Annotated in this window: 37 protein-coding genes (2 of these 37 cut by a window edge); 24 read left to right on the plus strand and 13 right to left on the minus strand. The window is 34.0% G+C overall.

Features of this window, described 5'->3' with window-relative positions:
* The 16 genes from K6T82_RS05375 to K6T82_RS05450 form a co-directional block, all read left to right on the plus strand.
* Positions 1-619, plus strand: partial view of a glycoside hydrolase family 130 protein gene (locus K6T82_RS05375; protein WP_223704896.1) — the 3' portion only. The gene continues 347 nt to the left of window position 1, outside the view; 619 of the gene's 966 nt are visible here — the last part of the coding sequence; its start codon lies beyond the left edge, outside the window; it ends in the stop codon at positions 617-619.
* Between the two features lie 7 nt (positions 620-626).
* Positions 627-1,694 carry a carbohydrate-binding family 9-like protein gene (locus K6T82_RS05380; protein WP_223704897.1) on the plus strand — a complete coding sequence of 356 codons (1,068 nt, stop codon included), beginning with the start codon at positions 627-629 and terminating at the stop codon, positions 1,692-1,694.
* Positions 1,669-2,787 (plus strand): putative glycoside hydrolase, encoded by a 1,119-nt coding sequence (locus K6T82_RS05385; RefSeq protein ID WP_223704898.1) that lies wholly within the window; start codon positions 1,669-1,671, stop codon positions 2,785-2,787. The genes K6T82_RS05380 and K6T82_RS05385 overlap by 26 nt, the downstream gene beginning before the upstream one ends.
* Positions 2,788-2,882: 95 nt before the next feature.
* On the plus strand, positions 2,883-3,905 hold the full coding sequence (locus K6T82_RS05390) for an isoaspartyl peptidase/L-asparaginase family protein (protein WP_223704899.1): 1,023 nt from the start codon (positions 2,883-2,885) through the stop codon (positions 3,903-3,905).
* Positions 3,906-4,109: 204 nt separating this feature from the next.
* Positions 4,110-6,422, plus strand: a complete 2,313-nt coding sequence (locus tag K6T82_RS05395) for a beta-N-acetylhexosaminidase (protein ID WP_223704900.1) — start codon at positions 4,110-4,112, stop codon at positions 6,420-6,422.
* 12 nt (positions 6,423-6,434) lie between these two features.
* A complete protein-coding gene (locus K6T82_RS05400) occupies positions 6,435-8,285 on the plus strand; it encodes a glycoside hydrolase family 35 protein (RefSeq protein WP_223704901.1) in 1,851 nt (616 codons plus the stop codon).
* Positions 8,286-8,342: 57 nt separating this feature from the next.
* Complete coding sequence (locus K6T82_RS05405; protein WP_223704902.1) at positions 8,343-9,827, plus strand: alpha-L-fucosidase; 1,485 nt, start codon at positions 8,343-8,345, stop codon at positions 9,825-9,827.
* Positions 9,828-9,838: 11 nt separating this feature from the next.
* Entirely contained in the window at positions 9,839-12,082 is a 2,244-nt protein-coding gene (locus tag K6T82_RS05410; protein WP_223704903.1) for a GH92 family glycosyl hydrolase, read from the plus strand.
* A gap of 12 nt (positions 12,083-12,094) precedes the next feature.
* Positions 12,095-14,755 (plus strand): glycoside hydrolase family 3 N-terminal domain-containing protein, encoded by a 2,661-nt coding sequence (locus tag K6T82_RS05415; RefSeq protein WP_223704904.1) that lies wholly within the window; start codon positions 12,095-12,097, stop codon positions 14,753-14,755.
* Positions 14,756-15,018: 263 nt separating this feature from the next.
* Positions 15,019-18,117: a SusC/RagA family TonB-linked outer membrane protein gene (locus tag K6T82_RS05420; RefSeq protein WP_223704905.1), complete on the plus strand. Its 3,099-nt coding sequence runs from the start codon at positions 15,019-15,021 to the stop codon at positions 18,115-18,117.
* Positions 18,118-18,133: 16 nt separating this feature from the next.
* Positions 18,134-19,726: a SusD/RagB family nutrient-binding outer membrane lipoprotein gene (locus tag K6T82_RS05425; protein ID WP_223704906.1), complete on the plus strand. Its 1,593-nt coding sequence runs from the start codon at positions 18,134-18,136 to the stop codon at positions 19,724-19,726.
* Between the two features lie 168 nt (positions 19,727-19,894).
* A complete protein-coding gene (locus K6T82_RS05430) occupies positions 19,895-21,226 on the plus strand; it encodes a sugar MFS transporter (RefSeq protein ID WP_223704907.1) in 1,332 nt (443 codons plus the stop codon).
* 133 nt (positions 21,227-21,359) lie between these two features.
* A complete protein-coding gene (locus K6T82_RS05435) occupies positions 21,360-22,406 on the plus strand; it encodes a sialidase family protein (RefSeq protein ID WP_223704908.1) in 1,047 nt (348 codons plus the stop codon).
* Positions 22,407-22,579: 173 nt separating this feature from the next.
* Positions 22,580-23,533, plus strand: coding sequence for a M20/M25/M40 family metallo-hydrolase (locus tag K6T82_RS05440; protein ID WP_223704909.1), 954 nt, complete (start codon positions 22,580-22,582; stop codon positions 23,531-23,533).
* A gap of 344 nt (positions 23,534-23,877) precedes the next feature.
* Complete coding sequence (locus K6T82_RS05445) at positions 23,878-25,014, plus strand: helix-turn-helix domain-containing protein (protein WP_223704910.1); 1,137 nt, start codon at positions 23,878-23,880, stop codon at positions 25,012-25,014.
* Positions 25,015-25,139: 125 nt separating this feature from the next.
* On the plus strand, positions 25,140-26,576 hold the full coding sequence (locus tag K6T82_RS05450; protein WP_223704911.1) for a serine hydrolase: 1,437 nt from the start codon (positions 25,140-25,142) through the stop codon (positions 26,574-26,576).
* Positions 26,577-26,591: 15 nt separating this feature from the next.
* Here the strand turns inward: K6T82_RS05450 and K6T82_RS05455 are convergent, their stop codons facing one another.
* Positions 26,592-26,960, minus strand: coding sequence for a winged helix-turn-helix transcriptional regulator (locus K6T82_RS05455; protein ID WP_223704912.1), 369 nt, complete (start codon positions 26,958-26,960; stop codon positions 26,592-26,594).
* A gap of 81 nt (positions 26,961-27,041) precedes the next feature.
* On the opposite strand from K6T82_RS05455, the gene K6T82_RS05460 reads away from it, so the two are divergent.
* Entirely contained in the window at positions 27,042-27,917 is an 876-nt protein-coding gene (locus K6T82_RS05460; RefSeq protein ID WP_223704913.1) for an NmrA family NAD(P)-binding protein, read from the plus strand.
* Between the two features lie 103 nt (positions 27,918-28,020).
* On the opposite strand, the gene K6T82_RS05465 is transcribed toward K6T82_RS05460, so the two are convergent.
* From K6T82_RS05465 to K6T82_RS05495, 7 genes are all read right to left on the minus strand, one after another.
* Positions 28,021-29,355 (minus strand): hypothetical protein, encoded by a 1,335-nt coding sequence (locus K6T82_RS05465; RefSeq protein ID WP_223704914.1) that lies wholly within the window; start codon positions 29,353-29,355, stop codon positions 28,021-28,023.
* Between the two features lie 33 nt (positions 29,356-29,388).
* Positions 29,389-31,782, minus strand: coding sequence for a TonB-dependent receptor (locus tag K6T82_RS05470; RefSeq protein ID WP_223704915.1), 2,394 nt, complete (start codon positions 31,780-31,782; stop codon positions 29,389-29,391).
* Between the two features lie 770 nt (positions 31,783-32,552).
* Positions 32,553-33,545 carry an FAD:protein FMN transferase gene (locus K6T82_RS05475; RefSeq protein WP_223704916.1) on the minus strand — a complete coding sequence of 331 codons (993 nt, stop codon included), beginning with the start codon at positions 33,543-33,545 and terminating at the stop codon, positions 32,553-32,555.
* 136 nt (positions 33,546-33,681) lie between these two features.
* A complete protein-coding gene (locus K6T82_RS05480) occupies positions 33,682-35,865 on the minus strand; it encodes a PepSY domain-containing protein (protein WP_223704917.1) in 2,184 nt (727 codons plus the stop codon).
* Between the two features lie 27 nt (positions 35,866-35,892).
* Positions 35,893-36,375 carry a DUF2271 domain-containing protein gene (locus tag K6T82_RS05485; RefSeq protein ID WP_223704918.1) on the minus strand — a complete coding sequence of 161 codons (483 nt, stop codon included), beginning with the start codon at positions 36,373-36,375 and terminating at the stop codon, positions 35,893-35,895.
* Between the two features lie 109 nt (positions 36,376-36,484).
* Positions 36,485-37,975, minus strand: a complete 1,491-nt coding sequence (locus K6T82_RS05490; protein ID WP_223704919.1) for an ankyrin repeat domain-containing protein — start codon at positions 37,973-37,975, stop codon at positions 36,485-36,487.
* A 248-nt stretch (positions 37,976-38,223) separates the two neighbouring features.
* Complete coding sequence (locus tag K6T82_RS05495) at positions 38,224-39,921, minus strand: tetratricopeptide repeat protein (RefSeq protein WP_223704920.1); 1,698 nt, start codon at positions 39,919-39,921, stop codon at positions 38,224-38,226.
* Positions 39,922-40,884: 963 nt separating this feature from the next.
* Here K6T82_RS05495 and K6T82_RS05500 point away from each other — a divergent pair.
* The gene (locus K6T82_RS05500) at positions 40,885-41,859 is read left to right on the plus strand and encodes a ribonucleotide-diphosphate reductase subunit beta (RefSeq protein ID WP_223704921.1); all 975 of its coding nucleotides are present in this window, start codon (positions 40,885-40,887) and stop codon (positions 41,857-41,859) included.
* Positions 41,860-41,877: 18 nt separating this feature from the next.
* Positions 41,878-43,572, plus strand: coding sequence for a ribonucleoside-diphosphate reductase subunit alpha (locus tag K6T82_RS05505; protein ID WP_223704922.1), 1,695 nt, complete (start codon positions 41,878-41,880; stop codon positions 43,570-43,572).
* 425 nt (positions 43,573-43,997) lie between these two features.
* On the opposite strand, the gene K6T82_RS05510 is transcribed toward K6T82_RS05505, so the two are convergent.
* Together K6T82_RS05510 and ribB are read right to left on the minus strand one after the other, a co-directional pair.
* Positions 43,998-44,570 carry a Crp/Fnr family transcriptional regulator gene (locus K6T82_RS05510; protein WP_223704923.1) on the minus strand — a complete coding sequence of 191 codons (573 nt, stop codon included), beginning with the start codon at positions 44,568-44,570 and terminating at the stop codon, positions 43,998-44,000.
* Positions 44,570-45,232 (minus strand): 3,4-dihydroxy-2-butanone-4-phosphate synthase, encoded by a 663-nt coding sequence (gene ribB / locus K6T82_RS05515; protein WP_223704924.1) that lies wholly within the window; start codon positions 45,230-45,232, stop codon positions 44,570-44,572. The genes K6T82_RS05510 and ribB overlap by 1 nt, the downstream gene beginning before the upstream one ends.
* Positions 45,233-45,417: 185 nt before the next feature.
* Here ribB and K6T82_RS05520 point away from each other — a divergent pair, with 185 nt between their 5' ends.
* Entirely contained in the window at positions 45,418-47,022 is a 1,605-nt protein-coding gene (locus tag K6T82_RS05520) for a Na+/H+ antiporter (protein ID WP_223704925.1), read from the plus strand.
* A 101-nt stretch (positions 47,023-47,123) separates the two neighbouring features.
* Here the strand turns inward: K6T82_RS05520 and K6T82_RS05525 are convergent, their stop codons facing one another.
* Entirely contained in the window at positions 47,124-48,896 is a 1,773-nt protein-coding gene (locus tag K6T82_RS05525) for a MutS-related protein (protein ID WP_223704926.1), read from the minus strand.
* A gap of 62 nt (positions 48,897-48,958) precedes the next feature.
* Positions 48,959-49,792, minus strand: coding sequence for a universal stress protein (locus tag K6T82_RS05530; protein ID WP_223704927.1), 834 nt, complete (start codon positions 49,790-49,792; stop codon positions 48,959-48,961).
* A 169-nt stretch (positions 49,793-49,961) separates the two neighbouring features.
* Here K6T82_RS05530 and mnmE point away from each other — a divergent pair, with 169 nt between their 5' ends.
* Complete coding sequence (gene mnmE / locus K6T82_RS05535) at positions 49,962-51,362, plus strand: tRNA uridine-5-carboxymethylaminomethyl(34) synthesis GTPase MnmE (protein WP_223704928.1); 1,401 nt, start codon at positions 49,962-49,964, stop codon at positions 51,360-51,362.
* A gap of 522 nt (positions 51,363-51,884) precedes the next feature.
* On the plus strand, positions 51,885-52,451 hold the full coding sequence (locus tag K6T82_RS05540; RefSeq protein ID WP_223704929.1) for a helix-turn-helix domain-containing protein: 567 nt from the start codon (positions 51,885-51,887) through the stop codon (positions 52,449-52,451).
* A 517-nt stretch (positions 52,452-52,968) separates the two neighbouring features.
* Here the strand turns inward: K6T82_RS05540 and K6T82_RS05545 are convergent.
* On the minus strand, positions 52,969-53,862 hold the full coding sequence (locus K6T82_RS05545) for an AraC family transcriptional regulator (RefSeq protein ID WP_223704930.1): 894 nt from the start codon (positions 53,860-53,862) through the stop codon (positions 52,969-52,971).
* Positions 53,863-54,087: 225 nt separating this feature from the next.
* Between K6T82_RS05545 and K6T82_RS05550 the strand changes: the two genes are divergently transcribed.
* Both K6T82_RS05550 and K6T82_RS05555 read left to right on the plus strand, forming a co-directional pair.
* On the plus strand, positions 54,088-57,150 hold the full coding sequence (locus tag K6T82_RS05550; RefSeq protein WP_223704931.1) for a SusC/RagA family TonB-linked outer membrane protein: 3,063 nt from the start codon (positions 54,088-54,090) through the stop codon (positions 57,148-57,150).
* Positions 57,151-57,162: 12 nt separating this feature from the next.
* On the plus strand, positions 57,163-57,671 hold the beginning of the coding sequence (locus tag K6T82_RS05555; protein ID WP_223704932.1) for a RagB/SusD family nutrient uptake outer membrane protein. 985 nt of this gene lie beyond the right edge of the window; 509 of the gene's 1,494 nt are visible here — the first part of the coding sequence; its start codon is at positions 57,163-57,165; its stop codon lies off the right edge, out of view.

The following is a 57,671-nucleotide window of genomic DNA, read 5'->3' on the forward strand; positions in this document are numbered from 1 at the left end:
TTACAACGGACCAACTATCGGAATTGGTTATACTTTCGATTTTAAAGAATTTTTCCAATGCGAAAATGCCTTTTTACCATTCAACAGAAATGGAGTTTTATTCCCTCAAAAAATTAACGGTAAATACGCTATGTTAAGCCGTCCAAGTGATAATGGACACACGCCATTTGGAGATATCTGGATTAGCTATAGCCCAGATATGAAATATTGGGGAGAACACAGATTGGTTATGAAACCGTCTCCGTTTGAGCAAAGTGCTTGGCAATGTACGAAAGTGGGAGCAGGACCAATCCCTATTTTAACTAACGAAGGATGGTTAATGATTTACCACGGAGTAATCAATACTTGCAACGGTTTCCGTTATGCAATGGGTTCAGCGCTTCTAGATGTTGATTCGCCAGATCAAGTAAAATACAGAACACAACCTTATTTATTAGGACCAGCAGAAACTTATGAAATGGTTGGAGACGTTCCAAATGTAGTTTTCCCTTGTGCAGCTTTACACGATACTGAAGAAGATAAATTAGCAGTTTATTACGGTGCAGCAGATACTCACGTAGCAATTGCTTTCGGAAAATTAAGTGAAGTAATTCAGTTTACAAAAGATAATAGTTTATAATATAAAGATGCATAGTAGAAGTAATTTATTGTCCCTTGCCGTTTTTTTTGTTGGTTTGATGACTTATGCGCAATCTGAAAAAGAGGTTACACCAAAAAGTTATATTGCCTATAAGACTTCAAAAGAAATTGTTATTGACGGAGACGGAGCAGATAAAGCTTGGGAAAAAGCAGCTTGGACAACCCCTTTTGTCGACATAGAAGGCGTTGAAACTCCAAAATACAAAACCCAAGTCAAAATGCTTTGGGACGATAAATACTACTATATCTTGGCAAAAATGGAGGAGCCTCACGTTTGGGCAAATCTAAGACAACGCGATACGATTATTTTTTATAATAATGATTTTGAAGTTTTTATCGATCCAGATAATGATACCCATAATTATTATGAATTGGAAATTAATGCGTTGAATACTGCTTGGGATTTATTCATCAATAAACCTTACAGAGAAAAAAACACTGTTTTAAACGACTGGAATATCGACGGATTAAAATCGGCTGTAAAGATTGACGGAACTTTAAATAATGCTTCAGATACTGATAAAGGCTGGACACTAGAAATCGCTATTCCGTGGTCGGTTTATAAAACCTCTTATTTCGATGATATTGTTCCAAAAGATAAATTTTGGAAAGTCAATTTCTCACGTGTAAATTGGCAACATGATATTGTTGATGGAAAATACGAACGTAAGAAAGATAAAGAAGGAAAATTTCTCCCAGAATACAATTGGGTTTGGTCGCCTATGGGAGTGATAAATATGCATGAGCCCGAAAAATGGGCTTATGTATACTTCTCTTCAAAAGAAAGCGACGATAAATTTACAATTCCGCAGGAAGAAAAAGTAAAATGGGAGTTGTACACCTTGTACAGAGCTCAAAAAAGATATTTCGATAAGAATAAATCTTGGGCAAAGTCACTGCAAAGTATCAGTAAAAAAAATATAGTGGTGGATGGAAAGACTTTAAAACCAGTTTTAGAAAATCATTCATCAGGATTTAATATCTTGGTAAAAAGTCCTTTTTCAAACAAAACCTTAATAATTAAAGAAGATGGTAAAATTATTACGAACGAATAAGTTACAGAACTTTTCAAAGATTATAGTTCTCGCGCTTTCGCTGAGTTTATTCTCGTGCGGACAAAAAGATGCTAAAACAGAAGAAAATGGTAAATTCACTTTTGGTGTTTGGACGACCGCTGATGCTAAAAAATCAGATGCAGATTATTCTAAAGAATTCAAAAAATACAAAGACGGCGGAATTGACGAAGTGTTGATTAACACGCAAACTGACCCAAAACTATTAGCAAGATTAGTTCCGCTTGCAACAAAAGAAGGACTAAAAGTTCACGCTTGGATTATGGCCATGAACCGCCCAAATGATTCAATTGCGTTACAACATCCAGATTGGTATCAAGTTAGTAAAGAAGGAAAATCTTGTTTTGATAACCGTCCGTATGTAGATTATTACCAATGGCTTTGCCCAACCAAAGAAGAATCTAGAAACCACGTTTTAGGTTTAGTGGAAGGTTTAGCAAAAGTAGAAGGAATCGAAAGTGTACACTTAGATTACATTCGTTTCCCGGATATTTTCTTGCCAATTAGTTTGTTACCAAAATACAACTTGGTTCAAGATGTAGAATTGCCTCAATTTGACTTCTGCTATTGTGATGCTTGCGTTAGCAAATTCGAAAAAGAACATCATAAAAATCCAAAAGAAAGCCACAATACTTCAATTGATATGGAATGGAAAAATTTCAGATTAAATGCAGTAAAAGCGGTAGTTGACGATGCGTATAAAATTGCTCATAAACACAATAAAAAATTAACAGCAGCAGTATTTCCTTATCCAGAAATGGCTGATCACATGGTGCGTCAGCGTTGGGATAAATGGAATATTGATGAAGTTTACCCAATGATTTATCACAGTTTTTATGACGAAGAAATTGACTGGGTGGGTTACGCAACAAAACAAGGCGTGGCAGATTTGGAAGGAAAACCAACGAAAGTAAACACAGGAATTTACATTCCAGGTTTAAAATCGGATGCAGAATTGAAAGAAGCAATTTTAGAAGCTAAGAAAAATGGCGCGACAGGAGTTTCATTTTTTGACGGAAATGCTTTATCAGAAAGTAATTTAAAGACGATTAAACAGGTAAAATCGTCGTTGTAGTCGATTTTACTCGGATTAAAAATTTTTACGAAGTAAATTGCAGCATTAAGAATAATTTGATTTCTAAATGTTGAACCAAAAAAACAAAAAACCACATGTCAAATAGAAGAGATTTTATCAAGAAAACTGCTTTAGGCACATTAGCCGTAAGTTCTGTTTTGGGTGTAAGCGGGTTTGCTGCAAATCATGAAAATGAACCAGAAGTTGAATCTAAAGAAAAAAAGCAGATTAAACCGATTATCATCTCGACATGGAATCACGGTTTACCTGCAAATAAAGAATCTTGGAAAAACCTAAAAGAAGGAAAATCAGCTTTAGACGCTATTGAAGCTGGAATGAAAATACCTGAAGCAGATCCGAACGTTCGTAGCGTTGGTTACGGCGGATATCCGGATCGTGAAGGGAAAGTAACTCTGGACGCTTGTATCATGGATCACAACAGTAATTGTGGATCAGTTTGTTTCTTAGAAGGAATCAAACACCCGATTTCTGTTGCCAAAAGGGTGCTTCAAAATACGCCTCATGTTATGTTAGCGGGACAAGGTGCAAAACAATTTGCTTTATCAGAAGGATTTAAAGAAGAAAATCTTTTAACTCCTGAATCTGAAAAAGATTGGAAAAAATGGCTGGAAGAGTCTAAATACAAACCAGTTATCAATATAGAAAATCACGATACCATAAGCATGCTAATGTTAGACCAAGATGGCAACCTTTCTGGCGGATGTACCACGAGCGGTGCGGCTTGGAAAATGCACGGACGCGTCGGTGACTCCCCAATAATCGGCGCAGGTCTTTTCTTGGACAATGAAGTAGGAGCGGCGGCTGCAACCGGTTTAGGCGAAGCGGTTATCAGAACTGCTGGAAGCGCGATGGTCGTAGAATTAATGCGTCAGGGAAAATCGCCTTATGATGCTTGTAAAGAAATTACAGAACGTATTTACAACAAACATAAAAACCACAAAGACATGGAATACCTGCAAGTTGGTTTTATTGCTTTGAACAAAAACGGTGAATACGCAGGTTACAGCCTAAGATCAGGATTTAATTACGCGGTTTCTGACGATGTAAAAGGTCACAGAATGGAAGACGCGAAATTTAAAATGTCTTGGGATAAATAAATATAACGTTTAACTAGATTAAACGTAATATTTGTCATTTCGACTGAAAGGAGAAATCACACTAGATATTCTACAAAGTATATCTCCAATCTATGTCGATTTACTTGTGCGATTTCTCCTTCGTCGAAATGACAAACTAAACTAAAAAAACTATCTCTCTACTTCTTTCAATAGAAATCAAATAGAGAAACCAAAAAACAAAGAATGAAAAAATTACTATTCCTATTAACCGTAATCACTTCAGTTTTCTCAGCTAATGCACAGAAAATTTACACGGAGAATGATATTCGTATCATTCCAAAACCGAGTCAGACTTTTATTAAAACAGGTGTTTTTGAATTTACAAAAGATACAAAGTTTGTCGTAAACGGAGATTTCCAGAAAGAGGCTGCAAATGCTTTGGCTTCTAAATTTGAAGTGGCTGCAGGATGGAAACCAGAAACGACAACTAAAGCGCCAGTGAGCAATTTTGTTCAGTTTAAAGTAGATCCGAACTTGAAGAATGAAGCTTACGTTTTAGATGTAAATCCGACGAATATTGTGATTTCAGCTAAAGGAAATGTTGGATTTTTATATGGTTTAGAAAGTGTTAGACAATTACTTCCTGAAGCAATTGAAAGCAAATATGCGATCACTTCAGCAAAATGGGAAATTCCAATTTTGACGATTACTGACGAACCTCGCTTCAAATGGAGAGGTTTAATGTTGGATTTATCTCGTCATTTCTTCGATAAAAATTATGTTTTGGCAACAATCGATCGTTTGGCTATGCACAAAATGAACGTTTTGCATTTGCACTTGGTTGATGATCAAGGTTGGAGAATTGAAATTAAAAAATATCCAAAATTAACGGAAGTTGGTGCTTGGAGAGTAGATCAAGAAAACTTATCATGGAATGCAAGGCTTCCGGTTACAGCAGATCAAAAAGGAACTTATGGTGGTTTCTTTACACAAGATGAATTAAGAGAAATCGTAAAATATGCTTCGACAAAAGGAATCGAAATCATTCCTGAAATTGAAATGCCAGCACACGTCAGCAGTGCGATTGCAGCATATCCAGAATTAGCATGTTTTGATCAGAAAATTGGTGTTCCTTCAGGTGGCGTTTGGCCTTTAACGGATATCTATTGTGCAGGAAAAGAAACGACTTTTGAATTTTTACAAAACGTAATTGATGAAGTAATCACGATTTTCCCTTCAAAATATATTCATATTGGTGGCGATGAAGCGACTAAAACCAATTGGGCAAAATGTCCGCATTGTCAAAAAAGAATCAAAGACCAGCATTTAAAAAGTGTTGACGAATTACAAAGTTATTTTGTAAAACGTATGGAAAAATACATCAACTCAAAAGGTAAAAGAGTGATCGGTTGGGATGAAATTTTAGAAGGTGGTTTGGCTCCAGATGCAACCGTAATGAGTTGGAGAGGAATGAAAGGCGGAATCGAAGCTGCAGATCAAGGTCATGACGTGATTATGACGCCAGAATCTCCTTGTTATTTCAACTTTTATCAAGGACCTCAAAACGAAGAACCGTTAGCATTTGATGCTTACAATCCGTTAAGCGAAGTGTACAAATTTGATCCTGTAGTTTCAACAATGACACCTCAGGAAGCTGCGCATGTTTTAGGTGGACAAGCCAATTTATGGGCAGAACATTTAGCATTGCCAAAAGATTCTGAATACATGATTTTTCCAAGATTGGCAGCATTATCAGAAACCCTATGGAGTCCAAAAGAAAAACGCAATTGGAATGACTTTACAACGAGATTGTTTTCTTTATTCAAACGTTACGATTATTTGGGAATCAATTATGCGAAAAGTGCTTATTTGGTAACGGCTTCTCCAACAGCTGATTTGGCTAATAAACAAATTAAAGTTGAATTGAAAAATGAATTTCCTAATCCAGATATTCGTTATGTTTTAGGAGATAAAAATATCGATCATCATGCTGCAAAATATATTGCTCCAATTGAGATTAAGGAAACAACAGTTCTAAAAGCTTCTTTGTTTCAAGATGACAAACCAGTTGGAAAAACGTATACTGATACTATAGTTTTCCATAAAGCATTTGCAAAAAAAGTGAAATACTTAACGCCTTTTAATTCAAATTATAAAGGAGATGCTAATACTATGGTGAACACCATTCGCGGAAGCAAAAATTTCCACGACGGGCAATGGCAAGCTTGGCTGGTTAACGATATGGAATTGGTAATCGATCTTGAGAAATTAGAAAGCATTGAACAAGTAAAAGTTGGAGCTTTAGAAAGTCAAGGAGCAGGAGTAAATTTTCCAGTCCAAGTTAAAGTTTTGATTTCTACAGATGGAGTTAAATACACTCAGGTAGGAAAAATTATGCGTCCGTATGCGGTAAATGCAGTTCCAGAATTGAAAGATTTCAAAATCAATTTCCAAAAACAAAATGCACGTTTTGTAAAAGTAATTGCAGGCAATTTAAAGAAAAGTCCAAAAGGAGAAAGCTCTTGGTTGTTTGTCGACGAAATTTTAATTGATTAATTATTAAAAAAAATGAATAAGATACTATTTAAGCTCGGAATATTATTGATTTGTTTGATGCCTTTTTTTAGCACAGCACAAACAAAAGGATTTTCTATATCTAATGGAGAATTTCGTCAAGATGGGAAAATTGTAAAAATACATTCAGGAGAAATGCACTATGAGCGTATTCCAAAAGAATATTGGAAACATAGATTGCAAATGATTAAAGCTATGGGACTGAATACAGTAGCAACTTATGTATTTTGGAATTATCACGAAATAGCGCCAGGTGTATGGGATTTTAAAACAGGAAATAAAAATTTAGGAGAGTTTATCCGTCTTGCTAAAAGCGAAGGATTGTATGTAATTCTTAGACCGGGTCCATATGCGTGTGGAGAATGGGAATTTGGAGGTTATCCTTGGTGGCTGCAAAATAATCCAGATTTAGTGATTCGTACCAATAACAAAGCATTTTTGGATGCTTGTAAAACGTATATGGAACATTTGTATGCAGAAGTAAAAGGACTTTTCGCTAATCAAGGAGGGCCAATTATTATGCTTCAAGCTGAAAATGAATTTGGTTCTTATGTTTCTCAAAGAACAGATATTAAAGCTGAGGATCATAAAGCATACAAAACTGCAATTTATAATATGCTTAAGCAAACTGGTTTTCCAGAACCTTTTTTTACTTCTGATGGTACTTGGCTGTTTGAAGGTGGTAGCGTTGAAGGCGTTTTGCCAACTGCAAACGGGGAATCAAATATTGATAATTTAAAGAAGCAAGTTGATAAATTCCATAAAGGACAAGGACCTTACATGGTGGCAGAATTTTATTCTGGCTGGTTGGATCATTGGGCAGAACCCTTTATTAGAATTGGATCTGAAGAGATTGCAAGTCAAACTAAAAAGTATCTTGATGCAGGCGTTTCTTTCAATTATTATATGGTACATGGAGGTACTAATTTCGGATTTACTTCTGGAGCAAATTATAATGAAGAAATGGATATTCAGCCTGATATTACAAGCTATGATTATGATGCGCCTATTAGCGAAGCGGGTTGGGCAACACCAAAATACATGGCAATACGTGAAGTAATGCAAAAGTTTTCTAAAACAAAATTAGCGCCGATTCCAGAGAAAATTCCAGTTACAAAATATCCTAATCAGCTTATCAAATCCAATATGGATGTTTTAAGTTGGATAAAAAAAGAAAAGCCTGTTGTAAGTGATCAGCCTTTAACGTTTGAAAAATTAGGTCAAGGACATGGATATGTTTTATATAGAAAAAGATTTACGCAACCTATTTCTGGTAAATTAAAAATTGAAGGATTGAGAGACTTTGCTACAGTTTATGTAAACGGAGTTAAAGCGGGTGAGTTGAATAGAGTTTTCAAAAATTACGAGTTGGATGTTACGATTCCTTTTAACGGTATTTTGGAAATCCTAGTTGAAAATATGGGACGCATTAATTACGGTGCAGAAATAGTACATAATACTAAAGGAATTATTTCTCCAGTATTTTTGAATGAATTTGAAATCAGTGGTGGATGGGAAATGTACAAAATGCCGATGAATGAAGTTCCAGTTATTAAAAATGAAACAGTAAAATCTGGACGTCCAGTTTTATATGAAGCTACAGTAAACATAGATAAACCAGCTGATACTTTTCTTGATATGACAACTTGGGGAAAAGGAATTGTATTTGTTAACGGACACAATCTTGGACGTTACTGGAAAGTTGGACCACAACAAACACTTTACGTGCCAGGTTGTTGGTTGAAAGCAGGTGAAAATAAGTTTGTTGTATTGGAACAACTTAATGAAAATAAGCAAACAGAATTAACTTTTACAGATCAGCCGATACTTGAAAAGTTAAATTAAGAATACCTATTAAACAAAAAACAAAAGAATAAACAAAACCTAATAAATAGATTAAAGATGAAAAGAGGAATATTCATTATCGCCCTTTTATTTTCAGCTCAGATATTCGCGCAGGCGATATATGAAGATGAAAGATACGTACCAGAAACAGATCCGTTAGTATTAAAAAACCTAGACGAATGGCAAGGCAAAAAATTTGGTTTGCTAATGCACTGGGGAACTTACAGCCAGTGGGGTATTGTAGAATCTTGGTCTATTTGTCCAGAAGATTACGGATGGTGTGAGCGTAAAAAAGGAAGTAATCCATCTAATTATAACGATTATATAAAAGATTATGAAGGATTAAGAAAAACTTTTAATCCAGTAAAATTCGATCCTGCAAAATGGGCTAAAGCCGCTAAATATGCGGGAATGAAATACATGGTTTTCACTACAAAACACCATGACGGATTTAATATGTACGATACTAAATATTCTGATTATAAAATTACGAGTAAAGACGTTCCATTTCATACAAATCCAAAAGCGGATGTTTTAAAAGAAATTTTCAACTCTTTTAGAGGTGAAGGAATTTCAACTGGTGCTTATTTCTCTAAGCCAGACTGGCATAACGAGAATTACTGGGATCCTTACTTTCCACCATTCGACAGAAACGTAAACTACGATCCTGCTTTATACCCAGAAAAATGGCAGAAATATGTTGATTTTACTCATAACCAAATCTTAGAAATCTTAACAAATTACGGAAAAGTAGATATTTTATGGCTTGATGGAGGATGGGTTAGAAAAAGAGATTTAGTAAACATTAAAGAAAACTACGATGAGAAATTTACAGAAAACGAATCTAAAAACGGTTTCATTAAACACAGAGTGGTAGATCAAGATCCGAAAATGGATGAATTGGTTGCAAAAGCGCGTGCTAAACAACCAGGTTTAATTGTTGTAGATAGAGCGGTTCATGGTAAAAACCAAAACTACTTAACTCCAGAAGGACGTGTTCCTGCTAAAACTTTGCCTTATCCTTGGGAATCTTGTATTCCAGCTGGTGGCGGATGGTCTTATTCTCCAGGTGCAGAATATATGACTGGAAGACAAGGTATTCATATGTTGATTGATATTGTTGCAAAAGGTGGAAACTTATTATTAAACGTGGCTCCAAGTCCAGAAGGAGAATGGGATAAAGGTGCTTACGATTTATTGCAAGCTTACGGAGATTGGATGAAAGTAAACAGCACAGCGATTTACAACACAAAACCAATTGAGCCTTACAAAGAAGAAAACATTTGTTTTACACAGAATAAAGCGGGTAATGTATTTGCATTTTATTTGGCTAAAGAAGGAGAAGATAAAATTCCTGCTGAAGTTACAGTAAAATCTATCAGCCCTAAGAAAGGAACAAAAATTACGATGTTAGGTTCTAAAACTTCTTTAAAATGGACAAAAGAAGGAAACGGATTTAAAGTAGTTATTCCAGAAAGTTTAAGAAACAATCTTCCTGCAAAAGAAGCTTGGACTTTAAAAATAGACGCTATCAACAGATAAGAAGAAAGCCTATGGTTTTAAATAATAAAAACAAATTCAAAACAGCATGTATTTTGTACATGCTGTTTTTTAGCATCAGTATTTTTGCGCAAGAACCTGTCGATTTTGTGAATCCGTTAATTGGAACTTCAAATTATGGAGCAGCATTTCCTGGGCCGATTGCACCTCGCGGAATGGCAAGTATTAGTCCGTTTAATGTGGCTGGAGTAAAAAATACTCCTATGGAAAAAGACAGTCAGTGGCTTTCTAATCCGTATGTGAATGAAAATACTTTTTTGACTGGGTTTTCTCAAGTCAATTTAAGCGGCGTTGGCTGTCCAGAATTAGGCGTTATTTTATTAATGCCAACGACTGGAAAGGTAGAAATCGATCATTTAAAATACGGTTCGACTTATTCTAATGAAGTTGCAAAAGCGGCTTATTACAGTGTAAACATCGACAAGTACAAAGTAAAAGGCGAATTCACGGCTTCAAAACGAGTTGGGATTAGCAGATTCACTTTCCCGAAAGGGCAGTCAAATATTTTATTAAATCTTGGTTTAGGTTTGACAAATGAAGAAGGTGCAATGATAAAAGTAGTGTCACCGACAGAAATTGAAGGAATGCGTTCGGTTGGTTCGTTTTGTTACAACAGCCCAGAAGATGCTTATCCAGTTTATTTTGTGGCTCAATTTTCTAAACCTGCCGATAAATTCGGAGTTTGGAAAAAGCCTGCCAAATACAACGGTGTTGAAGCGCAATGGATGGGGTACAACGGAAAAGCCAGAATGATGGATAATACCATTAAGACCGTTGTAGGGGATAGTATTGGAAGTTATTTTACGTATAAATTCGAAAAACAAGAAACGGTTGAAGTGAAGATCGGAATTTCGTACGTAAGTATCGAAAATGCCCGTGAAAACTTAGCAAAAGAAGTAGGTAACAGATCTTTTGACGCAATTTACAAAGAAACCTACAACGAATGGAACGAAGAATTATCTAAAATTTTGGTTGAAGGTGGTTCAAAAGATGACAATACGATTTTCTACACGGCTTTGTATCATACACTAATCCATCCAAACACTTTAAATGATATTAACGGAGAATATCCAGTAATCAAAAGAAGTAAAATTGGTAAAACCAAAGATACTCGTTATACCGTATTTTCTTTATGGGATACGTATAGAAATGTACATCCGTTGATGTCTTTGGTTTATCCAAAACAGCAATCTGATATGGTAAAAAGTATGTTGGATATGTTTGATGAAAACGGTTGGTTACCAAAATGGGAATTGAATTCGACTGAAACTTTTACTATGGTTGGTGATCCTGCAAGTATTGTAATTACGGATACTTACATGAGAGGAGTTCGTGATTATGATGTTAATAAAGCCTACTATGCGATGTTAAAAGGAGCAGATAATACTGAAAATAATCCGCTTCGTCCGGGATTGAAAGATTATATCAAAAAAGGATATTTGACAACCGACAATAAAGGTCCCGTTTCTACGACTCAGGAATACAATATTTCAGATTATGCTATCTCAATTATGGCCAATGAATTCGGAGACAAAGCGAATGTAAAACGTTTTAAAGACCGTTCATTATCCTACAGAAAATTATTCGATAAAGATCTGAATTTACTTCGTCCAAGAACTGCAAACGGAGATTGGTACGAACCTTTTGATCCTGCTTCTGGAGCTAATTTTGAAGAAAATGTTGGTTTTATCGAAGGAAATGCTTGGCAGTATAATTTTATGGTACCGCACGACATCAAAGGATTAATGAAATTGATGGGCGGCGAAAAACCTTTTTCGGCTCAATTACAGAAAATCTTCGATATCAAACAATTTGATATGGCAAATGAACCCGACATTGCCAATCCGTATTTATTTAATTATGTGAAAGGCGACGAGTACAAAGCTCAGGAACATGTAAAAAGACTGGTTCAGGAATATTTCAAAAATGAACCAAAAGGATTGCCAGGAAATGATGATACAGGAACCATGTCGGCTTGGCTTGTCTATTCGATGATGGGAATTTATCCGATTTCTCCGGGAGATCCAATCTACACCATTACAGCGCCAATGTTTCACAGAGTGACAATCAAATTAGATCCAAGATATTATAAAAAAGAAAGCATTGTAATTGAAAGACAACTCAATAATGGTGGAAAAATCAATTCGATTGAGTTCAACGGAAAAACACTTAACAGCTTTTTTATTTCGCACGATGATTTTGTGAATGGAACAAAGCTTAAAGTGATTCAAAACTAAACACACACAACTATGTTACAATTAAGAATGAGAAAAACAGCCATTATTTTTGTAATGGCTGTTGGTTTTTTAAACCACGTACACGCCCAGAAAAAGTATCTGTATCAAGATGCAAAAGCACCTGTTGAAGACAGAGTAAAAGACTTGTTAAGCCATATGACACTTGAAGAAAAAGTGCGTCAGATGGATATGTATAGAGGAGATTTCTTTAAAGAAAAAGAAGATTTTGCTAAAGGTAAATCGGCTGAAAAAATAGGGAAATTAGGAATTGGAGCGATTCATGATTTGTATCCGCGTTCAGCGAAAATGATCAACGATCTTCAAACCAATGTAATCAAAGGAAACCGTTGGGGAATTCCAGCGCTGATTATGTGTGAAATGCTTCACGGATATCTGGACGAAGGAAGTACAACTTTTCCAATGAATATCGGACTTGGAGCAACTTGGGATACTTCTGTTTTAGATAAAGTAGGTAAAGTAATTGGTATGGAAGCAAGAGCGCATGGCGTTCATTTTGGCTTTGGACCGAACTTAGATTTAGGACGCGAGCCAAGATGGGGAAGAGTTGCTGAAACTTTTGGAGAAGATGCTTTCTTAAACAGTGAAATCGGTTTGGCATTCATTAAAGGATTGCAAGGAGACGATTTAAAATCAGATCGTTCTATTATTGCTGAGCCTAAACACTTTGCAGTTCACGGTATTCCACAGGCGGGAGGAAATTCTTCTCCTATTTTGGTTGGAGAACGTTCTGCGAGAGAAGATCACTTGCCATCTTTCCAAAAAGCATTTACAAAAGGCGGTGCTTTAGGGACGATGTGTGCGTATTCTGAATTAGACGGAATTCCTTGTGCTGCAAATCATTGGTTATTGACTGATGTTTTAAGAAACGAATGGGGTTTCAAAGGACTTGTGGTATCCGATTTGGGAGCTATTAAATACATTCAAACCACTCACAAAGTTGCTGATTCTCCAAAAGAAAGTATTAGAGAAGCAGTTTCTGCAGGTGTTGATATGCAGTTTTATGATTTTTCTAATGAATTCTGGCAAAACACGATTATTGAATTGGTAAACGAAAAGAAATTGACAATGGAAAACATCGACCGTGCAGCGGGAGCGGTTTTACGTTTGAAATTCTTATTAGGATTATTTGAAAATCCGTACACAGATAAAAACTTGATTAAAGAGCGTTTTCATACTAAAGAAAACCAAACAGTTGCTTTAGAAGCGGCTCAAAAATCAATGGTTTTATTGAAAAATGACAATAATATTTTACCATTAAGCAAAAATCTTAAAAACATTGCGGTTATCGGACCAAATGCAAATGCTTCAAGATTGGGAGGTTATTCTCCTAAAAATAGTGTTGGAGTAACAGTTTTTGAAGGTGTTCAGCAAGTAATGGGAAAAACGGCGAATGTAGTTTATGAAGAAGGTGTGCCGCTGATTGTAAAAGGTCAGGCTATTCCATCTAAATATTTATTCACTTCAGACGGATCTCAAAATGGATTAAAAGGAGAATATTTCAATAACAGAAATTTAGAAGGAACTCCAGCTTTAACTCGTATTGACAACCAATTAGAGTTTGACTGGCCTTGGGCTCCTGGAGATGGAGTTAACGTTGATGATTTTTCTATTCGTTGGACAGGGTATATTCAATCAGACAAATCATTTGATGGTTGGTTAGGTTTAAGTTCTGATGACGGAATCAGAATGTGGATTGACGATCAATTGGTTATCGACAACTGGACAAAAGGAGCGACAAGTATTGTAACTACTCCAAAAAATATCGAAGCAGGAAAGAAATACAAAGTCCGCATTGAAATGTGGGAAGGAGGCTGGGGAGCCAGAGCTCACTTGCGTTGGAATTTAGAAAAAGTAAACATGCAGCCAGCAATCGATGCCGCTAAAAAAGCAGATGTTGCCATTGTAGTTTTAGGAGAATCAAACGAATTAGTTGAAGAAAACAGAGACGTTGCTGATTTGAATCTACATGGAATACAGCAAGAATTAATTGAAGCAATTCAGAAAACAGGAACTCCAGTAGTTTGCGTGTTGTTAAATGGTCGTCCGCTTTCTACAAATTGGATTGCAGATAATATCCCAGCAGTTTTAGAAGGATGGTTCCCAGGAGAGTTTGGAGGAAGAGCTGTTGCCGATGTTTTATTTGGAGATTATAATCCGGGTGGAAGATTGCCGATTACAGTTCCAAAATCAGTTGGGCAGTTACCTATATATTATAACCAAAAACCATCTGCAATTCATAAATATGTTGCAGAGAGCGAAAATCCATTGTATACTTTCGGTTACGGGTTGAGTTACACGAAGTTTGAATATTCAAATTTAAAGATCAGTTCAAACGAAATTAAACCAAATGGTGAATTAAAAGTTTCTGTTGATGTAAAAAACATTGGGAATTTGGATGGAGATGAAGTTGTTCAATTATATGTAAATGATGTTTACAGTTCTGTTACAACTCCAGAAAAGACTTTAAGAGGTTTCAAAAGATTGAATATTAAAAAAGGAGAAACAAAAAATGTCGAATTTACACTTACTAAAGACGAGTTAGGTCTTTACAACAGAGAGATGAAGTTTGTTGTAGAGCCGGGTGACTTTGAGGTAATGGTTGGAGGAAATTCTACTGATTTGCTAAAAAGTAAATTCAAGGTTTCTAACTAAAATCGCTTAAACACAGAATAATTTTAAGTGTTTTTTCGATAAAAAAATGAATATAATTAAAAAAGGCCAAAATCTATTAGATTAATAGAGTTTTGGCCTTTTAAATAAGGAAGAGTTGGATTACAAATGAAAACGTTTTCTTTCAATTTTCGGGCAAACTTTTACCAACACCTTTTAAAAAATGTCATTTGTCGAAATAATGTATTGTTAACAAAACGTATTCTTAAATTTAACATGTTATTAACTCTAAAAAAACAACTAATATGATTAAAAACGTACTAAAATTACTGTTGGTCATCTGCCTTTTCGGGTTCCAAAGCCTACAAGCGCAGACCACAGTAAAAGGAACGATAACAGATGCTGCTAGCGGAATACCGATTCCTGGAGCAAATATTATTGTTAAAGGAACTAAAACAAGTGCTTCATCAGATTTTGATGGTAAATACAGCATTAGTGTTCCAAATCAATCAGCAGTTTTAGTTTTCACCTATGTAGGATCTGCTACAAAAGAAGTTGCTGTTGGATCTCAAACTACAATCAACGTAGCTTTAGGTGCAGATACGCAACAATTAGGAGAAGTAGTTGTTACCGCTCTTGGTATTAAAAGAGAGAAAAAAGCAATTACGTATTCTGCACAAAACGTTTCAGTAGACGAATTATCAGAAGCTAGATCATTAAACGTTGCCAACTCACTTTCTGGTAAAGTTGCGGGTCTTAACTTCTCTACTACTTCTAATGGTGTTGGTTCTTCTTCTAGAATTACTTTAAGAGGTAACAGATCTCTTAATGGTAACAACCAGCCTCTTTATGTTGTAGATGGTGTGCCAATTAGTAACGGAACAACAACATCTAATCCTGATATTGATACAGGAGGAACTACACAACCTGATGGTATCTCTAACATTAACCCAGAAGATATTGCTTCGATGACTGTTCTTAAAGGACCTTCTGCAGCAGCTCTTTATGGATCTAGAGCATCAAATGGTGTAATCGTAATTACAACTAAATCTGGTAAATCAGGAAAAACTTCAGTTTCGTTATCATCTAACTTTATGGCTTCTTCTGCTTATAACTTGATGAATTTACAAAACGAGTATGGTCAAGGTACAAACGGAAACTATGTTTCTAACTCAAGTTCAAGCTGGGGTGCACCTTTAGACGGACGTCAGGTTTCTGCGTGGCAATTGGTTCGTAATCCAAATTATGCTGGACCAGCTACACAAAGCTATACTGCACAGCCAAACAACGTTATTGATTTCTACAAAACAGGTTATAACTTAGCAAACACTTTGACAGTTACAACTGGTAACGAAAAAGCACAAGGTTATTTCTCTTATACAAACACACGTGCTGAAGGTATTGTTGGAGGAAACCAAATGGACAGACATAATCTTAACTTAAGATTGACAAGTAAAATTTCAGATAAGTTATCTTTGGATGTAAAAACAAACTACATCGTTCAGGATATCGATAACTTATTGAGAACAGGGGAAGAATCTATCGGAACGTCAGCTTATTTATTGCCTCGTAGTATTGCTTACAACGATTATAAAGATTTCGAATATTTTGATGCTGCAGGACAAAGACAAGTAAACTATTTTCTTGACGAAACTGGAGCTCCAGGTGGAAACCCATTCTGGTCTGCTTTAAGAGATGATGCTCGTACAGACAAAAGAAACAGATTTATTGGTTTAGCGTCTCTTAAATATGAGATCACAAAAACATTAAGCTTACAAGGTAGAGCTGGTTTAGACCAAATGACTAATAAAAACGTGAGAAACAGATATGCAACAAATGCATTCAATAGTAATATGGGGTCATACAGTGAATCTTATGAAACTGTTAGCGAATTAAACGTTGATGCTTTACTTTCTTACAATGAAAAATTCGGAGATTTTTCTGTTGGACTTAATGCCGGTGCCAATGCATTGCAACAAAATAGTTCAGCTTTAAATTCTGGTGGTGTATTAAGTAAAAGAAACTTCTTTGCATTGTCTAACGTTCAGACAGTTCAATCAACATCTACGGCTTCAGAGAAAAGAATCAACTCTGTTTACGGTTTTGGTCAATTGGGTTTCAGAAACTACTTATTCTTAGATGTAACAGCTAGAAATGACTGGTCTTCTACATTACCAACAGATTATTTCTACCCATCTTTCGGTTTATCTGCTGTTCTTTCTGATATGTTTACATTACCAGAAGCAATCAGTTTTGCAAAACTTAGAGCTTCTTATGCAGAAGTTGGTAACGATACAGATCCTTATCAAACACAACAGAGATTTTCATACATCGGAGGAAATGGTGGTATGTTATACGGACAAAGTACAAAAGCTAATCCAAACTTAAAACCAGAGATTTCTTCTTCTACAGAGTTTGGTGCAGATATTAGATTCTTCAACAACCGTTTAGGATTAGATTTTACTTATTTCAATTCATTAACTAAAAACCAAATTTTCTACATCAATACACCTGAGTCTTCAGGATTCTCTAGAGCTGTTGTAAATGGTGGAGATATTGAAAATAAAGGTATCGAGTTAACGCTTACAGCAACTCCAATTCAAACAGAAAACTTTACTTGGGATATTACAGCGAACTACGCTTCTTACAAATCAAAAGTAAAATCTATCTATGATGGAAGAGATGAGTTAGTTCTTGGAGAAGGACGTTTAGTTAGAAGTAAAGTGGTTCAAGGTGGTGAGTATGGAGATTTATACATTAAAGGTTTCCAAAGAGGTCTTGATGTAAACACTGGCGAAATGAAAATTCTTGTAAATAGTGCAGGTATTCCTTTGGCAACAAACGGATTTGATTTCCGCGCTGGAAACTTTAATCCAGATTGGACAGCAGGTTTCAAAAACAACTTCAAATACAAAGATTTCTCTTTAAGCTTCTTGGTTGATTTCAGAATTGGTGGTGAAGTTATTTCATACACACAAGCGAGACAAGCTGGTTTAGGGGTAAGTGATGTTACTTTAGCAGGAAGAAATGGCGGAATCGTTGTTGATGCTTGGGTTGAAACTCCTACTGGATTTACTCAAAATACAACAAGTATTACTGCTGAGCAATATTGGACAGCTATTGGACAAAGAACTCCAGTTGCAGAACCATTTATTTATGATGCTACAAACATCAGATTAAGAGAACTTGTTTTTGGTTATTCATTACCAAAACGTGTATTAGCTAATTCAGGATTTACAAGTATTGACTTCTCTTTAGTGGGTAGAAACTTATTCTTCTTCTTAAACAAAGCTAAATATTTTGATCCAGAAGCAGGAGCAGGAACAGGTAACTTACAAGGTATTGAATCTTTCAACATTCCTTCAACAAGAGATTACGGAGTAAATGTTAAATTTGGATTTTAATTAAAAAAGAGACATCATGAAATATAGTTTTAAAATAAAAACATTAGGAGTTGCATTAATGGCAGTTTCGATTTTATCAAGCTGTACGGGCGACTTTGATGAAATAAACAAAGATCCTAATTCGTTGACTGAAGATCAGTTGGATGCTACATTAGCTGGTCCTGCATTTGCATCTGCATTGTACGCGGGTATTCACAACGGGTCTTACTCATCTCCAGGAGTAGACGATCAAGGTACATGGGGTATTGCAACAGGTATCTTATCTTCAACTTTTATCCATTACTTAAACTGTGGATATGGAACGGAAAGAAATGCTTTCGTTAACGGATATGAAGGTAGAGGATGGTTAAGATTTTACACCGTTGCTGCACCAGCTTTGATAAATGCTGTTAAAGCATCTGAAGGAAATGCAGAAGCATTGGCAATACTTAAAATCTGGAAAGTTTTCATGTACAACCAAATGGTTGATGCTTACGGGCCAATTCCTTACACTGAGGCAGGAAATGGTAAAGAAAGCGTTCCTTACGATAGCGTAGAATTTATTTACGAAGATTTCTTCAAATTGTTAGATGAGGCTAATGCAACATTGTCTTCAGCTTCTGTAGCTACAGTTGCTTCTCTTTCTCCAAACGATAGAGTGTATGCAGGAAGTGTTGACAAATGGAGAGTTTTTGGAAACAGTATGAGATTGCGTTTGGCAATGAGAATTTCTGATAAAGATCCTGCAAAAGCAAAAACTCAAGCGGAAGCTGCTGTAGCTGCAGGAGTGATGCAGACAAACGATCAAAACGCATTCTTTAAAGCAAGTAACATTACTCCAAACAATTTAAACATGATTGTAAACAGCTGGGGTTATGTAATGACTGCTTCTATGGAGAGTATCTTAGTAGGATACCAAGATCCACGTTTGTCAAAATGGTTTGCACCTATTAGTACAGGAACTGGAGTATACAGAGGAAATCCAGTTGGAGGTTTAGAAGATCAATTTGGAACTACTGAATTCTCTAAATTTAATAATGATATCATGGGTAATGGTCCAGCTAATAATGTTAGCGAAACTAAAAACATCGAAATCTTTATGGCTTCTGAAAACTATTTAACTAGAGCAGAAGGAGCTTTGAATGGATGGAACATGGGCGGAGATGCTAAAACTTTGTACGAAACAGGTATTAGATTATCTCTTGCACAATGGGGAATCACAGAGGCTGCTACAGTTAATGCTTATATCAATGGGGTAACGTTACCAACACTACCAAACATTTTAACAGTATATCCAACTTTAGATTTGCAAGATATTCCAGTTAAATTACCTGTTGCTTGGTCTTCATCTGTTGCTAACCAACGTACACAAATTGCAGTTCAAAAATACTTAGCAATTTTCCCAGAATCTTGGGAAGCTTGGTCAGATTTACGTAGAAGTGATGCTAAAGTAATCTATCCAATATTAAACACAGACAACCCAGAAGCTGGTGTTGGTAAATCTCTAATGAAGAGAATCATTTATACTACAAATGAGTACTCATCAAACGAAGCAGCTGTTAAAGACGGTATCGTAAAATTAGGCGGTCCTGATTCAGGTGGAACTAGACTTTGGTGGGACACAAAATAATTAATTTGGTAAAGTAAAAAATCAAACGATTGGTTACTTGAGCAGAAGGAGAGGTAACTCTCCTTTTGTTTTATAAATATGTCAGTAATTGACATCCAAAAAAATCTATTAACAAAGATGATGTACTCCAATTCAATCATCAAACCGAAAAAAAAACACAAAATAAAAATGGTTGATACAAATACCACTAACTCCTCACAAACCAAACCAACCTTAATTCCAATATTAATTATAGCAAGCTTGTTCTTTATTTTTGGTTTTGTTACCTGGATCAATGGCGCATTGATTCCGTTTATGAAAACTATAAATGAATTAACTTCTGCACAATCATTATTGGTTGCATCAGCTTCTTATATTTCATTTGTTGTAATGGCGCTTCCTGCTTCTTATATTTTAGCTAAAATTGGTTATAAAAAAGGAATGTCTTTAGGATTATTTATAATGGGATTTGGAGCTTTAATTTTTATTCCCGCAGCCGAAGCCAGAACATATTGGATGTTTCTTACTGGAATTTTTATTCAAGGTGCTGGAATGACTTTATTGCAAACAGCATCAAATCCATATATTACGATCTTAGGTCCTATTGAAAGTGCCGCAAAACGAATTTCGATTATGGGAATTTGTAATAAAATTGCGGGCGCATTAGGCTCACTTATCTTTGGTTCTATTTTACTCTCAGGAATTGATGAAATTCAAGAAAAACTAAGCAAAGTAAGTATTTCCGAAAAGAATAATTTATTAGATAATATGGCAGATAGTGTAGTAGTTCCTTATATCTCAATGGCAGTTGTTTTATTTGTTTTGGGAATTTTGATTCTTAAAGCACCGCTCCCTAATGTTGAAGCCGCACCGATTGAAGAAGCACAAGAAGGTAAAACAGCCAAAACAAGCATTTTTCAGTTTCCACACCTTTGGCTTGGTGTATTAACGTTGTTTATGTATGTTGGAGTTGAAGTAATTGCAGGTGACACCATTATTGCATACGGAATTGCATTGGGATTTCCTGCTGCAGATGCCAAATTTTTTACCACTTTTACTTTATTAGCGATGGTTGTTACGTATGCCTTAGGAGCCTTTTTGATCCCTAAATATATTACACAGGCTTTAGCTTTAAGAGTAAGTGCGGTTTTAGGAATTCTATTGTCTTTGTGTATTGTATTTTCTACAGGATTTACTTCTGTTTTATTTGTGGCTGGCTTAGGAATTGCAAATGCTTTGGTATGGCCGGCTGTATGGCCTCTTACGCTTAACGGCTTAGGAAAATTTACCAAAACAGGTGCAGCATTATTGGTAATGGCAATTTCTGGTGGAGCAGTAATTCCGCCCTTGTATGGAAAGTTTGTTGACGGTACAAAAGCAGATCTTATTGCACAGGGAATTAATGAAGCAAACGCAACAGCTTCTGCCTCAACAAAAGGGTATTGGATTTTACTTCCGTGTTATATCTTCATCTTATATTACGCAATTGCAGGACATAAAGTAGGATTGAAGAAGAATTAGATGAAAGATGAAAGATGAAAGAAAATAGAAAATAGAGGATAGACTTTAGTCTTTAAGATGTATTTAGAAATTAAAAATTTATTTTCTCTCCTCTATTTTCTTTCCTCTTATAAAAAAACAAAAAAAGAATAAAATGATTTTAAAAACAAAATATACTGTTACGGCTGTACTAGCTATTTTTCTATTCTCTAATGGAATAAAAGCGCAGACCAAAGCGGTAAATATAGAAAGCAGTTATATTGCAGATCCGCCTGTGACAACAAATAGTCATGCATCTACTTTAGTAGAACATAAACCAAATGAGATTTTGGCAGCTTGGTTTGGTGGTAAGTATGAAGGAGCAAAAGATGTTGGAATTTATATTGCAGCTTATAAAGATAAAAAGTGGTCAAATCCAAAAGAATTGATTCAACCTTTAATCAAAAACGGAGATACACTTCCATGTTGGAATCCAGTACTTTTTAAAAGTAAAAGCAACAATTTGTATTTGTTTTATAAAATTGGAAAAAATCCGAGAGAATGGTTTGGCGCTATGATTGTTTCAAAAGACAATGGAACAACCTGGGGAGAAACAAAATATCTTCCAGACGGAATTTTAGGTCCAATTCGAAATAAACCAATTGAAACTAAGCCAGGTATAATTTTATGCGGAAGCAGTACAGAAAGTGTAAATACAGATGAATGGAGAGTACATGTAGAAGAATATAATGAAGCAACAGATTCTTGGAACAAAATTGCGGTAGAAAACAACAAAAATTTTGATGTAATACAGCCAACATTCTTAGTGCATAGTGCCAGCGATATTCAGATGTTGTCTCGAAGCAAGCATAACAGAATTGTTTCCAGCTGGTCAGGAGATAATGGAAAAAGCTGGATTAGAACCAATACTATAAACGTGGTCAATTCGAATTCTGGTATTGATGCTTTAACAATCAATAAAAATCTTTTTTTACTCGTAAACAATCCGCTTCCAATTGGAAAAGACTGGTTTAACGGACGAAATATTTTAGATGTTGAATATTCTAAAGATGGTTTAAGCTGGACTAAATTATTCGATCTGGAAAAAGAGGAAAAAGGAGAATTCAGCTATCCTGCCATCATTCAAACGACAGATAAAAAAATACATGTTTTATATACTTACGATCGAAAATATATTAAACACACGTCATTTGATTTATAATCTTTGAGAAATGGTACGCGGATGATACGGATTCACTTCGTGAAAACGCTTATTTGCACGGATTTTATTTTAAAAAAAAAGTAAAAAAAGAATCCGTGTTTATCCGCGTCTTTGCAAAGCAAATCTGTGTTATCAGCGTACCATTATGCGTCCCATTCTATTGACAACTTATTATGAAATTAAAACTCTTCATTGCAACTATTTTCTTTTGCTGCACTTTCGTGAATGCACAAATGGCGCAGACCTTTTATAAACATGACAAATATCTTTCGTCAGATAAACTAGAAGGCCGTTTTCCAGGAACAAAAGGGAATAATGAAGCGGCGGCTTACATTCAGAAGTATTTTAAAAAATATGGTTTAAAAGAATTCGGAAAATCGTACTATCAGCCTTTCATGCTTTTTGTAAAAGAAGGAATCAATAAAATGAAACCTGATTCTGTTGCAACACAGAATGTTGTGGGGTATATCGAAGGTTCAGATTCAAATCTAAAGAACGAATATATCGTAATCGGAGCACATTACGATCATTGGGGCTGGGGCGGACAAGGTTCTGGAAGTAAAAAGAAAGAAGCTTTTGCTATTCATAACGGAGCAGATGATAATGCTTCTGGTGTGTCGGCTTTGTTGTGCATTTTGGAAGAAGTTTCAAAAATGAAAGTTAAACCAAAAAGAAGCATAATCTTTATTTCGTTCAGCGGAGAAGAGGAAGGATTATTAGGTTCTAAATATTTCATAAATCATCTTCCAGTTCCAAAAGAGGCTGTAAAAGTGATGTTGAACATGGATATGGTCGGAAGATTAAATGACAAAAAAGAACTTTATATGGGTGGAGCGGGAACTTTCCCAAACGGAGTAGAACTGATGAAAAAACTGCAAGAAAACAGCGGTTTAAATCCTGTTATTCACGCAGGCGATGTTGGCGGTTCAGATCACGTTTCTTTCTACAAAGAATCTATTTCTGCGGTTGGTTTTCATACCGGCGGACATCCGCAATACCACACGCCAGAAGACGATTTTGAATTGATTAATTCAGAAGGAGGAGCACTGGTTGCAAAATATATTTTTAATGCCCTCACACAAATAGCCAATTATAAAGAAGCTTTGGTTTTTATTAAACAAAATTAAAACAAAGCTATTTTCAATAAAGAATAAATTAGTTTAGAACAATAAAAAGATCAAAAATTGCCGAATGGCGCCAACTAAATACGGTTGGCGCCATTTTTATTTACTTTATGTCAGTCTTAAATCTTAGATTAAATTGCAAGAGTTGGGAAGATTTTTTTAAGGGTTTATTTTTTATACTTTGTCTTTAACTATTTCAAAATAAGCATAGAGTACGACAGCGTTACTATTTATAACAATACCACTTTTAGCACTTGGTGAAATATTTTTAAAAATTTAGAGAAAATATTCTATACTTTTTTAAGCTTTCCTATTTAAATTCTAAATTGCGCCTAAGTTAAAAAACTATGGACAAATACAGCTTTTTGGAAATAGCAGCACTTATAGGAATATTTTTGGTGCTGTTTCTTGCCTTATTTTTGTTTACCGTTAAAACAAAATATAAATTAGCAAATCGCCTTCTTGCTTTCTTTCTTTTTGCTAATGCCGTAGATGCATTAAAATTTTTGATGCGTGATTTCCCTGTTAATTTCATCAATCTCGAAGCATTTCGTTGGAGTATTAACTATTTGGTTTCAGCATCGTTTTATCTCTATGTATTGTCGATTTGTTTTTCCAACTTTCGCTTAAAACCGAAACATTTATTACACGCGATTCCGTTTGTTGCTTTCAATTTGTATTTAATGTCTGGGATATATTTTGACGATAGGGCTGCGAAAATAAGTTTTATAAATGCTATGAGTCAGACGTTTACTATGCAGTTTTTTTATTTTCTCTTTGAATTTTTATTCCAAATTTACTTTATCGCTTCATTTTTAGTGATTAGAAAATCTAAAACCATCTATCTCGAGAATTATACAAATGCAGATATCTCTTTGCTTGGCGCGCTTTATAAAATTACAATTCTATATTATGTTTTGCATTTTATTGTGCTTTTGAGGTGGCTGGTTACTTTTATCTTTGGTTGGGGAGAAATAAGAGCTTGGATCGTAACCCTTGATGGGTTTGCGTTTTTATTTTGTACCTGTTGGTATCTTTTTGTTGCGTTAAATAACCCAGAGTTTTTTAGAGGTATCAATTCTCAATTTAAATCGATTACAGATGTTGCCCCAAAACAAAAATTGTCTCCTGTAATTGATGACGAAAAAAATAAGCAAATAGAATCTCTAAAAGATTTTATGATTAAAAACGAACCTTATCTAGACTGTTCATTAACGATTCAGGATTTGGCAGAACAATTAAAAATGCCCGTTAAAGATTTATCTACGTTAATTAACCTGTATATGAATAAGCACTTTTTTGATTTCGTAAATGAATATAGAATCGAAAAAGCTAAAGAAATGCTTAAAGATCCTTTGCAAAAAGAACTTACCATTCAAGAAATTCTCTATAAGGTTGGTTTCAATTCCAAATCGTCGTTTAGTGCTTCTTTTAAAAAATATACTGGAAAAACTCCAAGTGATTTTAGAAAGCCTTCAAATTAATTCATTTTTTCTTAGAAAAGGGTTCGACTTTTTTTAGTCGGTCGTTTATTGAGATGTTTTAAAGCATATTTGTAGCAAGTTTTAGACAATCAATCAAATTCTATCTCCGAAAAAATTAATTAAAAATGAAGATCAAATTTTTATTAGTAGCAGTAATTTTATTTACAAATGCGCTTTCTGCCCAAAAAATAAATAATTTAAAAGAAGCAGAGAAAACACGTCAAAATTCGACTAAACAGAAATTAGCTAATATCAACCAAATTGATTCTTTAATGGCAACGTGCTATGAAAGGGGTTTATTTAATGGAAATGTCCTAATCGTTAAAAATGATAAAATCATTTACCAAAAATCATTTGGTTTTACCGATGAAACGAAGCAAACTGCTTTAAGCAATAATTCAATATTTAATATTGGCTCTATTGCAAAGGAATTTAATGCGGTTTCAATAATGATTTTGGCTGAACGTGGCCTTCTCAATCTGGATGACAAAATATCCAAATTTAATTTAGGGTTGCCCAAATGGTCAGAAAAAATTACAATAAGACATCTTATCAATTATGCTAGTGGCATTCCTAGAATTGACCCACTTGTGCCTAAAAATGATGAGGAAGCTTGGAAAATCTTAAAAAACGACGATAGTTTGTTGTTTGAACCTGGAACTGCCTATAGGTATGACAATAGTAATGTTTTTTTGCAAAGAAGGATTATTGAAAAGGTATCTGGAATGTCATATGAGGAATTTGTTACTAAAAATATAATTAAACCATTAAAAATGACAAATTCGGTATTTGAGCCAAAATTTGGCTATAAAAATCGAACGTCTTGTTATGATTTTGATAATTTGAAATGCCCAGAATTGGAATTTATTAGCGGATGGCTTTGGGTAGATATAAATGATCTCTATAAATGGATTAAGGCGATGAATAATAATCGTTTAATATCAAAAGAGTCCTTCTATACGTTGCTGCAAAATCCATATGCAATTGACGAAGGTGGATCACTTGGCAGATACTTTGAAAAAGATGAACTGCAGAGACACAATGGAGTATCGTATAAATTTGAATCCATTTTTATAAACGATTTTAAAAACAAGATCACGATAATTCTATTGTCCAATAATCTAAATAGAGTTTGGGATCTAGGGCATATTATTCACAACTTAATGTTAGGAAAAGAATACGAAATCCCGAAAAAATCTATTTATCGAGCGATAAGAAAAGAAGCGCTTAATGATGTAGATAAAGGTATTGAAACATACTATTTACTCAAAAAAAATTCTGAGAAAGAATACAGCTTTACGAACCCAAACGAACTGAATACATTAGGATATGAACTATTAAGGGCTGGCAAAAATATTGAGTCAATAGAAATATTTAAATTGGCAACAAAAGAATTTTCTACAAATGCAAATCTCTTTGATAGTTTAGGGGAAGCCTATTACACAAATAAACAATACGATTTAGCATTAAACAGCTACGAAAAAGCAATGAAATTTGGTGGAACAAACGGGAATGCAGAAAAAATGATAGATAAAATTAAGAAGATAACGGGAAGTAATTAGGCGTAAAAGCGGTGTCTATTCTATAGTATAGACGCCGTCTTTCATTTTAAAAGCCCACGAAGCCATGGCATCAATTACAGGCATTAAACCTGCTCCTGCGTTACTTAATCTATACGTTACAAATGGCGGAACAACAGGTTTTGCTTCACGAATAACCAATCCGTCAGCTTCTAGTTGTTTTAAATGCTGAATAAGCATCTTTTCTGTCACAGCCGGAATTGCTCTTTTTAATTCGCTGTATCGTTTATCTCCAGAAGATAGATGATATAAAATTATCGGTTTCCAATAGCCTCCAATTTTCTCCATAACAAAAGTCACTGGACATTTTTCTAAAGCATATTGCTTGTTTTGCTGAATAGTAGAAGATTCTTTAATTGCTGTCATGATACATACTTTAGGGTAAGTACTTGTATAAAAGTAAGTACAAAGATATCTTTGTCTTGTCAAATAAAAAAACATTTTAAGATGAAAATTATAATTTCAGGTTCATTAGGAAATATCGGAAAGCCATTAGCGGCTCAATTAGTAAAATCGGGACACGATGTAACGGTAATTAGCAGCAATGCAGATCGTAAAGAAGCAATTGAAAACTTAGGTGCAAAAGCGGCAATTGGATCAGTTAGCGATGCTGACTTTCTTTTAAAAACTTTTGAAAATGCAGATGCCCTTTTTGCTATGACTCCTCCAAATATGGGTGGTGTAAATATCGTTAAGAATACGACTGATGCAGGTAGCGCTTTCGCGAAAGCAATCCAACAAGCCAACATTAAGAGAGTAGTGATGTTAAGCAGTATTGGTGCTCATTTACCAACAGGAAACGGACCAATTGCAGGTTTGTATAATATTGAAAAGATTTACGAGAAATTAGACGCTTCTATTACATTTTTAAGAGCGGGATATTTCTATATTAATTTCTTCAATGATATTCCGATGATAAAAGGAGCGGGGATTATGGGGGCTAATTTCCCGGCATCAAACCGTATTCCGTTAGTGCATCCAGAAGATATCGCTTTTGCGACGGCAGAAGAATTACAAAAAAATCAAGAAGGTAAAAACATTCGTTACATCATTAGCGATGTAAAAACACCTTCAGAAATTGTAGAAGCATTTGGTGCAGCAATTGGAAAACCAGAACTTCCTTGGGTTGAGTTTACAGATGAACAATATCTAGGTGGAATGACCCAAGCTGGAGTTCCAGAAGAAATGGCTGGTTTATATACCGAAATGGGAACCGGATTAAGAAATGAAACCATTGCATCCGATTTTTTAAATAATGATGGAAAAGTAGAGGGCAAAATCAAATTGGAAGATTTTGCAAAAGAATTTGCTTTAAAATTTTAAACCTAAAAAAACATTCCGCTTACTATAAATAGAAGCGGAATGTCCAATTAAAAAAAAACTCAAGTTGAATGAATCTTTACAGCTGTTTTACAGCTGTATTTTTTTAGAATACCCCAATGTAGTGGTTTCCTGCTTTGTTTATTAGTTTTGCACCTTTAGTAACTCTTCCAGTAGGAATATCAATTACGTAAATGTTACCATCTTTTCCAACTGGAGTAACAGCGATGTAGAATTCATTTCCGTCTACAACAAAACCTTGATATTGACCAAAGTTCAAGTCAGCATCATAATCAATACCTTCTACTCTTGTAGCTGTTTTTGCATTCAAATCAAGTCTTGCTAAGTAACCTTGTTCAGTTCCTTCGTAAGTATAAACAGCATAAGCAATTCCGTTTCCAGCATATCTCCAAGCATCGATATAACTTCCTTTAATTCCTAGAGCTGTATCTAAACTGAATACATAAGAATTGTCGTATTCGTTACTTTGGTTGATTTTAAGGATGTAAGAACCTTTTTTAGCATCTCTTTGAGTTGCTTGATAGATGTTTCCGTCGTTTGCTACGAAGCTGTTAAAACTTCTGTATCCACTTGTGTCTCCAAATCCAACAGTAGAAGTAATTACTTTCGGATTTTGTAATGAAGGATAATCAACAACAACAGATTTTGAACCTAAACGATCAAAAGAAGGCTCATTTGCACCTGTTAGCGGATTTGTTTTACGCATCCAAGTTCCGATAATTAACTTATCTCCAGCTTTGTTTAAAGTTGGTGCATCCAAACGGAAAATATGGTGTCCTTGACTTTCTTCTGCAGTCGTCAACGGAATTTCATATTGTCTGTAATCTGAAATCAAAGATTTTTGTAAATCTAGACTTAAAACAGTAGAAGAACCTCTTGTATACTTGTATGTTTTTCCGTCTGCTTCTGTTACAACAACTGGTGCAGTTACGTTTACAGCAACTCCGGTTTTATCACCATCAAATAATTTTACCCATCTTGGAGATGTTCCTGCATATTGAGAAATATTGGCAGTAATATCAGATTTTACAAAGTTTTTTGCTCCATTAACTTTGTAAGTCATGAATTCACCTCCGTTTGTACCAGTGTAAGTAATATTGAAAAGTGTATTTCCGTCTACAGAAGATTGTAAACGAGCTGTTCTGTTAGATTGTACACCTTCACCATTGTCAAAAACATTAACCGAAATGTTTGGGTTTATAGCATCTTCTTTAGAAATAGAGTAAATTCTAGTTCCACCATTTCCATCTCCAGGATCTGTTTGCATTAAAGCTCCAGCTACTGTAATCCAACGTCCTTCTGTTATAGGGTTTACAGGTTCTGCTTCTTTATTATTATCATCACTGCTGCAGCTTGTAGTAAGTGCAAATGTGGTCAAGACTAGTCCACATGCAAGTAATTTAAAAGTACCTTTTTTCATAGTTATATTTATTAAAAATTAATTAATCAGTTACTAAAATTTATTAAGTGTGTAGTTTATTTTCAAAAAGAAAGCTCTTCCAGGTTTTTGAACCGCAAAATTGTCGTAGACCTGCTGGTTTGTAATGTTTTTAGCATCAAAACTGGCAATAAACTTTCTGTTAGGGAAAGTATAACTCAACCCTAAATCGTGCGGAAACTGCACTGGTGTTCTATCGTCTTCATTATTCAGCCAGTTGGTGTAAAAAGCTCCGACATATCCAAAATTGTAAAAGAGACTTAATTGAGAGTTTTTCTGCAATACATCTTTAAAATTATATTGAGCATTACCATTTACAGTAAAAAAGGGTTCATTTGGAAATTGTTTGTTGTAATTATCCAATTGTACTCCGTTTTTATCATATTGATCTTTAGAACGAGATGTAAACTGCGACATATTCATAGATAGAAACAATCTGTTTTTATGAGAATATTCTGCAGAGGCTTCGTAACCAAGAGATTGTGCTTTTCCTAAATTAACGGAAGGTGCAACTTCTAATGCTTCATTTAAACGAACACTAAACTGTCGTGCAATTTTATCTTTTGTATTTCTCCAAAAACCAGATCCGTTAAAACTAAATTTGTGATTATTGATGATGTAAGGACCAAATCGTAAACCAACATTTAAATTATTACTCTGCTCAGGTTTTAATGAACTATTACTGCTTTGATTTTCTCCTGGATTTCCAAATATTTCAATTTCAGAAGGAAGTCGGATTGCCTTTTCTGCAGAAAGAGAAAACATTAATTTTGAAGTTATAAAGTAAGAAGTTGCCAAACCATAACCATAAAAAGTAGTATTGTTACTTTCTAATTTTTCCTCAACAGTTGTGTTGCCATTTGTAAGTACGGGTGTTCTTTGTTCTGTTTTTTGATTGTAACGTTTTCCGAAGAGGTTCGTTCTTAGTCGAGAATTAAGAGCTTCTAATTCGTATGCAAATGACAAAATATTTTTTTGAAGTTCTCTTTTTTGTTGAAAATCTCTTTCCAATTGCGATTTCATTTCATCATAATCATCCCTGTCAAATGAATATAACATACTGCTGAAAACAAATCGATGATTTTCATTTAACGTATAATTTAAGCCGCTTCTAGTACTGAATATTTTGTTATTCAAATGAAGAATTGTCGGTTGTCCTTGCTGCGCTCCATTAGGAGTTAGTATAGGTTCACCGCGAAGACCAATTACCTTTTCTCCAAACCAATTGTAATTCCATTTAACGGTGTCATTTACAACTTCTCCTCTTTGACTAAAAACAGAATTCACTGTAAATTCAAGACCTTTTACGATGAAGTCTTTTTTAGCATAATTAATACTTACAACCTGTGCATCAGATTCTGTAAATCGACCTTTATAGGGTCTAGACATCGATTGACCGTGTTGGATTTCTTTATAGTCGTCAGAAGCATTAAAACCTATTAAAAAGCTGTCTGCCCAGTTTACGTTTGTAAAACCGGCTTCAATTCTTCCGCCAAATGAACGGTAAGCGTCTTCAAAACGTTTCGCTTTGATAAAAACTTTTTGCCCGTTTGGAAGAATATTATAAGCAAATTTACCCCAGATTTCATAATCATTATCCGAATAATTATAGAAACCAGAACCTTTCAAAGTAAAGCCCGATTTATCTCTGTAAGTCGTATTAAAATTAGATTGAAATGTATTAAACGAACCATAAGAAGCAGAAGCGCTTAAAGTGTTTTTTGCACCTTTTTTCAGTATTACATTAATCGCTCCCCCTAAGGCATCGTCAGCTAGATGTGCTGGTACTACTCCTTTGTAAACTTCTATTCTATCTATTAATGCTGGAGGAATACTATTTAAGTTAAAAGAAGAACCGTAAGTTGAAATCGGAATTCCATCTATAAATATTCTAATAGCATTGCCGGTCATTCCATTTAAGTTGTAAGAGACATTTGAGCCCAATCCACCGTTTTGTCTGATTCTAACACCAACAGATTGTCCCAATAATTCATTGGTCTGAATGTTTCTTTTAGCAGCTTCCTGTGTATCTATAACGTTGACTGAAAACCCTTTTTCTAGAATTTCTTTCTTAACGGTTTTCTTTTGAAGTACAACTTCTTTTAATGACCTAGCATCATTTCTTTCGATAGAAATATTGAACTCTATATTTGGTTGGTTGATTTTAACTTTTGTAGTTCTGGTTTGGCCTTCCATAGAAGAAGTCTCCAAAATGTACTCTCCATATTTTAAGTCTTTAAATTCGTAACGACCATAATCGTTAACAACGGCATATTTTTGAGTTCCTTTGATAGTAACTGATGAACCATAAGCTAATTCATCTTTTCCAAAAGTCACTTTTCCCGTTAGATTTCCAGTTTGCGACCAGGCTGAAATAGTAAATAAAAATAATAGTAAAATTGTTCTCATGTTGAGTCTGCGTGTAAAAGTGGTGCAAACTTATATGATAATTTAAATTTAATCTAAATAAAGCAATTAGAAGATTATTAGAATTGCGAAGAGCGTTCTAATGTTATTTTAATGTAAATTATTAATTGTGAATAATTGTTAATTGTTAATTATGAATGGTGAATTGGGAAACGTAAAATGCGAATCTATGTTTTACTTTCGGCTCTTTTTGTCGTACTGAGCGTCCCGAAGTTTCGGGAGAAGGATATGCGCAAAGATTTTTTTCTAATGAAAATGAAATAATCTCGCAAAGTCGCATGGTCGCAAAGTTTTTATGAATTGCCTCCAGCTTTAGCTGATGGTTATTTTGTAGCACAAATAAAAAAGGCTTTAGCCGAAAAGCAGTTCGGCTAAAGCCTTGACATAGCTTTATTTTACACCTCCATCTAAAGCTGGAGGCAATTCAAAAAAAGCATATCAAACATAGCCCAAGGTTTCAACCTTGGGAACGCAAAGGAATTAACAATATGTTGCCATAAAAACGTTTCCCAAGGTTAAAACCTTGGGCTATATTTTAATTTTTACGTCTTTTTTGTCATTTCGACGAATCTTTGTCGAATTATTAGTGTGATTTCTCCTTTCGTCGAAATGACAAACGTTATGATAAAAACGTCAAGTAAAATAAAATAAAACTCTGCGCCTTAGCGACTTTGCGAGATAAAAAAAAGGATTGTATGACTTTGCTCAGAAAAGACAAAGAATGGCATAATTAACAATTCACCATTAACAACTTATAATTTATAAGAGAAGTTTTTAGACTTAACCACTTTCCCTTTATCCGTAATCATCAAACAGCTATATTCAGGGAATTTTTGAAGTAATAGTAAACCTTCTTTCTGACCTAAAACCATCATTGAAGTACTTAATCCATTGGCAGTTTCGGCATTTGGACCAAAAACCGTGACACTGCACAAACCAGTTGCAGGATATCCAGTTGCAGGATTTATAATGTGTGAATATCGTTTTCCATCAAAAACAACAAATTTTTCATAATTGCCGGAGGTGGTTACAGCACCTTGTTTTAAAGGAACAGTTGCTATCAATTTTTCAGGATTAAACGGATTAGTAATTCCGATTTTCCAGTCATTTCCATTAGGTTGTTTCCCCCAAGTGCTCATGTCTCCGGAACCATTTATAATTCCGGCCTGAATGCCTTTTTCAAGCATCATTTTTCGACATTTATCAGTAGCGTAGCCTTCGCCCAAAGCGCCAAAACCGATTTTCATACCTTTTAATTTTAGAAAAATTGTCGATTCGGTACTATCTAAAATGATGTTTTTATAGCCCACTTTTTCTACAGATTTTTTTATGGCTTCCGCCGAAGGCATTTCGGTCATCGAGCCGTCAAATTTCCAAACACGATCTAAAGCCGCAAAACTAACGTCGAATCCGCCATTGGTAATTTCAGAAAATTTAATTGCTCTTTGGGCTAATTCAAAAACTTCACGATCCACTTTTATTGGTTTTATCCCTGCATTCTGATTGACTTCAGAAACTTGAGAATCAGGTTTCCAGTCTGAAATTAAACTTTCAATTCGACTAATTTCTTCAATAACAAGATTAATATTTTGTTCTGCCGAAAGCGAATCTTTATCCACAATACTAATGTCAAATCTTCCCCCCATAAGAAGCGTTGTTCTTTTTCTTAAAACTTGCGAATGCATTGAAAAACAGCAAGTAATTAAGAGAAAAAAAAGAATTTTATGTGATGATAATTTTAGCATTAAAATTAGAATATTTTAGTTTTAGCTCCAGCGGAGCATAATATTTATAGAACTAGATTTATGTTTATGAATAAAGCTCCAAAGGAGCGACACATCAACCACCAACAATCAACCACCAACCATCAACCATTAACAATTAATAACAATCCGTTAAAAATTGTTTATTAGCCTTATATTCTTCCAGTGTTTTTAATCCTTTTTCTAAAAGCAATTCACTCAAAATGGCTTCAACATCTTTTTGCATTGCAAGTGAACCACAAATCATAATAACTCCGTCTCTTTTCAATAAAGTAGCAAAAAACAGCACATCTCTTTTAATTAAATCCATGACATAAATATGTTCATTTTCGCGAGATAGTGCCATATGGAAATTATCCAGATGCTCTTTTTGAATCATAATTGCAGCGAACTTTTTATATGCCATTAAAGTTGGAGTTTCCATTCTAAATCCGCTGTACAAATGAAGTTCCTGCTTTTGGTTATTTTGTTCGATCATTCCTAAGAAAGGTGCAATTCCTGTTCCGTTGGAAATGAATGCTACTTTTGAAGCTTTCTTTGGAAGATGAAAAGTTGGATTTTTAATAATTCTCGCTTTGATTGTATTTCCAGGCTCCAAATTATTCAAATAAGAAGAACCTAATCCGTTTGGATGCAGTTTTACGACCAATTGAATATTACCAGAATGATTTCCGATAGAGTAGAGGCGCTCTCTAGAATCATTAGCAGGATAAATCGCTAGTAAATCACCAGAACTGAATTTTGTTCTTGCATTAGCTCTTAAAGTCAAAATAAAAGTATGTTCTGTTTCCGAAATTGGCGTTTTATCCAAAACCATTAATTTCTGTAAACCTTTCGGAACATGATTGTATAAAGATGGTGTTGTTGCTAAAGGAATTCCCGTTTTTGCACTCCATAATTTTACCCATTGAACAAATTCAATTGCCGATTTATCATTTACGGTCTGCAAATCCAAATAACGTTCTGTCCAATTTTGATTTTCTAAAAGCTGATCAATTTCAATGGCAAATCCGCAAAAATCCGGATATGATTTCGAGCCAAATCCAACCACAGAAAAATTGATTTTTTGCTTCTGATTTTGTCTTTCCAATAAAGTTTTGAATTGCGTTCCGTTTGAAGGTGCATCTCCCAAACCATGCGTAGAAGAAAAAACGATAATATGCTCTGCTTTCGGATAAGCTGTGAACTTATTCAATTCACTAATAAAAACCTTGTGTCCGTGCGTAATCAATTGTTTCTGAATCGCATTGGCAAATCGGAAAGAACTTCCGTTTTCAGAACCGACCAAAAGGATAATCGTACTTTCATTTGCCTTAAATTTATTTTTCATTCGACTTGCTCTTCTTTTTAAAGTAATGGCAAAACCAGAATAAATGAAAAATAAAATGTTGATACAAGCAATGGCTAAAATGACCGCCCAGATTCCATTAATTCTTCCCGTATGAAGATCAAGACTCAAAGCAGCATATTGCGCTGTCATTGGCGATAGCTTTTCAGAAATTACGGCACCAGTAACCTGATTTACTTCAACTTCGCGATCTTTTAGCTCAATGATATAGTATTCTTCTGGATCATCGGTAAAAGGAAATTCTATTTTTTTTACATCAGATAATAAAGTCGTGTTAAAGATGGAAGCTGTTTTGGCTTTTGCCGAAATTTCTGTTTTTACAGGTTTTGCTTTTTCTTCACCCATAAAAAAGTTAAACCTTTCTAGTGATAGATAAGTTCCGGTAAGCGAAATAATCAAAATCGGAATTAAAGCCAGTCTTCCTAAAAGCACATGATAATATTGTGCAAAGTATTCTTTGATTATTTTAGAAAAGAAATTTCGGATGCCGCGTTGTCTTTTTAAAACAAGCACGAAACCCGAAATTGATATCATTAGTAAACAAAAAGAAATGACGCCTACAAAAAAACGTCCTGCCTCATGAAGAAACAGCGAACGGTGCAAACTCGTAATCCATTTGATGAATTCCGATTTTTTTACAGGAGTTCCTAATGCTTTTCCAGTTTTTGGATCAATATAAGCGTTAATATCATTTCCGTCTGCATCAATTGCCTGAAGCGTTACAAACTGGTTGTAGTCTACACTCAATTCAGTAATTTCCGAATACTCTTTTTTAAGGATCGGCAGCGTTTCGCCTAAAGTTATTTTATTGAAATTCTCAGCTTTATACGGAAGTGTTTTTTCCTGAACTGCATCAACCGCCAGAATAATTCCGGTAACCGAAGCCAAAAGCAAAAAAATAGAAGAAAATAAGGCCAAAGCCAAGTGTGCGTAACGCCAAAAAGAAAGAGTCATTGAATGTATTCTAGAAATGTAATCGTATTATATTTTGCTTAATCTTACGTATTTGATGTAACCTTTTCCATCCGTTTTATCTGCAAGACCTTCTGTTGTAAGCGGAATTTCAAGATCGCTCACATAATATTTCTGATCTTCAACGGCAGACTCAAAACGCAGTTTGTATCCTTTATTAATTTTAGAATTTTCAATTTCAATAGTTGTCACACTACGATCTCCGCCCGTTACAGAAGCACCAGTTTTTGCACTGATATCGTCTGATTTTGCAGTATGAAATTTATTCCATTCTTTTAAAGATTTGTACCATTTCTTGTCATCACCCATTACATAAAGCGTTTTTTCGTATTCGCCAGAAGAATTAATTAACGAAACTACGATATAAGCACCTTCTCCCATATAATTATTCATCTGCAACATAATCTTGTATTTGCTTGATTGTGCCTGAGTTTGGAAAGATGCTAAAAAAATAAAAGCGCTTGTAAGAGCAATTTTTAATATTGATTTCATAAAATTTATTTGTATTGATTGGTAATTTGAATTCCAAAATTCAAATTCCAAATCCCAAAAATAGAGTTTGGAATTTGGAATTTCAAATATTGATTATTAATTAATTGTATTATTTTAAAAATTCAACAGAAACGTTGTTTTTGGTAAGTAAGTCATTTTCTTTAGCCAAAGCATAAGCTGTTTCGTCAAATTCTGTATGAATGTCTTTTTTGGCTCCAACAGAAACAAGATATTTTAAGATTGAGTCATCTTTAGAAGTCATTGCAGCTCTGTGTAAAGCAGTTAAACCATCTTTGTTTTTAGCATTGACATCTACTTTCAAATCTGTGATTTTTTTAAGAAGAGAAACATCATTTTTTGTAATCGCTAAATGATATAAAGTATTCCCGTCTTTTTGAGCTGTTGCTAAGTTCAATCCTTTATCCTGAAGTAATTTAGCTTTTGCATCAAACGGATCAACAGCTACTTTTTCTCTTCCAGCTGGACGGTAAGATTGTACTAGATAAACACCTAGATTATTTCCATCTTTATCTTTTACATTAACATCGGCACCTTTTGCTAGAAGTAAACTTACGGCTTCTGGAGTTCCGTATCTAACAGCACTTGTTAAAGCAGATTCTCCTTTTACATTTTGAGCGTTAATGTTTTTTGCTGTCGGAAGAAGTAATTCTAAAACAGCAGTTTCTCTTGCTGAAGCTGCAGCCATTAAAGGTGTATTTCCTTCTTTATCAGCTTTGTTCGCATCAACTCCTTTGGCCAAGAAATATTTAATGATTTCAGTCTGATTTGGTTTTCCAGCCAAAATATGCAATACATTTTGTCCTGCTTTGTTTTGAGCTGTAGCTTTAACTTTTGCTTCTTCAACCAAATACTTATACGTTTCTAAAGTGTTTGTTTCTCTACGACTTCCTTGCGCCGCAATTAAAAGTGCAGTGTCAGTTGGCTTAATTCCTTTTTCTAAAAGTTTTTTCAAAAGGGCAATATTTCCAGATCTTGCTGCATAAGAAAAAGCAGTATTTCCGTCATTATCAACATCTTTTAACGACATTCCTTTAGTAGAAAAATACTCAGCAGCTTTTAAATCTTTATCTGAGGCAATTGCCAAAAGTAAAAGATTGGCACCGTTAGCGTATTTTTTTGTCGGATTTACTCCAGCTTTAAAAAATGCATCGTACATCGCTGGATTTGACTGTCCGTTTGAAGCTGCAAAATCTGCAGGCGCAGTTCCGTGGCTGTCTTCAAAATTTACATCAGAACCTTTACCTATAAGGTATTGAACTAATTCAGTATTTCCTCTGTAAGCCGCCCAGTGTAAGTAAATACGGTTATCGTGGGTTAGTTTTGTAATTGAATTTCCAGGTTGTTCTACTAAAAATTTGATGGTTGTAAATGGAGCATCGTTATTAATTGCTAAAGTAGTAACATCAAACGCGTTTGCATTAGCTTCTGCCGGATTATTTCCTTTAGTGATTTCTGCCTGAACCGTTTCAACAGTTGGAGAAGTTTTCCAAAAAGCAGCATCTAACAACGAGTTTTTTTGCTGTGCATTTACAAATAAAGTCGCAGCAAATGCAAAAGAAACGAAAAGATTCTTTTTCATATTTCGATAATTTATGGTTATTGAATTGTACAAGATTAATTTAATTTTTGAGGGAAATATTTTTATCTATTTAGAATAAATAAAAATAAAGCAAATGTAAAAATTAATATTTTTAAATCAAGTATAATTTGCTGTAAAAAGGGATTTTTAGTGCAGTTTTTGTAAAAATTAAGGATTGCTTAAGCTAATTTTAATTTAGTTTTAATTGAATACCTTTTTTTAGAAGCCATTTTATATGAAAGAGAGTCTTAACCGAAACGGCCAAAAAGAGCTTTATAGTTGTCTCCAAGTTCTTTTTTGAGTTTTATTTTTAGTTCTTTTACACACTCATTCGTAATTTCCATTAATTCGGCAATTTCATGGTTGCTGAAATCAAGTCTTTGGAGCATTAATATTCTTTCGGTAGAAGAAGTAATCTCTGGAAAATTTTGATGCAATAAGGCGTAGAATTTTGGACATCCTTTTTGAAATTCTTTTGTAAAAGCCGTCCATTCCTGATCTGTCATTAAGTGTGACTGGAGTAGGGTGTTTAATTTTCCTTTACTTTTTTCTAAATAATTAAAAGATGATTTCTGGATATTTTCAATCTCAGTTTTGAGATTTTTTATCTGGACGCTTTTCTCTTTCAGGTAATCTATTTGAGATTTAAGATTTTGATGATCTTTCTGATCTATTTTTGCTTTTTCAGATTCAAAGGCAGCTACTTTTTGCTCGTATTGGATATTTCTGTCTCTGTATTTTTTTATAAAATAAACCAACACCAGTAAAATGATACTGGACAGCATGGTTACTATAATAAAGTAGAATTTTTTTAAGATGGTTTCGTACTTATTTTTTTCTTCATTAATACGCAATTGGTAATTGTTCTTTTCAATAATCCAGTTGGCCTGATTGATAGCAGTATCACCATCTTCACTTTGGAGTGAATCTTCAATAGCGGCCATTCGTCGTCTCAAATTCAATTCACTTTCTGTTGAGTTTTGTAGTTTTAAGATCTGCAGTTTTAATTTGATAATCTGTAATTCAGATTTTTTAAAATAAGATTTTGTTACCGCAATATCTTCCGCTTTTTGCAAATATTCCATGGCCGCTTCCGGGCGATTGTTCTTAAAAAATAATTCTGCCAGTAAAATAGAAGCATACATGGTGTTCTGGTCACTTTTGTTTTGTTCCGAAATTTGAATGTCCTTTTTTAGGAAAGAAATAGCAGTTGCAAAATCGCCCTTTTGTTGACTGACCATTGCCAAGTCGCCCAATGCTTTTGCATATCGTACATCATCATGAATTTGGCTGGATATTTTTGCAGTTTCATTTAAGTAATGCGAAGCCATTTTATAATCTTGAATACGCAGATAGTTTAACCCAATAGAATTAATAATAGAGGCATATTCAGAAGTATTTTTTTTTGCTTGTTTTTCGGCAAGTTTTAAATAATGCAATGATTTGTTATAATCGCCAAATGTGTTTAGAATCCATCCAATTCTTTTATAGGTTTCGTCTGCATTTATAATTTGTTCAGCTCGAAGTGGTTCAAGATTTTCCATTATTTCTAATAGAAAAGGAGTCAGTTTGATATAATCTCTATAAAAATATAAATAGTTGATATAATTGAGTTTTGACCATATTTCTAAACCAATATTATCAGATGTTTTAGCTTTTTGTATGGAACTCAAATAATAGTTTTCAGAGGTTTTGTTGCGCTTATTATAGAAGTTGCTGTAACCATTTGCTAATAAACCTTCATAAAGAACTTTATTTTCTGAAGTATTTAAAGGATTAAGATAATTTTTTAGAGCTGTTGTATCCCTACCAAAATTCTTCTCTTGCAGTAAAATGGATTCTATACTATTAATATAGTTTTTTGAAGAATTAATTTGCAGTTTTTGTGCATTAATTGAAAATGCATAGCAAAGTAAAACAATAAAGTAGATTTTTTTGGCAGACATTAAATGCGTTTTGGCAGATGGCGTTTTAATAATAAAATTAATAAAAAATAATATTTTTTAAGTAGTAATATTCTTAAAATGTTGATTTATAGTGTTTTTGTTCGGAATAGTACGCTTCATTTTATCTGCTCTTTTAAATGTATTTTAGATGCTAAAGTTTAATCTTGATTTCTCAATATGAAATGCAAGTTAAATTATTCGTAAAATAATTTTTCAGGTATTTCTACGCATTTTCTACAGAGAACAATTTTTATATTCAATGTATTTTAAATATAAAGAATGTATTTAGAAAATCAATAAATAATTCATTTCGACTATAATTAGTACCAAAAGTTTTCTGCTTTTAAAACTCATTTAATTTCTTCTATTTCATTTTAAAACGGATCATTTTGGGTACGCAATCTTCCTTTTCAGACGTTTTTCGATGTTGCATTTGTTTTGACAAAAATTAAAGTAGAATAATACCATTTTTTATCATTTTTGAATAAAGTTTTTAGAAGTTGTAAAATCTTGTTAAGCGTAACAAATTGTTTTTAAAAAGATTAAAGGTTTAGTTTATCGAAAATACGCGCCAATATTATTTAGAATAATTATTAATAAAAGACGTTTTTTTTAATTGAAATTATTCTTCAAACTTGTGTTTTCAAAAAGTAACTGTTAATAACTGTTTTTGGTTTACACCTAAAAAACATCATTTTTTCATGTTGATAACTTAACATTAATTTTAAGGAAGATGCTAGTTCATTGCGAATTACAACTTATTATTTTCATGTTGATAAAATTTACAAGATCACTCTTTTTCGAGGTTTTAAAACTGTTGATAATTGGATGGATTTTTAACAACAAAAAGTAGACAAAAGAATAACTGCGGGTTAAATTTGTAATTATAGAAATCACGCCAACCCGACCCCAAATTTGAGCGATCGTTTTTCTATGTCAATTTTGTCACTTAAAACTCTATATATGTCAATTTTCGATAAAAGAATCAACTATAAACCTTTCGAATATCCAGAGGTTCTGCAATTTACCGAAGCAATAAATAAAGCTTACTGGGTACATACCGAAGTAGATTTTACTGCCGATACACAAGACTTTCACGCACATTTGAATGTTGCTGAGAAAACAGCAATCAAAAACAGTTTATTGGCTATTGCACAGATTGAGGTAGCTGTAAAAAGTTTTTGGGGAAATATATACGAGCATTTTCCAAAACCAGAATTCAACGGATTGGGAACTACTTTTGCAGAATGCGAATTCAGACATTCTGAAGCCTATTCTCGTTTATTGGAAGTTTTGGGTTATAATGACGAATTCGAAAGATTATTGGATGTTCCTGTAGTACGCAGACGTGTAGATTACTTGTCGAATGTATTGAAAGACACGAAGTCTCAAGACAACAGAAAATATATGGTGTCGCTGATTTTGTTCAGTATTTTAATTGAAAACGTTTCGTTATTCAGTCAATTTGCCATTCTATTGTCATTCACAAGATTCAAAGGATACATGAAAAATGTGAGCAATATTATCGCTTGGACTTCTATCGACGAACAGATTCATGCCAATGGCGGAATTTACATTATCAATAAAATCCGTGAAGAGTTTCCGGAATATTTTGATGCAGATACTTTAGAATTAATAAGAGAAACAGTTAAAGAATCAATTACTGTTGAAGCAGATATTTTAGACTGGATTTTTGAAGACGGAGCTGTAGAGACCATTAACAAAGAAGATCTAGTGAATTTCATGAAATTTAGAATTGATGAAAGTCTAAAACAAATCAATATTGAAACAATATTTAATGTTGCTCCAGAAGAGTATTCAAAAATGACTTGGTTTGAAGAAGAAGTTTTTGCAAACAGTCTAGATGATTTCTTTGCTAAACGTCCGGTTGAATACACAAAACACGACAAGAGTATCACAGCAAACGATCTTTTCTAATACAAGCCCATAACATTTATGAATACAATAGACACAAACCCAGCAAATAATTTTGAAACACAAAACGATACCAAAATGTGGTGGAAGAACTCTGAAAGTGAGCAGATTCTAAACCGTGGTTATCTTTTGAAAGGAGAGACAGTAGAAGGTGCAATTGACAGAATTTGTACGGCTGCTTCAAAAAGACTTTACAAACCAGAATTGAAAGAGTCTTTTATGGAAATGATTGAAAGAGGCTGGATGAGTATCAGTTCGCCAGTTTGGGCCAATATGGGAACAGAAAGAGGTTTGCCTATTTCTTGTTTTAATGTTCACGTTCCAGATAAAATTGAAGGTATTACACATAAATTGGGAGAAGTAATCATGCAAACCAAAATTGGAGGTGGAACTTCTGGTTATTTTGGTGAATTACGTGAACGCGGAAGTGCTGTAACAGACAACGGAAAGAGTAGTGGAGCAGTAAGTTTTATGAAACTTTTTGATACAGCAATGGATACGATTTCTCAAGGCGGTGTTCGTCGTGGTGCATTTGCTGCCTATTTGGATATTGATCACCCGGATATCGAAGAATTTTTGAAGATTAAGAGTATCGGAAATCCAATTCAGAACTTGTTTACTGGAATTTGCGTGCCAGATTACTGGATGCAGGAAATGATTGATGGCGATGCAGAAAAAAGACAAGTTTGGGCTAAAGTTTTAGAAAGTCGTCAACAAAAAGGATTGCCTTATATTTTCTTTAGTGACAACGTAAATAAAAATAAACCACAAGTTTATAAAGATCAGAATTTAAGAATCAACGCAAGTAATTTGTGTAGCGAGATTATGTTACCGTCAAGCCAAGACGAATCATTTATCTGTTGTCTTTCTTCTATGAACTTAGAATTATATGATGAATGGAAAGATACGGAAGCAGTAAAATTGGCGATCTTTTTCTTAGACGCTGTTTTACAGGAATTCATCGAGAAAACAGAAGGGAACTATTATCTTTCTGCGGCTAATAAATTTGCAAAAAGACACCGTGCACTTGGTTTAGGAGTTTTAGGATGGCATTCTTATCTTCAGAAAAATATGATTCCGTTTGAAGGAATGGAAGCGAAAATGAAAACTACAGAGATTTTCAAACATATTAGTGATAAAGCAGATAAAGCAAGTCAGGATTTAGCTAGAATTTACGGAGAACCAGAATTGTTAAAAGGTTACGGAAGACGTAATACAACAACAATGGCAATTGCTCCAACAACTTCATCTTCTGCAATTTTAGGACAAACTTCTCCAGGAATTGAACCTTTCAGCAGTAACTATTACAAAGCTGGATTGAGCAAAGGAAATTTCATGCGTAAAAACAAATACCTTAAAAAATTGCTTGAAGAAAAAGGTTTGGATAACGAAGAAGTTTGGAGAGGAATTATGCTAAATGGAGGAAGTGTCCAGTATATGGAACAATTGACTCAGCAAGAAAAAGATGTTTTCAAAACATTTAAAGAAATCAGTCAGTTGGAAATTGTACAACAAGCAGGAATTCGCCAAAAATTTGTAGATCAAGGACAAAGTTTAAATCTTAACATTCCAGCAGAATTGGCAATTAAAGATGTAAACCGACTAATGATCGAAGCTTGGCAACAAGGAGTAAAAAGTTTGTACTACCAAAGAAGCCAAAGTGTTTCTAAAGAATTGGTAACAAGTCTGGTTTCTTGCAGCAGTTGCGAATCATAAAAAAAATCAAAGGCCGAATCTGAATTTAAGATTCGGCTTTTTTATTGGTTTTAAACACATAGAAACATAGTTTTTCTTTCTTTAAAAAGGGATTTGAAAGAAACTAGTTTCTAACACATAGTTCTCAAACTTCCGCCAGAACTTTGTCAAAGTTTTAAACTTTGAAAAAATTAATGAGAACAGATTTATAAAGATTTATGCAGATTAAAACAGATATGAATTGCCTCCAGCTTTAGAAGGAGGTACAGAAAGCAAGTAAGAAGGCTTTAGCCAAACTTTGAATTTGGCTAAAGCCTTTTAATGATTTAAAACAAAAACCTCCAGCTAAAGCTGGAGGCAATTCATATTAAAATAAAAATTAATTAAATTCGTGAATTACTGGCTAGAAAAACTTAGTGTCTTAGCGCCTTAGTGGCTAAAAAAAACTAAATCTTAGACTTCAATCGACTCAAAGTTTCCTGAGAAATATTAATATAAGAAGCCACAATTTTATTAGGTAGTCTTTTTACAATCGCAGGATTTATTTTCAAAAGCTGATTGTATCTTTCCAACGCATCCATAGTCGTAAAAGACATTAAACGATTGGCATTATTTACATAGGCTTTTTCCAGATAATTACTGTAGAACTCCCGCCATTGCGGAATTATTTTCATTAAATGATTAAAATCCTCATGAGAAATAGTCAGCAATTCCGATTTTTCTACAACTTGAATACTTTCTAAAGCAGGCATTTTGGTAATAAAACTCACCAAAGCCGTAGCAAACTGATTCTCAAAAGCAATATATCTCGTAACGTCTTTCCCTTCTTCGTTAATAAAAAAGATTCGAAGGCATCCTTTGGAAACAAAAAAAGTCTCATGACTGATTTGACCTTGAGCTAATAAAATCTCATTTTTTCCTCTTTTAATTAATTTGAAACAGGAAAGAATGGTTTCTAAATCTTCATTAGAAACATCGATACTTTTTCGAATGGAATTGCCAAGCTGTTCGTATATCATTAATTGTAATCTCTAACAAATTTGCGGTAATACACAATATCTTCAATAGATAAAACTACCAAATCATGTTCTTGTGCAAAGCTAACAATTTTGGCCAGTTTCGCCATGCTTCCGTCTTCGTTCATCAATTCGCACAAAACAGCTTCAGGTTGTAAACCAGCTAATTTCATCAAATCGACACTTCCTTCAGTGTGGCCATTTCGTCCTAAAACACCATTTTCATTTGCTCTAAGAGGAAAAATATGTCCCGGTCTGGCTAAATCTTCTGGTTTTGCATTTGCTGCAATAGCAGTTTTAATTGTTGTAATTCGGTCTTGAGCAGAAACTCCGGTTGTTACGCCATTTCTAGCTTCAATAGTAATGGTAAAAGGAGTTTGAAAACTACTGGTATTTTCTTTTACCATGTAGGGAAGTTCCAGTTCATCTGCTTTTTCATTTGTCAAGCAAAGACAGACAATTCCGCTGCATTCACGAATCATTAAAGCCATATCTTGAACATTCATATGTTGAGCAGAAAATATAAGATCGCCTTCATTCTCTCTGTTTTCATCATCCGTTACAAGAACTCCCTTTCCTTTTTTAAGTTGTTCTAATGCATTTTCAACACGTTCTTTACTTGTAATCCCAAACTGTACTAACGGACTTATTGCTGTACTTATCATTTTATATATTTTACATTTATTTTGAAGAGACTGATCAGCAAATCTAAAATTGTTTAAAATGAAAAAGTTTGATGTAAGTCAATAAATCAGTATTCTTTTTTTAGTGATATTCTAATTTAATTATCATAAAATCTTAATTTAGTGCCCAAATTTTACCATCCAAAATCATTAAAAACCATCGCTAAATGGAGAATATTACCGTAATTATAATGCTACTTTTTGGTGTAGCTTTTCTTAGCCTTATTAGTAAAAGATATAATTTCCCGATTCCTATTGTCTTGGTTTTATGTGGCGTTGTAATTAGTGTAGTTCCAGGACTTCCTGTAATTGCTTTAAGTCCCGAAATCGTATTTATTGTGTTTCTTCCACCACTTTTGTATCACGCAGCTTGGCATACCAGCTGGTCTGAATTTAAACAAACAATCAGACCCATTACTTTAGCGGCCGTTGGATTGGTATTTTTTACGACAGGATTAGTCGCCGTTGTTGCGCATTGGCTTATTGATGATATTTCTTGGCCGTTAGCATTTTTATTGGGTGCCATTATTTCGCCTCCAGATGCAGTTTCTGCAACCGCTATTACAAAAGGTCTTGGACTTAATCCGAGATTAATTGCTATTCTTGAGGGCGAAAGTTTGGTTAATGATGCCAGTGGTCTTGTGGCGTATAAGTATGCTCTTATGGCCATTACAGCTGGGAATTTTGTTTTATGGCAGGCAGGGTTGAATTTTGTTTTGATGTCGGTTTTAGGAGTCGCAATAGGTCTTGCAGTGGGGTACATCATGTATTATATTCATAAAAAATTTGTTTGCGATGATATTATCGAGGTTACCCTTACTTTGTTGACTCCATTTGCATCTTATCTGATTGCAGAACATTTTGAAGGCTCGGGAGTTTTGGCTGTAGTAGCAACAGGACTTTTTCTAGCGGCAAGATCAGGAACCATTTTTTCTCACGAAAGCCGAATTATGACCAATACGATTTGGGATGTCTTAAATAATATTCTAAACGGCTTGATTTTTATTTTAATCGGACTTCAATTAAGGCAAATTATAGAAGGAATCAGTAATTACTCTGGAAACTCGTTATTTATTTGGGGTGCTGTAATCAGTATTGTAGTTATTTTAGTTCGTTTTTTATGGGTTATTCCGGCTACCATTATTCCGAGAATGATTAGCAAAAAGATTCGTGAAAAAGAAGAGTTTGATTACCGAAACATGATTGTTTTTGGCTGGTCTGGAATGCGTGGTGTGGTTTCTATGGCAGCAGCTTTGGCTCTTCCGTTAATGGTAAATAAAACAGAAGAATTTCCGCTTCGAAACTTAATTATCTATTTGGTTTTTTGTGTGATACTTTCCACTTTGGTGATACAAGGACTTACATTACCATGGCTAATCAAAAAGCTTAAAATTGAACGCTATTCTATTTTGGCAGAAGAATATGAGATTCGAAATAAAATAGTGTCACAAACCATTACTCATATTGAAGATAATTTTTCTTTATTGGATGATGAATTATTGCACAATATTAAAAGTAAATATGAAGTGAAATTTAACCGACTGCAGAAAACAGAACTTCCTGCAAACTTTTTTGGCAACGGAAAAGTATTAGGTGGACAAATTTTTAATGAGTTTACCAAAATTCAAATCGATTTGCTGAATGTAGAAAGAGCAAAATTAGAATCGATGCATAAATTTGGTTCTGTAAATGAAGAAATCTTCCGTAAAATAGAAAAAGAACTCGATTTGGAAGAAACTCGTTTGTGGATGGAAATGTATGAAGAGAATTAATTGTAAATTGTTAATTCCCAAAAAAAAAAACAGGAACTATATCAAGCTTTGTCAAAGTTTAAAACTTTGACAAAGCTTTTTTCACATTTCACAATCAACCATTAAATAACTCCCATTTTCTGCATTAAAAACGTTGCACTTTTGTTTTTACAGATTCCGTTTCGGAGTTTGTAATCGAAATGCAAATCATTGTTTTGAATCTCTACTTCGAAACATTGATTGATTAAAATATCAGGAAATTCGTTTGTTGTTAAACAGACTTCAATATCGTGGGTGGCAATAGCACCTATGGCTTTTTTGGAAATAATCTTCTTTACTACCTCGATTGTTCCATTTCTTTTATCGTCAGAATTTGTACCTCTTAAAATCTCATCTAAAAGTACAAAAGCAGGCTGATTTTCAAGAGCATTCATAATCTGTTTTAAACGTTTAATTTCAGCAAAAAAGTAAGATTCTGAATCGGACAAGGAATCAGATAATCGCATTGAAACTAATACTGGAAGTGGATGCGCTTTAGCTTCTGAAGCACAAACTACTGAACCGATTCCACTAAGCACCATGTTGATTCCTAAGCTTCTTAAAAACGTACTTTTTCCAGACATGTTTGATCCCGTTAAAATAACGAAAGATTGTGGGTGGAATTGGGTATCGTTTCCAATTCTGGTTGCTGGATTTAATAACGGATGTCCGAGATCTTTAAATTCGATTTTGTATTCTGAATTAATTTCAGGAAAAACAAAATCAGGATTATTGTAAGCTAGATTAGCAAGACTATTTAGAGTTTCAATTTCGCCAATAATAGCAATCCACGTATTCATTTCAGAAGCATAATCTTCTTTCCATTTTAAAAGCGCTCTTAAAACATGAAGATTAAATAAGAAAGTCCCGTTAAATAAAGTAGCTGTAACTAAATTACTTATCGTGTCCATTCTTGAAAACAATTCTGAAAGCTGTTTTAAATGCTGACTTGCTTTTGCATTTTTAAAATTAAGCTGTTCTTGCAGCCTAATTAACTTTTGGGATTGAAAAGATTCATTTTCAATTTTTTCAATCAATAAACTGTATTGTTTGATGATTTTATCAACGTTATCTGCTTTTGCTATTTCCGATTGAATTCTTTTTACAGATCTTCCCAAAACAATTAAATTGGCAACAAAAATATAACTCAAATAAGAAAGTATAATAGCTTTTGAAGTAAGAAAATAAGCAATTAGAAACCCAAAAAAAGTTGTTGGAAGAATAATTGAAAGTAAAACTATAACTTTAGGTAAACTGTTGTTTGTAAAAGATGTCCAATGTTTTATGGCTTCATATGACTGTTTAGAATCTTCACTAATAATCGCCAAAGCCTGAAATTCCTGTCTCCAGTCAATTTTGTTCTTTAATTCGTTTACTGCTTCTTGGTTTTCTAAAATTTCAGTTTCAGACAGCTTGTGTAACAATAGTTCGGCAAGTGTTTTTTTTCCGATAAAAGAAGCTGTCCTATTTAGATTTTGAAATAAAGAATGTTCTCCGAAAATATCCAAATCATAAGCATACGGATGATGAAAGTCTATAAATTCAACTCCATTTTCAAAAGGTGTTTTTTCTCTTTTTAAAAAAGCAATTTCATTTTTATTGATTTTTAAAAGCGTCTCCGCAAGTAATTTTTGAAAAGATAATTTCGAATGAATTCGCATTAAAACAATAAAACCAACAAAAGATAAAACAGCTAAAATTACATAAAGTATTTCGCTTGTTTTGATGTAATTGAACATGAAAAACAATAAAAGAAAAATACTTAATAACCTCAAAAGGCTTATACTGTTGTATTTTTTGTTGGTTTTATGATATAACTCTGAATAAGTTTCGACTTTGTCCTGATATGCTTTCATTTTAAAAATTTACTTGAAATACAAATATAACTTTTAAGAGACAAAATCTTTACATATTACAATTAATCTTCATGCATGACCAAAATTGGAATCGGAACTTCCTTAGTGATTTTTTTACTGAAACTTGAATCAAAAAGACTTTCAAAGAAAGAACGTTTGTGGGTAATTGTGGTTAGGATGTCAATGTCTTTATACAAAACAAAATCGAGAATTGTTTCTTTAACCTCGTCACTTGGTAAGACAAGAAATTCTACATTTTCTGCTGCAAATTCCCTTTCAAATTCTTTTCTGGTTTCTTCTGTTACATCAGAATTCGAAGTTTTGACATATAAGCTTTTTACTTTCGCATCTGTTTTTTTTGCGATTTTCAAGATTTTTTTCAGTTCCTTTTTATCTTTTTCGCGATAGCGTGTCGTAAAGCCAATTGTTTTTACTTTTTTGTATTTAGCTTCGATTGGAACACAAAGTACAGGAACTTCTACACCAGAAATTACAGATTCGGTATTAGAGCCAGTAAAGAACTTAGTCCAGTCAGAAACACTATTGGTTCCCATGATTACAAAATCGATATGATCTTCTTCAACGGCATTTTTTAGGTTGTAAATAAGATCGCCATCCATTAAACGGTGTTTGATAACAATATCGTCTAAATTGCGTTCAGCTGCAATTGTTCGTAGTTTCGGAATTTCATCTTTAAACATTTCAAATTTGGCCAATTCTATTGAACTGTATATTGAAGCATAATTTTCTGGAAAAAATTGGCTATCGTAAACCGGGATTTCAAATGTATGAAGCAAGATCAATTCGGCTTTTACAACTTTAGCAAATTCTAGAGCGTGGACAAATGCATTTGTGGCTGCATCTGAGAAATCGGTAGGGAATAATATCTTTTTCATCGTATTTAGAATTAAGGTTTGTCTCTCAAATTTACTCATTCTAAAAACAAAACGACCTGATAATTATCAGTATTTTAACACTTAATGATTTGTTAATTTTAGGATTTGCTCTAGAATTTTGAACTTTGATTGTTTTATAGATTTTAGCCTTTTTTTGTACCTTTGCCGCATGATAAATCAAGATTCTATAGTTGCTTTGGCTACACCTTCGGGCGCTGGAGCTATCGCCATAATTCGAATTTCGGGTGCTGAAGCCATTACCATAGGTAATACAGTTTTCAAATCTATTAAAAACAAAGATCTAACGAAACAAAAAACGCATACGCTTCATTTAGGACATATTGTTGATGGGAATAAAACACTTGATGAAGTTTTAGTGTCTGTTTTTAAAGGGCCAAACTCTTATACGGGAGAAGATACAATAGAAATTTCGTGTCACGGATCAACTTATATTCAGCAACAGATTATTCAGTTATTGCTTCGAAATGGTTGTAGAATGGCTGATGCGGGTGAGTTTACACTTAGAGCTTTCTTAAATGGAAAATTAGATTTGTCTCAGGCAGAAGCTGTTGCCGATTTGATTTCTTCTGATAATGAAGCATCTCATCAAATAGCGATGCAGCAAATGAGAGGCGGGTTCAGTAATGAAATTGCAAAACTTCGCGAAGAACTTTTAAATTTTGCTTCGTTGATTGAATTGGAATTGGATTTTGCCGAAGAAGATGTAGAATTTGCAGATAGAACTCAATTTCATGAATTATTAAACCGAATTGAGTTTGTTTTAAAACGTTTAATTGATTCGTTTGCAGTTGGAAATGTAATTAAAAACGGAATTCCAGTTGCGATTGTTGGAGAACCGAATGTTGGAAAATCGACTTTATTAAATGCTTTATTAAACGAAGAAAGAGCAATTGTTTCTGACATTGCCGGAACAACTCGTGATACTATTGAAGATGAATTGGTAATTGGCGGAATCGGATTTAGATTTATTGATACCGCTGGAATTCGTGATACAAAAGATGTTGTAGAAAGTATTGGAATCAAGAAAACTTTCGAAAAAATAGAACAAGCACAAGTTGTAATTTATTTGTTTGATGGATTAAAATTCCAGACATCAAGTTCTGAATTTGTCAATGAAATTGAGCAGATTAAAAATAAATATCCGCTGAAACCTTTAGTAATTGTAGTTAATAAAAAAGATATTTTATCGGCTGATGAAGTATTAAATATTACCAGTCAATTGGAAAACCTAAATGCAAAACTTTTATTGATTTCTGCAAAAGAAAAAATAGGAGTAGAAGACTTAAAAAATGAATTATTATCGTTTGTAAATACAGGAGCACTTCGTAACAACGAAACGATTGTGACCAATACAAGACATTATGATTCATTGCTAAAAGCACTTGACGAAATTCAGAAAGTAAAATTTGGTTTAGAAACGAATCTTTCAAGTGATTTGATGGCGCTTGATATCCGCGAAGCTTTATATCAATTTGGGTTGATTACTGGGCAAGTTTCAAACGACGAGTTGTTGGGGAACATCTTCGCGAACTTTTGCATCGGCAAATAATTAACATAATTTTAACATTTTCAGTTGTTTTTATATTTAAAAGCAGGTTGAAAATCCTACTTTTTTGACTTCGAAAAACCACTTTTTGTACCCTAATTGTACCTCGGGACACAAAAATTGATTTTTCTGTCTTGTTGGGGCAAATAACGGCACTTAAGTACTCTTAAGTTACCTTAAAATCATTCACAGCCACCAATTTCATAGGTGAATCAACACTTTTATTTGTATTTGTTTTGTTTTATTTTGCTTAAAATTGTACCGCATTTTCATCTAAACTCTGTGAACTCTCATAAACACTGACTTGCGAATTTCTGTAAAAGAAATTAGCAAACTTTTAATCCATTAAACAAACCTGGAAACCTCATTATTAGAACGGAAAATCTTATATTTATAAAAGAAATTAAATATTAAGGATAGATAACTTAAAAAGCCTCCTTGTAATAATTTATACCCAATTAAAACATGTTTCTTAATCATTCCTAACTACTTTTCAGACCGATAATCCAACTAATAAAATTGGGAATGAGCTCAAATATTTCAGTATATAGAATATGTGGATTTTGTGGTTGTGAGTTCCTTGCAAAGAAGACTACAACAAAATATTGTTCCTTAAAATGTGCAAGCAAAGATTATAAGAGGAGATTAAGAAATCAGAAAATTGAAAATTCAAACCTTCAAACGATCAAAATAAAAAACCAGCCGCTTATTGATCTTAAAGACAAAGAATTTTTAACTGTAAAACAACTTGCATTGCTTCTAGGTTTTTCAGTTAAAACAGTTTACCGTTTGATTAATACTAAAGGAATAAATGCCTATAATTTTTCCAAAAGGAAAACCTTAATCAGGCCGACTGATATCGATGCTTTATTTGATAAACCACAAATTGGCTTCGAAGTAGTTGTAAGACCAGTAGAACAAAGTAAACAAGCTGAAATTAAAGATTGTTATACGATCACAGAAATACAGAAGAAATTTAATATTTCAAGCGGAGCCTTATACAATCTTATAAAACGGAACAACATAAATAAATTTTCAAAAGGAAAATTTATTTATGTTGCTAAAAAGGATATTGAAGTTTTTTTGAAGTGACACCTTAAATTTGAATTAAACGTGTTTAACCAACTAAGATAAAAGGCCAAAAGCTAGAACGGATAAAATACATGTAAGAAATACAGCGGGAGGTAGAACAGAGATTCTCCAGACAGCACTGTTTTTAGGAGGCCTGCAGATTTTTTGCAGGCTTTTACATTTGTATCTTATCTGTATCTCATCCTATCGATTGGCCTTCTATTTCTCGAAAATGAATTTCGGGCTCTGGTAATTTGTGGGCTTTTTTTTTGGTGGTGAGGAGAGCAGGATTCGAACCTTAAGCTTGAAACCTGCATATTTCCTGCATTTTTATTTTTTAAAAACTCGAGTGCCACGATTTACGATTGAATCTTCAAATATAGCCAAGTAACTTGTTTATTATTGGCGGTATAATTCATTTTGTAAAATCAAATGTAATTCTTTTTGATAAATTGATATCTTTAATTTTTTGATGGTTTTTAACAGCTAGCTGAGCTTTTTTGACAAAAGTGGATGCAGTTTCACTTGTAAAAAATGATTAATGTTTAGTAATCAATTTGCTTTGATCTCTAAATTCACTTGGTGTAAATCCCATTTTGCGTTTAAAAGTCCTATTGAAGTTGGAGATGTTATTAAAGCCGCTGTCGTAGCAGATTTCTTTTATAGATTCTTCGGTTTCAAATAATTGTCTTGCAGCAAGCCCGAGTCTTAAATCGGTTACATAATCAGAAAATGAACTGTTGGTGCACTTTTTAAAATAATGACTAAAAGCAGATTCCGACATATTTACCAGATCGGCAACTTCCTTTAATTGTATTTTGTTCTGGAGATTTTCTTTAATAAAATCATTTACCTTTTCGATTCGCTGGCCTTCGGGGAAACTATAATAATCAACATATGAATGGGAAGCTAGATTTTTGGTATTCTTGGCAATCGCCAAATCGTAGAGTATCGATAAGAAATTCAGAAGCGAATCGAAATCCTGGGAATCTGATAATTGAAGGATTTTAGGTTTTAAGGCTTCGATTGTTTCTTTGGAAAAAGAAATTCCTCTTTTTGATCTTTCCATCAGTTCTCTTATAGGTAATGCAAGTTTTCGATTTAAAGTTTTTTGAGAAAGTAAATCTTCATGAAATTGAATCGTAACTACGTGTGCATCATTGTTGTCTTTTATTCCTGTCCATAAGTGAGGGGTATTAGGGCCGATAAGTGCCATGTCGCAATCTGTGTATTCTACAACAGAATCCCCAATTATTCTTTTTCCTGATGAGTTTAAAACAAGGTTCAATTCTATTTCAGGATGAAAATGCAGCGGAAAATCAAATTTGGCATGCATGTGATTTAATACAATAAAGAAGTCATCGTCTGAAATGGGTACTAATTCTCTTAAGATATTGCGTTTTTCGTTCATAATAGTATTATTGTATTTCATTAAACGAATAATATAGTTCGTCAAAAATAACGAATATTTTTCTTTTATGCTTAATTATTTAAGGATATAAAAATATTTTGTTCATATTAAGACTATGTTTTTTGTTAAAAGTATTATTTTTTATTCATTAAAGTATCATTATTTGATTGTATTTACAAAACCGTTACGAAAACGAAGTAGTTAATTTGTCCTGAAACTTATAACTAATCTTTAACCAATCAACAAATGAAAAAAAAATGGACAAAAAGCTTACTTTTTTGTATTCTATTCGCCAGCACATTTGCAGCTTATAGTCAGAATATAATTAAAGGTACAGTATCAGACGAAACCGGTCTGACAATTCCTGGAGTAAACATTACAGTAGAAGGTTCTTCTAAAAGTGCTTCTACAGATTTTGATGGAAAATTTGAAATCAATGCTCCTGCAAATGCAGTTTTATCTTTCTCTTTTATGGGATTTGATACACAGAAAATTTCAGCTGCGGGAAAAAATACACTAAATGTAGTTTTAAAGGCAACTTCACAGAATTTAAAAGAAGTAGTCGTTATTGGATACGGCTCGGTAAAAAAAGCAGATCTTACTGGTTCTGTTAGTACAATTAAAACGAAAGTATTAGAAGATATTCCTTCAAACTCTGTCGAGCAAGTATTACAAGGACGTGTAGCGGGTTTGCAGGTAACAACTTCACAAGATCCGGGTTCAACTTCGACAGTAAGAATTAGAGGAGGAAGTTCTCTTAGAGGTTCTAATGCACCACTTGTAGTTTTAGACGGCTTTCCTCTTGGAGATGCCGGAGATTTAAAACAAGTCAATGTTGCCGATATTGAAAAAGTGGATGTTTTAAAAGATGCTTCTGCTTCTGCAATATATGGTTCCAGAGGAGCAAATGGTGTAATTATTATTACCACTAAATCCGCCAAGAAAGGAAAAACCCAGATTTTAGTGCAGCAGCAATCTACAGTTTCAGAGTTTAATTCTAAATTAAATTTATGGAGAGATCCTGTTCTAATGGCACAATTAAGTAATGAAGGTCGAATTAATGGTGGACAGACACCTCTTTATATTGGAGCAAACAATTCTAATGGAGTTTATTATCCATCTATTCAGGAACTGCAGTCGGGATCTTGGCCGTATTTTACCAAATGGGACGATGTGATTTTTAGAAATATGCCTCTTGGCAATAATACTATTGTGAGCATTAACAGCGGAACAGATAAAACGAGCTTCAACTTAAGCGGTAACTATTACAGTGAACAAGGCGTTTTTGTAAAGGACGGTTACAGTAAAGGAGGTTATAACCTTAGAATCAAACACGATGTTTTTGATAATTTCACAGTAAGATTCTCCAACATTGTAAGCAGAGGAAAAAGAGATGCGAACGGAGGTTTAGCTTATTGGAGAAATCCTATTTTCCCAATTTATGATAACAATGGCGATTATTATATGATTGGCCAGAACGATTATACACATCCGGTTGCTATTACGAATCTTCGTCAGAATGAAACCAAAACAATAGATGTGATCAGTTCGGCTGCTTTGGAATGGCAGATTATTCCTTCGCTGCGCTTGACTTCAAGGTTGAACTACAAATATGGTTCATCTGTAAACGACCAATATTTTCCAAGTAAATATACAGAAACAGGAGATTTTAATAATGGTGCAGGTTATATCAATAATTGGGAAGGACAGAATTTCGTTTCAGAAACCTTTGCCAATTATAACAAGACTTTTGGCAAACATGATTTAGGTGTAACAGGTGGTTATACTTACGAAAGTTATGTGTCCAGAAGTTCAGGACTTGGTGCTTTTGATTTTGTAAATGAAGCACTTGGAAACGAAAACATGGGCGCAGGAAATCCTGAACGTAATACGGTTTCAAATGGTAAAGTACAGACGAAATTGGTATCTGGAATTTTCAGATTAAATTATGGTTTTGCAGATAAATATCTAGCAACGGTTACGGCTCGTGCCGACGGTTCTTCAAAATTTGGTAAAAACAATCAATGGGCCTATTTCCCTTCCGGAGCTTTAAGCTGGAAAGCACACAATGAGGAGTTTATTAAAAACCTGAAAGTTTTTGACGAATTGAAATTCCGTGCCAGTTATGGTATTTCCGGAAATCAGGGAATCAATCCTTATCAGACTTTAAGCCGCTATGGAGTGAGTCAATATTACGATAACGGAAGCTGGGTTTCTGCTATTGGACCTGGATATGTTGTGGGCACAACAGGACAAGACGGAATCGAAAAGCTTTGGGGCGGAATTCCAAACCCAGATTTAAAATGGGAAACAACAGCCCAAAGTGATTTTGGAGTCGATATGTCAATTCTAAAAAATCGTCTTCATATTGTTTTTGATTATTACAATAAACAAACAAAAGATCTTTTAAGAGAAAGAATCCTGACGCCATCTTCTGGATATGATAGAATCTGGGTGAACGATGGAGAATTAACCAATAAAGGATTTGAACTTTCGCTTGACGGAGAAATTTATAAAAACCAAGATTGGACAATCAGCGCTCAGGCGGTTTATTCTAAAAATAGAAATGAAATCGTAAGTCTGGGATCTGTAGAACAATCGGGTCTAAATGTCGATCCAAATACAGGAATGCAATACGAATATTCTGGAAACAGTTTGGAGCAGTTCAGACAATTTCCAAATTTATTGGCGATTGGTCAGCCAGTGAATGTTTTCTACGGATACAAAACAAACGGAATTGTTCAGAATTTACAGGAAGGAATCAATGCTGGTTTAGACGGACAATTGGCTCAGCCAGGAGAATTCAAATATGTTGATATAAACGGCGATGGTGTTGTAGATACAAAAGACCAAACTATTATCGGGAATCCAAATCCTGATTTTATGGCGAGTTTAAACTTAAGCGTAAAATACAAACAGTTTGATTTCAGTGTGTTCTTAAATGGTGTTTTTGGACAAGATGTTTTAGATACGCAGGCTTTCAACCAGCCGAGCAATCAGCCTTTGCGCTGGACATTGGATAATCCAACAAATGAATATCCAAGTTTAAGAGACGGAAGAACTTTAAAATTCTCTGACTGGTGGGTGAAAGACGGATCTTTTGTGAGAATCCAGAATGTGACTTTAGGCTATACTTTAAAACCTGTCAAAACAGCTTTCCAAAGTGTTCGATTGTACCTAAATGCAAGCAATCTATACACGTTTACCAAATTTGAGGGTTACGATCCTGAAGTGGGAACAGACGGAATTTACTGGGGTGGTTACCCTAGATTGAGCAGATGGACTTTCGGATTAGACTTAACTTTTTAAAACAGTATCAAAATGAAATCAAGATATAAAATACTGACAATGGCACTTATTATGAGCGCCTTTGCATGTGACTTAAACGAAGAACCTTACGGATTTTACTCTGAGGAGAATTTCTATAAAACAGCTTCCGATGCAGAGTCGGCTGTAGATTATGCGTACGATGCCTTGACCTTTCTAGAATATTCAAGAGCAATATTTTATGTGGGAGATCTTCCAACAGAAGAATGTGGACCAAAAGGTGATGAAACTGCCGATAATCAGAATTTGGATAAATGGCAGGTCGGCACTTTTAATACAAACCGAATGCTGGGGAATTATTTTAAGTACGCCTACATTGCCATAAACAGAGCAAATGCAGTAATTAAAAACGTTCCAGAAGGAAAATTCGAGCAGGATCTAAAAGATAAATTTCTTGGGGAAGCTTACTTTTTAAGGGCTTGGAATTATTTCAATCTGGTTAAAAACTTCGGACGCGTTCCAATGCATACTTCTGTTGTAGAAACTGTAAGCCAGACTGCGGC

Source organism: Flavobacterium potami (assembly GCF_020026915.1).
GTDB lineage: Bacteria > Bacteroidota > Bacteroidia > Flavobacteriales > Flavobacteriaceae > Flavobacterium > Flavobacterium potami.

Excerpts from the sequence above, each read along its gene's own strand:
- K6T82_RS05380 (WP_223704897.1), top strand. The coding sequence starts at position 627 with ATGCATAGTAGAAGTAATTTATTGTCCCTTGCCGTTTTTTTTGTTGGT.
- K6T82_RS05385 (WP_223704898.1), top strand. The coding sequence starts at position 1,669 with ATGGTAAAATTATTACGAACGAATAAGTTACAGAACTTTTCAAAGATT.
- K6T82_RS05390 (WP_223704899.1), top strand. The coding sequence starts at position 2,883 with ATGTCAAATAGAAGAGATTTTATCAAGAAAACTGCTTTAGGCACATTA.
- K6T82_RS05395 (WP_223704900.1), top strand. The coding sequence starts at position 4,110 with ATGAAAAAATTACTATTCCTATTAACCGTAATCACTTCAGTTTTCTCA.
- K6T82_RS05400 (WP_223704901.1), top strand. The coding sequence starts at position 6,435 with ATGAATAAGATACTATTTAAGCTCGGAATATTATTGATTTGTTTGATG.
- K6T82_RS05405 (WP_223704902.1), top strand. The coding sequence starts at position 8,343 with ATGAAAAGAGGAATATTCATTATCGCCCTTTTATTTTCAGCTCAGATA.
- K6T82_RS05410 (WP_223704903.1), top strand. The coding sequence starts at position 9,839 with ATGGTTTTAAATAATAAAAACAAATTCAAAACAGCATGTATTTTGTAC.
- K6T82_RS05415 (WP_223704904.1), top strand. The coding sequence starts at position 12,095 with ATGTTACAATTAAGAATGAGAAAAACAGCCATTATTTTTGTAATGGCT.
- K6T82_RS05420 (WP_223704905.1), top strand. The coding sequence starts at position 15,019 with ATGATTAAAAACGTACTAAAATTACTGTTGGTCATCTGCCTTTTCGGG.
- K6T82_RS05425 (WP_223704906.1), top strand. The coding sequence starts at position 18,134 with ATGAAATATAGTTTTAAAATAAAAACATTAGGAGTTGCATTAATGGCA.
- K6T82_RS05430 (WP_223704907.1), top strand. The coding sequence starts at position 19,895 with ATGGTTGATACAAATACCACTAACTCCTCACAAACCAAACCAACCTTA.
- K6T82_RS05435 (WP_223704908.1), top strand. The coding sequence starts at position 21,360 with ATGATTTTAAAAACAAAATATACTGTTACGGCTGTACTAGCTATTTTT.
- K6T82_RS05440 (WP_223704909.1), top strand. The coding sequence starts at position 22,580 with ATGAAATTAAAACTCTTCATTGCAACTATTTTCTTTTGCTGCACTTTC.
- K6T82_RS05445 (WP_223704910.1), top strand. The coding sequence starts at position 23,878 with ATGGACAAATACAGCTTTTTGGAAATAGCAGCACTTATAGGAATATTT.
- K6T82_RS05450 (WP_223704911.1), top strand. The coding sequence starts at position 25,140 with ATGAAGATCAAATTTTTATTAGTAGCAGTAATTTTATTTACAAATGCG.
- K6T82_RS05455 (WP_223704912.1), bottom strand. The coding sequence starts at position 26,960 with ATGACAGCAATTAAAGAATCTTCTACTATTCAGCAAAACAAGCAATAT.
- K6T82_RS05460 (WP_223704913.1), top strand. The coding sequence starts at position 27,042 with ATGAAAATTATAATTTCAGGTTCATTAGGAAATATCGGAAAGCCATTA.
- K6T82_RS05465 (WP_223704914.1), bottom strand. The coding sequence starts at position 29,355 with ATGAAAAAAGGTACTTTTAAATTACTTGCATGTGGACTAGTCTTGACC.
- K6T82_RS05470 (WP_223704915.1), bottom strand. The coding sequence starts at position 31,782 with ATGAGAACAATTTTACTATTATTTTTATTTACTATTTCAGCCTGGTCG.
- K6T82_RS05475 (WP_223704916.1), bottom strand. The coding sequence starts at position 33,545 with ATGCTAAAATTATCATCACATAAAATTCTTTTTTTTCTCTTAATTACT.
- K6T82_RS05480 (WP_223704917.1), bottom strand. The coding sequence starts at position 35,865 with ATGACTCTTTCTTTTTGGCGTTACGCACACTTGGCTTTGGCCTTATTT.
- K6T82_RS05485 (WP_223704918.1), bottom strand. The coding sequence starts at position 36,375 with ATGAAATCAATATTAAAAATTGCTCTTACAAGCGCTTTTATTTTTTTA.
- K6T82_RS05490 (WP_223704919.1), bottom strand. The coding sequence starts at position 37,975 with ATGAAAAAGAATCTTTTCGTTTCTTTTGCATTTGCTGCGACTTTATTT.
- K6T82_RS05495 (WP_223704920.1), bottom strand. The coding sequence starts at position 39,921 with ATGTCTGCCAAAAAAATCTACTTTATTGTTTTACTTTGCTATGCATTT.
- K6T82_RS05500 (WP_223704921.1), top strand. The coding sequence starts at position 40,885 with ATGTCAATTTTCGATAAAAGAATCAACTATAAACCTTTCGAATATCCA.
- K6T82_RS05505 (WP_223704922.1), top strand. The coding sequence starts at position 41,878 with ATGAATACAATAGACACAAACCCAGCAAATAATTTTGAAACACAAAAC.
- K6T82_RS05510 (WP_223704923.1), bottom strand. The coding sequence starts at position 44,570 with ATGATATACGAACAGCTTGGCAATTCCATTCGAAAAAGTATCGATGTT.
- ribB (WP_223704924.1), bottom strand. The coding sequence starts at position 45,232 with ATGATAAGTACAGCAATAAGTCCGTTAGTACAGTTTGGGATTACAAGT.
- K6T82_RS05520 (WP_223704925.1), top strand. The coding sequence starts at position 45,418 with ATGGAGAATATTACCGTAATTATAATGCTACTTTTTGGTGTAGCTTTT.
- K6T82_RS05525 (WP_223704926.1), bottom strand. The coding sequence starts at position 48,896 with ATGAAAGCATATCAGGACAAAGTCGAAACTTATTCAGAGTTATATCAT.
- K6T82_RS05530 (WP_223704927.1), bottom strand. The coding sequence starts at position 49,792 with ATGAAAAAGATATTATTCCCTACCGATTTCTCAGATGCAGCCACAAAT.
- mnmE (WP_223704928.1), top strand. The coding sequence starts at position 49,962 with ATGATAAATCAAGATTCTATAGTTGCTTTGGCTACACCTTCGGGCGCT.
- K6T82_RS05540 (WP_223704929.1), top strand. The coding sequence starts at position 51,885 with ATGAGCTCAAATATTTCAGTATATAGAATATGTGGATTTTGTGGTTGT.
- K6T82_RS05545 (WP_223704930.1), bottom strand. The coding sequence starts at position 53,862 with ATGAAATACAATAATACTATTATGAACGAAAAACGCAATATCTTAAGA.
- K6T82_RS05550 (WP_223704931.1), top strand. The coding sequence starts at position 54,088 with ATGAAAAAAAAATGGACAAAAAGCTTACTTTTTTGTATTCTATTCGCC.